Below are 52750 nucleotides of genomic sequence, written 5' to 3' on the forward strand. Positions count from 1 at the left end.
CTCGACCCGGCCTTCGCCGAGAAGTTCCTGAACTTCATCATCGCTGAGGTCATTCGACACCATGAACGGATCGCCGACCAGGCTGTGACCAGCAATGGAACCTCGGAGGCATGATCCCCAATGATCGTCAACTGATCATTTAGGGGATATTTGTGGGACGGCCTCCCAGAGGCTCTCCCATCCCAGGTTCCGCATCGCCCGTTCGAACAACGCCTGCAACCCGTCCAGACGCTCAATGCGCATCGGCGGCGTCGGATGCCGGTACGTGCCCTTGATCCCAGGGTACTTGTGCCCCATCTGCTCGTACCCCAACACCGGGCGCACGTCGATCTGCTCCTGCCACGAGTCATGCGTGTGCCGCAGATCCCGCATCGTCAGACCCGGCGCGACCGGCTCCCACTCCTCACTCACCGGCCGGCCGCGCCCCTTCTGACGCTCCTCGCGCCCATCGGCTGCGGGCCGCAGGACCGAAAACCAGTGACTGCGCCACCACAGCTTGCCGGTCTTCGTGGTGAACACGAACTCGTGCGGCCAGTCCGCCAGATGCTTCTCCAGCAGCTGCGCCAGGAACGGCGGCAAATCCACATCCCGCGCTGACTTCTGGTTCTTCGGCGGCTCCAGCCCGCGGTGACTGCGCCGCTTGCCCTCCTCATCCCGCACGTAGTACTCGGCGAGCGCGCCCTCCTCCTTGTCGACACGGATGATCGGGCAGGTGAACACCCCGCCGTCGTGTTTCTGCTTGCGCTCCAGCAGGGCGTTCCGGCGGTGCAGGCCGACGAGTTCTTCCCACCGCAGCCCCGTCCAGGCCGCGGTGACGATGTGCAGCCCGTACACCGGACCGAGGCGGCGGGCCAGCTCGAGCACGACCTCAGGCTCCATGGCCTGGTCCTCGTCCGCCTTCTGCTTGGCGGTGTCCGCGGGCAGGCCCGTGAGACGCCGCCCGGCTAGTGGGTTCACCGTCAGGTGTCGGGAGTCCACGGCCCCGTTGAGAATGCGGCTCATCAACTGCACGCAGTCCGTCACGGTGCTGCGGGCGATACGGAGCGCCAGCTCCCGGGCCCAGGCCTCCACCTCGAACCAGTTGATGGCGATCATCGGGGTGTCCTTCCACTTGGGAAGGATGTGACCGTCGAGGCGCTCCCACCGGTTCATGGTGGTCCTCCCGCGCGGTCTTTGGGCGGCCATCCACTGCTTGACGAAGACACCGAACTTCTTGCGTGACAGTTCAGGGTCGACCCAGCGGCCTTCCCGGATCGCGGCTTCCTGTTGCTCGCCCCATTCTTCGGCGAGCTTGCGGGTGGGGAAGCCTGGCTCGCTTCCCCAGCTTCCGTCTGGCCGCTTGTACCGGGATCGCCACGTGTACTTGGTGGTCTTCTTCCCGTTGCGGACCTTGTAGACCTTCTCGGCGTGCGCCACAGCGCCCCCTCGCTTGCTCGGCTACTCGGCGTCTGTTCCGTCGTGGTAGCCCTTGGGTACACGCTGCCAGTAAGGAGATCGCTCCGTGTCGAGACGGCCGAGATAGTCCGCCGCGTGCTGACTGAGGATCGACGAATCGATGGTGTATGTGATCGCGTCGGGACCGTCCTCGACTCCTATGGCGAAAGGGTCTGGCAGGTCGGCAACGCACATCCACCGGACGGGGATCACGGGGCCGGGAGGTGACCCGGCCGGGCGGGGCGCCCAGCACTGGGCCTGTTCGGTGAGGAGGTCGGCAAGCATCTTCGTGCCGCGCTCGCTGATGTCTGACTCGTGCAGCCTGAACAGGCAGCCGTCTTCGAGATCAATGATCTCGGGCTCTCTATAGTCACCCTGGACGCGCTCAACATGCATGACCCACATGGGCATTTACCCCGATCCGAGCAGTGCCCCCCCTCGGTGACGGTCTGTCGATCGAAGCATACTTTTGAGTCACAGTCGATCGTCTGGGGCCGGAAATACCCTACGATTCCTGTGGGTTGTCTGTTTCGCCGGGGATTGCCTGAAGTCGACGGCGCGTCTGACGCCACTTCTGCCACGCCGCGTCGATCTCGTCCTCTGTCATGTTCTCCGCGCCCTGAAGGACGACGATGAGCCGGGTGTCGTCGTCTTCGTTGGTCCCGAGGTGAACGACGGCATGATCGAGGGTCTTGCCGGATCGGAGCTCGCGGTCCACGGCCGACGGCAGGTCGGACCTCGCATCGATCTCTGACGCGGAACCGGGTTGCGTGGCCGGTTTTGGTTCCTGCCCGTTCAGGATCAGCGTGGGCGAGTCGGCGGTCCAGCCGACCAACTGGGCATAGCCGCGCATTGTCTGCGTGACCTTGGAGAACGGTTGACCGTTCGACTGCCGGCCCCGTTCGATTGCCTGGATCGGGGTGCGGGTCACGCCGAGGGCCCGCGCTGCGCTGACCTGGGTCAGGCCCACGTCTTCGCGCCCCGCGGCGAACGCACGCCCGAGACGTTCCCAGTCTGAGAGTGTCCACTCTCCCTGTCGGTCCATGGACCCCAATCATGCACTAGTTCCATGCAACCACCTAGCCAGGTTCTGGCCTTTTGACCTGCGCAGGGGCTCACAAACAGAGCGTTTGGGTTGCATGGGGCGCATTGGGCGCTCCAGTCGCCGTGTGCACTCCAGCGACAGCAAGGCTCTACTAAGTAGCCAATAAAGCTCTACTGAGGCTTGTGTGGAGCTCGCTCTACGGCTAGCTTTTGAGGCGTGAGACCGCACTCCAGCGCAATCCGCTTCAGAAGGAGGGCTCTCAATATGAGCCTACGCACGCTCTCCGCCAAGACGGGCATAGATCGCGGTCATCTCTCCCGAGTGGAGCGAGGACTCGCCGGTCTGGGCGACGAGAACATCCGGAAGGTCGCGGCGGCGCTGGATGCCACCCCCGACGACATCACCCACCGGGAGAACCCGTGACCGCCCCCCAGGCCACGCAGAAGATCACCGACAAGGACGCCCCCACGCGCCGCCGGCCACCCACCCGTTTCGAGATCCGCGAGGACGTCCCCGCGCCCGGAACGCCGGAAGGCGCTTACTTCCACTACACGCCTGCCGAGGCCGCCGAGTGGCTGCCCTTCCAGGTGCACAAGCTGCTCAAGCTGGCCAACGCCAAGGCCATTCCGCACGTCGACAACGGCAACCGCATCTGGTTCTCCGGCATGAACATCCGGGCGATCAGCGAGCAGTTCACGGTCCAGCCGTTCGCCAAGTCCGCCGCCTAGTGCGGCCAAGGCCCCAACCGCAGGTGGTCAGACCGGCAGCCGGGGCCCCGCGGCCAAAGCCGCGCGATTCACCCACAGATCCCTGAGAGAAACAGGAGTGAACCGTGAGTTCATCATCCCAGATCCCCGTCGTCGTCACCTTCAGCGGCGTCGACCTTGCTCCCCTCACCACGCGGCCCGAGACGCTCGCCGAGGATGTTGAGCGCTACCTGCAGCGGGTCGCCCCTGGAGAGCTGCGGGCGAGCGTGAACCCGTCCCTCGGCATCGGATGCGTTCGGACCGACGACCGGACGGTGGCCAACTTTCGCGTGGCCATTCTCGGCGGTGCGGCATGACCGACTACCCGGAGATCGCGGCCCGGTTCGCCCGGGACACGGCCGCCCCGCAAGACCCCGACACCGATCCGTTCTGGGTCGAAAACCGCGCCAAGTTCCTCGCCGAGAAGAGCACCAGCGCCGACCCGAACGCGTGCGGCACCTGCCGCAGCAACGCCGAGGCGGACAAGCCGGTGGTGCACGACGAGTGCCAGCAGCGCGCCACGCTCCTGCACGCCCCGGACCACCCGTACTACGAAATCCTCGCCGGTTTCTCCCTGGAGGAGAACGCCGCGCTTCCGGCCCGCTTCCACGTCCCCTTCTTCGACGACTGCGGCGTCCCCAACAGTTGGCTGTGCGCGGTCTGCCAGGACGAGGGCACCGTCACCGGCTGGCCGTGCGCCACCGCCACCAAGTACGGCACCCAGGTCTTCACGCCGCTCGACAAGGCGGAGACGGCGCAGGGGAAGCAGGCCGCCGACCTCGCCCACCTGCAGTGGGCCATCGGGAAGGCGGTCGCCGACCTGCGGGAGTTGCAGGCCGTCGAGCCGGATCACGTGAAGGCCGCCTCCCTGTACGAGATCGAGATGGGGCTGCGCATCGCGGCCGGAACCCAGGACGAGGTGACGGCATGACCGAGTACGCCGAGATCGCCGCTCACGTCGCCCGCGACGTGAAGGACGGGAAGCTGGTGGAGCTCCGAGAGGACGGCCTGTACCGGCACGTCGAGTTCAAGGCCCTCCAGGGCTGGTCCCGGATCATCCTGGTGACCTGGCCGTACAACCTGCTGGTGGCCGGCTCGCACGGCTCGTTCCACTTCGAGCGCTTCGGCCCGGACACCGAGGACATGTTCAACTGGCTGCGCGGCATCCGTGTCGAGCCGGACCGGTGGGCTTCGAAGCTGGTCAACAGCGCCGACAGTGTCCGCGAGTACGACCGGAAGCGCCTGGTCGCCCAGGTCAAGGCCGAGGTCGCGGAGGCCGTCAAGGAGGGCGCCCCGCGCGGCCTGCGGGCAGCGGTCCGTGAACAAATCCTGGAGAGCGATCGACTGTGCTCGCGGGACTGGGCCATGCAGATGGTCTACGACTTCGAGCACGGCGTCACCTACCGCGCGGAGTGCACCTGCGGATCCACCAAGGATCACGACGATCAGGATGACGCCTACCGCTGGGAGTTCGGCGAGCACTGGCGCCAGAGGGTCGGCGACGACCACGAGGTCAAGGTCCGTGAGATCGGCGGCTTCGCCTTCTCCGACGTCGGCGACTGGAACCTCGACAAGCTGAACTACCACTTCGTCTACCAGTGCCACGCCGCCTCGTGGGCCATCGGCCAGTACGACGCCGCCCGGAAGCGGGTGGCGGCATGAACGCCGAGCAGTGGAACGCGCTGTACCCGGTCGGCACGCTCGTCTTCGCCTACCCGGGCTGCCGCCCCGAGCACTCCTCGGACGCCCGCCGCATCGTGACCCGCACCCGCACCGAGGCCAAGCCGGTCGGCCTGGACCGCGACGGCGTCGTCTGGGTCGAGGACCACGGCGCCTACATCTCCCTCACCCACGTCGACGTCGTGTCGGAGGACGAGTGGGAGGCGGCGAAGACGGCCGACGCTGTGGCCGCCCAGGGGGCCCTGCCGATGCCGGTCGGCGACCAGCCCCAGCCGCTCGACGACACCCAGCTCGCGGAGATTCGGGACCGGGCGGCCAAGCGGGCCGCGGCCCTCACCGCATGGCTCAACAAGTTCTCCCCGCTCGCCGAAGGGCAGCGCGAGGTGGAGAACGCAGAGACCGTGCTCGAAGAGGACGTGCCCGCCCTGCTGGCCGAGGTCGAACGCCTCAAGGCGGAACTGGCCGAGTCCCGCAAGGCGGCGCTGAACGAGGCTGCCAGCTGGTTCGACCAGCGCGCCGCCACCGAGATCGATCAGGGCTACCGCGCCCGCGTCATGCGCGGCGCCGCCAACGACATGCGGCGACTCGCCACCGAGGCGGCGGCGTCATGACCCTCCCGATCGCCCACGTCGACGTCGCCTTGCCGGTGGTGACCGCCGACATCCGCCTCCAGTCCCTGCTGGCCGCTCCGCCTGCCGGCCACGGCACGAAGCCGCAGCCCGCCGACTGGTACGAGCAGATCTTCGACCTCCTCGCCTGCACCCACCCCGAAGCCTGTGACTGCCCGCCCAAGGAGACGCCGTGACGCTCGCCGAGATCTACCTGAAGGCCGCCGAGGTCATCCGCGCCAACGGCCACTACAAGGGCGCCTATTGGGGTCGCCCCGAGTCCGGAGTCGGTGTCGAGCTCGCCGCGGCCGAGTGCCCGGTGTGCACGGTGGGCGCCCTGTGCGTCGCGACCATCGGGGACCCGGTGCCGTCCAGCGACGAGGCCGACCCGGTCATCGTGCACTTCGCCAGCCGCATGTTCGGGCCGACCAACGAGGCCGCAGCGGTCGTTTCCATCGCCCGCTGGAACGACGCCGACGACCGGACCCCCGCCGACGTGATCGCCGCCTTCGAGCAGGCCGCGCGGGAGGTGGCCTGAGATGGCGTCCCCGATCCTTCTCGACGACGTGGTGGAGGAAGCCCTCGACCGCGTGTGGAAGGAAGCCCACCGCGAGTTCGGCCCCGACGAGTCGAGGTGGCTGCCCGGCCAGGCCCGTGAGTACGAGCTCCGCCTGGACGCCGCCCGCTTCGACCCTGCGGTGGTGGCCTGATGGTGACGCTGTCCGTGACCCGCTCCCGCATCGCAGGCGTCCTCCGCGGCGCTGAGCAGCTGCTCGCCGTCGAGGGCTGGGACCCGCTCACCAACCCGATCATGTCGGCGATCGACCGGGCCGCCGGCTACGTCCCCGGAAAGGGCGGAACCGACGCCGAGCGGACCACCCTCGACGCCTGGGAAACCCTCACCGAACACCTCGGCGTGGCCTCCGTCTCCCACTGGGAGCGGGAGCCCGACCGCAGCCCGCTTCAGGTGCTCGCCGCGCTCAACGGGGCCGCCAGCAAGACGGTGACCGGGTGATGGGCGGCCGTGAGCTGGAGTCGCGAATCCTCGCCGTCGGCCCCGTCGACAAGCAGGAACTCCGCAAGGCCGCCATCCACATCGCCGACCGAGTCGCGGGCCACTACCCGGAACTCACCGCCGGCGAGCTCGCCAAGGACCCCGGCATCACGGTCGGCCTCCTCGAACTCCTCGACGCCATCGGATACCGCAAGGAGCAGCCGTGAGCACCGAAACCCAGAGCCCCACCCAGCAGGCCGCCGACGTCCTCGACAAGGCCGCCGACCACCTCGCAGCCGTCGGCCTCCACAAGGGCTACCTGTACGACGAGCGGCAGGCCAAGGGCAGCGCAATGAACCGGTGCCGTGTCTGCGCGGTGGGCGCCATCCTCACCGCCGCCTACGGCACACCCCGCTACGCCGTGGACGACGCCGACATCAACGTCACCGACCGGGCGATCTTCATGCTCACCGAGAAGGTCGGCGAGCCGATCCCCTCCTGGAACGACCACCCCGACCGCACCCAGGACGAGGTCATCACCGCCTTGCGCGACACCGCGAACCAGATGCGGGAGGCGGCGTGATGCCCGGGCGGGGAAAGCGGCGGGCGGGCCCCGACAACAAGGTGCTGCGGGCCAAGTTGGCGAACCTGACCGACGACCTCGACTGGTACCGCGTCCGCCTTCGGGCCGTCACCGCCCGCTGCCGGGCCCTGGCGGCTCAGGCGGAGATCGCCGACGGGCAGCGCGTCCTCGCCGAACAGCTCATCCAGCGGCAGGTCGGCCAACTGATGGAACGCGACTCCCGCATCGAGGAGTTGCAGCGCCTGGTCAAGGTCGCCACCGACGACACCGTCGAGACCCCCATCCCCACTGCGGCCCAACTCACTGCCGCCTGACCAACCCCATAGCCCGCCGCCTGGCGCCTTCCCCCAAGCGCGCCGCGGCTTCCGAAGGGTCCCGCTCCCCGACCCTCCCCCTCGTCGAGGAGCGGGACCCGCCACCCAGCACACCCAGAAACGAGACCTCATGTACCTCACCCGCACCTTCGGCCGCTGGCAGGTGGAGCTGCACCAGCGGGCGATCCACCTAACCCGACAGCCCGACCCGAAGTGTCCGGAGTGCCACGGCGACCTGGGCGGATGGCCGCTCGGCAACCGAGACAACTGGTCGGACTGCGCCTGCATCGACCAGCTCCGCACCTGGCGCCTCCCGCTCTGGCCCCGCCGAGCCGACACCCGAGAGGACCTCCCGTTTTGAGCCCCCTCGCCTGCCGTGACTGCGGCAACACCGACGGGCCGTTCACCACCGACGGCCGCTGCGAAGACTGCGCCGACACCGACAACGGAGACACCGAATGACCACCGACCTGGAGAAGCGCATCGCCGACCTCGAAGTCGAGAAGGCAGCGCTCGAGGAGGAGTACGACGAACTGGAGAAGAAGCTCGCCGAAGTCACCGACGAGCGCGACAGCCTCCAGCGGGAGAACACCGAGCTCGCCGAGAAGGTCGACACCGCCAAAGACCAGACCGAAGAGCTGCTGCGGGGGCTGGCCTGATGACCGCCACCGTCGAGGCGCCGGCCGAGGTCGAGCCGGGCGTGTACGACAACGTCGACGCCGAGATCTACCACGCCGACCCCGTACCCGGCGGCAGCCTCTCCTCGACCGGCGCCCGCAAGCTCGCCACGGAATGCCCCGCCGCCTTCAAGCACTGGCTCGACAACCCCGAGCCGAGCAAGAAGGAGTTCGACTTCGGCACCGCCGCCCACAAGGTCGTCCTCGGCGACGGCCCCGAACTCGTCCTCGTCGAGCGGGACATCTGGAACACCAACGAGGTCAAGGAGGAGATCAAGAAGATCCGCGCCGCCGGGAACATCCCGCTCAAGAAGCGTGACCTCGACAAAGTCCACGCCATGGCCAAGGTGCTGCGCGAGCACCCGGAAGCCGCGCAGCTGCTGGAGCCCGGCAGCGGCGTCGCCGAGCGCACGATCATCTGGAACGACCGCGGAGTCTGGCGCCGCATCCGCATCGACTGGGCACGCCACGACGGAACCCTCGTCGACTACAAGTCCTGCCGCTCCGCCAACCCGTCGAAGCTGACCAACCACATCTTCGAGTACGGCTACCACCAGCAGCAGGAGTACTACCGCGACGGCGCCCTGGAGTTCGGGCTGACCGAGCTGGTCTGCCCGTTCAAGTTCATCTTCCAGGAGAAGGAACCGCCCTACCTGGTCTCGGTGATCGAACTCGACTCGAGCGCCTGCGCCATCGGCAAGCACCTCAACGAGGTCGCCCTCAACACCTACGCCCTCTGCCGCGAAGCCGGTGAGTGGCCCGGCTACCTCCAGACCCCGCTCATCTCGCCGCCCGCCTGGCTTGAGCGCCAGTACCGCTAGGAGAACCCGCATGTCCCAGCTTCCGCCGCCTGTCCGCACCGCCCGCCAGGCCCCGCAGACCAACGAGTACGACGACGGTCCGTTCACCTTCCGGCCGGCCACCAAAGACGGCTTCAACGCCACCGTCGCCATCCAGGGCCCGTCCGGCTCAGGAAAGACGTGGACCGGCCTGTCCATCGCCAGCGGGCTCGCCGAGGGACGGCGCTTCGCCGTCATCGACACGGAACGCGGTGCTGCCGCCCTCTACGTCAACGACCTCGACGTCACCTTCGACACCCTGCCGATGCACCGGTACGACCCGCGCGACCTGCAGAAAGCCCTGGCCGCCGCAGCCCAGGCCAGCTACCCCGTCGTCATGGTCGACTCCCTCAGCCACTTCTGGAAGGGCACCGACGGCACCCTCGACCAGGTCGAGAAGGCCAAGTCCAAGTACGGCGGCAACAAGTTCGCCGGCTGGAAGGACGGCACCCCGATCCAGAACGAGATGATCGAAGCGCTCATGGCCTACCCGGGGCACGTCGTCGTCACGATGCGGTCCTACGTGCACTGGGTCCTTGAGAACGGCGCCCCGGTCAACAAGGGGATGCGCGCCGAACAGCGCAAGGGCATCGAGTTCGAGTTCGGCGTGGCCGCCGAGATGGACGACGCGAACCGGCTCCGCTTTATCAAGTCCCGCTGCCCGTCCTTCCGCGGTCTCCTCCTCAATCAGCCGAACGGGGCGCGAGACATCGCCAAGCCCTACCTCGACTGGCTGCGCGACGGCGGCAAAGAGTTCGACGCCACCGTGTGGATCGAAGCCGCCAGCGCCCCCGAGGCGACCCCGGACAGCCTGCTCAATCTCTACCGCGAAGTCGAAGCAGCCAGCGCCCTCGCGACGCCGCTGATGCACCCGGAGACCGGCCAGCCGACCAGCCTCGGCGACTTCATCAAGGAACGCGGCACCGCGCTCAAGAACGCCCAGCAGTAGCCCGCACACGCGAACGGCCGGCCCGCGGGCAATGCGGGCCGGCCCCTCACCCGACAAGGACACGCCATGAAGGTATCCCTCTGCAAGCACGGCTTCCCCTGCCAGCCGCCACACGGCTCGATCTTCCGGCCCGGCGACTGCACCGGCTGCGGCATCACCTACGCGGCCCACGAGGCCGAACTCCTGCGCCAGGAAGAGGCGCTGATCGTCGGCACGTCCCACGACGGCCAGTGCCCCGACTGCGGCCACACCCACCGCCTGTTCCGCTTCCAGCCGCCCGCACAGCCCTGGCACGAGCCCGACGAGGAAATGCCCGTCACGTTCCTGTGCGGCGACTGCTTCAACACCGCCGTCGACGACCACAACGCCATGGTCAACGGCCTCTTCGAGGAGGCAGCCCGATGAGCCCCGCCCGCATTCAGCGCCGCCGCACCGCCGGGTGGAGGCTCGCCGACGCCACTACCAACCCGAACGGCGCGATCATCGTCAGCCGCCCCTCCCGCTTCGGGAACCCGTTCACGATCAAGGACGCCATCGAGGCCGAGATGGGGGAACCCCGCAGCGCCTGCGCCGTCAACTACCGCGAATGGCTCCGCGTCGGCACCGCAGGCGGCTGGTACGAGGAGACCTACCGCATCGGCAAGCAGGTCTTCGACCGCCGCCGCGTCCTCGCCGAACTCCACCTGCTGCGCGGCAAAGACCTCGCCTGCACCTGCCCGCTCCCCGCCGAGGGCCAGCCTGACCACTGCCACGCCGCCGTCCTGCTGAAGCTCGCGAACAAGGAGACGGCCTCATGACCGCGACCGTGCAGCCCGCCCTCGACGGCAGCGTCCCCGAGCAGCGGAAGATGCGCACCGTCCAGCGCGCCGAGGACTACGAAACGTGGCTGGCCATCGTCTGGCCGAAGTTCATAGCCGCCGCAGCGTCGGGCCGCACCTTCACCTGCTACGAGATCGCCGACACCCACCAGCTGCCGGATCCGCCCAGCCCGCAGGCGCACTGGGGCAGGTTGATGACGCTCCTGAAGGACGAGGGCTACGTGCGGACCGCGGGCTGGGCCTGCACCAGCCGGCCCACCGCCCACCACAGCGGAGTCCGCACCTGGAAAGGCACCGCCGCCGCCAGGAGGGCCGCCTGATGTGCGACATCGCCTTCTACTGCGGGATCTTCGGCCTCCTCCTCGGCCTCGTCGCCGTGATCGCCTCCATCGCCGACCGGCGCCACAGGAGGCGGACGTGAACGCCCTCGACATCGCCATCGGCCTGATCGTCCTCGCCGCACTCGTCGGCGCCGGATGGACCGCCCGCGGCCTCTACCGCACGTTGCGCCAGCCCGACTACCGCACCCGCAACGACCAGGTAGCAGCACGGCGCATCACCCGCCTCGAGCCGCGGCCCGAACCCGCGGCGCCCGGCCAGGACCAGCAACTACTCAACCGCTGCAACGCCATCCTCGCCGCCACCAACACCAGGAAGGAGAACCGGCCGTGACCACCGCAGACCACACGCCGAGCCGAGGCTGCTACCAGCGAGGCTGCCGAACCGAAGCCTGCTCCAACGAGAACTACCGGTACATGAGCCGCCTCCGCCTCGAACACCACCGCGGACAACGCCGCCGCACCGACGCCACCCAAACCCGCCACCACATCGAACGGCTCCTCGCCGCAGGCTGGACCCAAGCCCAGATCGCCCGCGCCGCCGGCCTCGCCCACCACCTCATCAGCGACGTCCGCCGCGGAAAACAGATCATCTCCAACAACACGGCCTACGCCGTCCTGTCTGTCCCGATCGGCACACCGCCCGCCGACACCCGCGACGTCAACGCCACCGGCACCATGCGACGCCTCCGCGCACTCGTCGCCATCGGCTGGCCCATCGACCAACTCGCCCCCCAGCTCGGAATCTTCCCCACCGCCCTCGGCAACATCACCCGCGGGGAACTCGCCAACGTCCGCGCCACCACCGCCGACACCGTCGCCCTCCACTACCAACACCTCATCCGCCGACCCGGCCCCAGCAACAGGTCCCGCATCCTCGCCCGCAAGAAGGGCTGGCACGGGCCGGCCGCGTGGGACGACAACATCGACGACCCGAACGCCCAGCCCGAAGAGTGCGCCCCGTTCGAAGCCGCACCCAAATACGAGCGCGACCCGGACCGCAAGCGGGAGATCGAACACCTCTACCTGCTCGGCGAATCCCCGGAGCAGATCGCGAAACGGCTCGGCGGCAACGAGAAGTACATCGGCGACCAGCTCGGCGCCGTACTCCGCGAACGCGCCGCACGCGCCGAAGCCGCACGACAGGCAGCCAAACAGCGGCAGCTGGGGGTCGCCGCATGAGCCGCTTCGCATGGATGGACGACGCGCTCTGCGCCCAAGCCGACCCCGACGCCTGGCACCCCGACGGCAAAGGCGCCAAGTACGGCCAGGCCAAAACCGTCTGCGACCGCTGCCCCGTCCAGCCTCAATGCCGAATCCACGTCCAGCGCTTCGAAGGCGGACACGGCATCAACGAACGCCACGGCCTGTGGGCAGCCCAAGGCCCCACCACCCGACTCGCCGCCGAAAAAGAAGCCGCCTAGCCCGCACACGACAAAGGCCCCGCCGAAAGGCGGGGCCCGGAGGAGAAGGAGGAGAGATGAGGTCAGGTCGAATCGAGAGCGCGGCGCTTGGCGATGTCGAGCGCCTCGCGGAGGACGCGGGCGGCGTCCGATTCTCCCTCTCCGCTCAGAACCTGGGGCAGCCGGCGCAGCACGTCCGCGATGCGGATGTCTTCCTCCATGCGTCGGTACTCGTCAATCGAGACCAGGTATGCGTCGCGCCGTCCGTAGTTGAGAAAGGCGACAGCGGGGCCGCCGTTGGTGACCGACTCGACCAGCGAGGTCAGCTTTCCGCGGGCCAGCGACAGCGACACCTCATGCACGCCATCACCTGCTTCGCCGTCCCGGATGGTGCAGCGCTTGCGGCGCGGCGAGGAGGTGCCGTTGTACTCCGGGTCCTCGGTTCGGATGGCGAGAGTTTCAGCGATTGCGGCCGCAGGGCGATCGTCGAACCACTGGATGTCGCGGCGTGCCACCTCCGGCCACCAGCTCTTCTGCTCGCTGTGCTGCTCGAAGCGAACCTCGGGCTGGTAGCTGATGCCGATGTAGAGCAGCTGTCCACCCGCGTCGTACAGGCGGTACAGGGCGGTGCGCTTGTCATCGAGCCACACGGGCGGTCTCCTCGGTCAGGCCGGGGAGTCGCCCCCGGAGTTGGCTTTCTTCCTGCTCGTGACGGTCGGCTCGCGCAGCGGAGCAAGGTCGTACTTGCGCGCAATACGACGGATCGTCTCGTAGCTGTACTCCGTCGCCTTCGCTACAGCGGCCGGCCTCATGCCGCCGCGCAAGGCGTCCACCACGGCGGCCTCGAAATCCTTCGTGGCGGCCTGCTCGGTCGTTCGCTTCGCTTCGGCTGCCTGCTTCAGGCGGGTCACGACTTCCTCCTCGGTCATGGCGGCATGGTCCCACAGGGGTGTGGCCACATCCAGTTGCACAACGGTAGCCAACATTCATGTGGCCAAGTGTATGTTGGCTGTAGCGAGATGCGCCAGCCGTATCAATCACCTCCATGAGGGCTGTCCCAAACCAGTCATGACCAGCACAGACACCCTCCCGAAGGAAGTTTTCCGTGAGCACTGAGGCCGTCACCTGGGCCATGGACAAGGCGCCCATGCCGCGTACCGAGAAGGGCAAGCCGGACACCACCGCCCGGCACGTCCTTCAGGCGCTCGCTGAGCACGCGAGTCCGACCGGCACTGACGCGCATCCCTCGGTGCTCCGCATCCAGTACCGCACCGGCTACGACCGGGCCACCGTCCAGCGCGCCCTACGCCGGCTGGAGAAGGCTGGACTGATCGTCAAGGACGGCACCAAGGAAGGGCGCACCCGCTACAAGCTCGCGATGGAACTACGCCGCCCGGCCACGGATTGGAGCGACCTCGAGAGGGAGGAAGACGAGTTCCGAGCGGCGGCTGCCGCACGGAAGCGCCGGTCCCGATCCAAGGGTGTCACGCACGCAGAATCCGTGACCGTCACGGACGGAAAAGGCGTGACAGTCACGCACGCAGAGTCCGTGACCGACGAATGTCACGCACTTAAAGTCCGTTCGTCACGCACGGAACGCAGCCCTAACCACCAACAACCGTCAGACAAACAACTACTAGAAGACTCTCTCCCCGCTGCTGGCGCGAACGAGCCCGCCAAACCGGTCGCTTCGGTCCAGACCAAGAGCGGCGACGAGAAGACGGATCACCACCTCCGGGCATTCGGCGCGTTCATGTCGAACTACCCGAAGAAGCGCGACCGCGAAGAAGCCAAGAAGGCATGGATCGCCGCCATCGAACGCGGCGTAGAGCCCAAGCACATGGTCGACGCCGCCCAGGCCTACGCCCGCGAGCGCTTCGGCCAGGACCCCAAGTACACGAAACTCCCGGCCACCTGGCTCAACAAGGGCTGCTACGACGACGAGCCCGACCCGCAGCCCGGCCCCCAGCTGCGCGCCGTCTCCGGCGGCTACGAGCCGTACCGCGACCCCACCGACCAGTCCGTCTACGACAAGGAACTCTGATGCAGTACATCCCGCCCGCCAACCTGCGAGGCCACGACCTCGCCCCGCTGCTCGCCGCCCGCGGCCTGGACGCCGACTGGATCAACCTGCACGACTTCGACCCGCACAGCCCGCAGAACGTCGCCCGGCACACCTACGCCGAGACCGCCGCGCTGGTGCCGTTCCACTACCGGACCGCGACGCCTTCGCTGCCCCAGCTGCGGGCCTGGATCGACGGCCTTGTCGCCGCCGCGAAGGAGACGCAGGAGGAGCGGCACTCGCCGATCGCCTCCATCACGCACGGCCCGTCCCTGCTGCTGCTCGGCGTGTGCGGTGTCGGCAAGACCCACGAGGCGTATGGGGCGATGCGGGAGCTGGCCGTGTCCGGCGTGTACGCGCAATGGCAGGTGACCACCGCAGCCGATCTGTACGCCGCCCTGAGGCCGCGGCACGGCGTCGACTCGGAGGCCGAGTTCCGGCGGTTCCGGGACGCCCGCATGCTCCTCGTCGACGACTTGGGGGCGGAGCGGAAACCGACCGAGTTTACGGAGGAGGTCAACTTCCGGCTGATCAACCACCGTTACGAGCGGCACCTGCCCACCCTGATCACCTCCAACGCCGACGCCGACCAGCTCCGTGCCCGCCTCGGCGACCGCGTCACCAGCCGCCTCCGCGAAATGTGCGAGCGCGTCGCGATCAAGGGCAGCGACCGCCGCCGGAGGGCCGCATGAGTGCCCTGGACTTCTGTCGGGTCTGCAACGGCCACGGCTCCACGTTCACGACCGTCACGACCGACGTCCCCGGACTCACGCCCGTCATGCGCAAGCGCATCACCCAGGGCCGCGAAGCCGTCCTCGCGGCGCCCTGCACCGCCTGCGACGGCGAAGACCGAGCCACCCCGCATCTGGAATCCATCGCCGAGGAGTACGACGCGTGACCACCGACACCGAGATGTGGGCGCCCGACGAGGCCACGGCGGAAGCTGGCCCGCGCCCGCCCGCGCGGCCCTGCGACCTCGAGGCCGAACGCATCCTCGTCGCCACCGCGATCATGCAGCCCGCCGCGATCGACGAACTCGGCGCCGAAGGCTTCGACCCCGCCGACATCACCACCGACTGGCTCCGCTGGTCCTGGTGGGCGGTAGAAGAACTCCGCACAGCCTTCAACGACGGCGAACTCAAATACCTCGCCGTCCACCGGCAGCTGGAGACGTGGCACGCCGAGGGCCGCATGCCAGTTCGCGTACCCGCCATCAGCGACCTCATGGAACTCAGCAACCACGCCCACTACGGTGCCGCCGCCTGGTACGCCACCCGCGTCACCAAAAAAGCCGTAGCCGCCCGCATCGTCGCCCTCGGCTACGACGCCATCCTCAAAGGAAGCAGCCCCGCCTTCGACGAAGACGCCGACGTCGCCGCCATCCAAGCCGACCTCGACGGCGCCGTCCGCCCCACCGACGAAGACCACCTCGCCGCCATCGGCGACCTCCTCCTCGACAGCATCGAACGCGCAACCACCCCGCCCTCCAACGAAGACCGCATCCCCACCGGGTTCATCGACCTCGACAGCCTGCTCTGCGGCGGCTGGGCCCCCGGCCAGCTCGTCGTCATCGGCGCCCGCCCCGCCATGGGCAAGTCGACGCTCGCCGCAGACTTCGCCCGCGGCGCCGCCATCCGCAACAAGATCCCCACCCTGTTCGAGTCGCTGGAAATGTCGCAGGCAGAACTCTCCGACCGCATCCTGTCCGCCGAAGCCCGCATCGCCCACCACCACCTCAAGCAGGGCATCGCCACCAACGACGACATGACGCGGGCCGCCCGCCGAGCCCCCGACATTGCCGCCGCCCCCCTGTGGATCAACGACGGCGCGCTGCTGTCCCTGCCCATCCTGCGCGGCCGAGTTCGCAACCTCGTCCGCACCAAAGGGCTGCGGCTCGTCATCGTCGACTACCTGCAACTCATGCAAGCGCCGAAGGCCGAGAACCGGCAGCAGGCCGTCGCCGAGATCTCCCGCAACCTCAAGCTGATCGCCAAGGACTTCGGGATCACCGTCATCGTCCTGTGCCAGCTCAACCGCGGCCCCGAACAGCGCACCGAGAAGAAGCCGCTGGTGTCCGACCTGCGCGAGTCCGGGGCGATCGAGCAGGACGCCGACATCGTCATCCTGCTGCACCGCGAAGACGCCTACGAGAAGGAAACCCCCCGCGCCGGCGAAGCCGACCTGATCGTCGGCAAGCACCGCGGCGGGCCCACCGCCACGATCACCACCGCCTTCCAAGGCCACTACAGCCGCTTTGTCGACATGGGGCAGACATGAACCAGCCCACGATCGAAGACATCGCCGCCATGCGCGAAGACGGCAGCCTCCGCGAGTACTTCCAGTACCTCACCGGCCGCCCCGCCCCCGCCAAGTCGAAGCCGGCCCCGCTCGCCGTAGCCCCCGACCCCGGCTACCAGGTCGCCCACACCGGCGGATGGCCGATCGGCTCCACCGCCACCGGACCCACCCCGACGCACGGCCGCTGCACCTGCCCGAAGTGCGAGCAGGCCGCCGTCGTCCAGATGCTCCGACCGCACCAGATGCCCGACGCGGGCGCCGCCTGATGGCCCGCTGGCAGCCCCCGCACCCCGCCGCACGTTGACCATCGACCACCCACCCAACCTGACCCGCCAGTAAGGAACCCGACCATGACCACCCGCCACTTCACCCCCGAGCAGCTCGAAGAGATCGGCGTCCCGTTCGAACTCGACTGCGACGGCACCGCTGAAGAACTCGCCTGCGACACCGTCTCCACCAGCCGCTGGAACAAGACCGTCCGTCTCGTCTTCCGCGCCCCCGACGACGGCCTGACCTATGCCGTCCGCTACCAGCGCGGCCTGACCGAGCAGCAGGAGTGCGACCTGTGGTTCGGCGACGACGAGATCAAGGCGGTCGAGGTCGAGCAGCGGCCCGTCGTCGTCCAGCAGTGGAAGCCCGTCACCGCCCCCGCCAGCCGCAGCCTCGACACGGTGCTGCCCGCCTGGGAGGCGATGTACGAGCCGGGCAACGTCTCCGACTACCTGATCGGCTACGCCAACTCCGAGGCCGCCGCGAAGGGTGCCGCGGAGGCGTGGCTGCGGTCGCAGAAGGACGAGGTCGGCCGCCTGGAGTGGCTGCCGCAGAACCCGTGGGACGGCTACGACACGGAGTTCGAGTTGATCGAGCGGCACGACGACGGCGTCGACACCGGGCCGGGGATCACCGTCCGCCGCCGCGCCGCTGCTGTCCCGTCTGCCTGAGGAGCCGTCATGCCCACACCCGCGTATCCGCCCGCCGACGACCGCCTCCGCCACCTGCTCGCCCAACGGATCAACTGCCACGTCGACACCTGGAAACTCGCGTTCTTCATCGCCGGGGCTGTCGTCGACGACCCGGCCATCCGCGCCGAACTGAACCGCATCGCCGCCGCCCACACGGCGGGCCAGCCGTGCGGTGACCGGAACTGCCGCGCCTGCTTCGACGCCGCCACCGCCCGCACCGCGACCTGAGGAGCCACATGACCACCGTCGAGTTCTTCATCCAATGCGAGCAGCCCGACGGCTCGTGGGAACAGGCCAGCAGCATAACCACCGACGTGGACTTCGCAGCCGAGCGGCTGATCCGACGACGCGAGATGCAGCCCGAGTTCACGTTCCGCCTGGCCGAGCGCACCACCACAGTCGTGGTGCGGCCGCTGCCCGACTGCCTCGACTGCCGTCATTGGAAGTGCGACGGCAACGGGCCGTGCGGAGCTCTGCTCAGCGTCAGCGCTGTCAGCGAGCGTCGATGCACCTGCGCGGGTCCTGCCGCCGCCTCGTCCGCCCCGTGACCGGAGACGAGCCCCGGGCGCTGGAATCGCCCGGGGCTCGCACCCCGACCTTTCCACACCCCGCCGGCCCCGACCGAAGGAACAACCCGATGACCCAGCCCGAGCCCATCCGTAAGAGCCTCCTGCCGTGCACGCCGCCGCCTGAGTGGGAGTTCCACACCGTCCTCGGCGCCCGCTCGGACACCAGCGGCGTCGCCCTATTCCCCGGCGACACCGGCCCGGTCGTGATCCGCCGCCGCGTCTCCTACGGCGACTGGGAGCCTGTGCGTCCGGGCTGCTGGGCGGAGGAACCGCCGACCGACGCTGCTGCCGTTCCTGCCGGGGTGGCGCCCGCCCCCGACCAGACCGCGCCTGAGCTGACCGCCGAGGAGGCCCGCGACCTCGTCGACGAACTCGGCCTCCAGCTGTACCGATCCGAGGACGCGTTGGCGTTCGTCGAAGAGTGCTGCGTGATCGCCGACCGGGAGCAGCGCCCCGTGACCACGGCCATGGTGCGGGAGTGGCTGAAGGGCGCACGCTGCGGACGCCAACTGCTCGCCGACGCTGAGGACCGGGCCGCCTTTGAGTCCGCCCTCGCCAGCCAGACCGGGCCCAAAGCCGACTCAAAGCCCGCCACCGACCGGGCGGATGCCGCCGAGCGTCGCGAGCGGTACGCCACCCCACTGTTCGCGATCATGCGACAGAACGGCTGGGACGGCGAGCACACCGAGCAGGTGGACCGCGAGATGGACCTCGTGCTTGACGCCGTGCTGGCCGTCGCGGACGCCGAGCAGGCCGAGCTGCGCCGTGAACGGGACCTCGCCATCGCCCACGACCGGCAGCCCTACCCGACAGCGTGGGCCTACGAGCAGGCATGCAAAGCGCTGCACCGGAAGGAAGCCGCGATCGAACGCGTGCTGGAGTTCGCGGCCAGCCTCGACGAGATCGGCCGCCGACTGGCCGGGCCGGACGCGGTACACCCGGTGGCCGCGCGCATCCGGCACCTGCTCGACACGCAGCCCGTTGGTGGGGCGCAGCAGCCGAAGGAGGCGTGATGCAGCGCGAACTGAACGCGTGCGGCTTCTCCTCCGAGACGATCGCCGCCGAGTACGAGACCGACGCCGCCCTCGCCGAGGCCGGACAGGACATGGCCGACCCGTACTTCCTCGCCGCGTTCGCCGCCGAGGACGCACACCGGGCCCTCGACTGGGCCGCCGCGCAGCAGCCGAAGGAGGACCCGTCGTGATCGCCGAGGCCATCGACACCGTGGTCACGCTCGGCGTCGCGCTCCTCGCGTGGATCGTCCTCCTCGCCGCGGTGGCCACGCTCGCCGGGTGGACCGTCGTCGTCACCGTCGCGTGCGCCTGCCGAGGCCTGTGGCGAGGCGTGGCGGGGGTTGTGGCGCTCGTGCGGCACTCCGAGGTTCCCGCCTCGCCTCCCGAGTCCCACAAGCCCGCAGACGCCCGCACGCGCCCCTCGTGGGCCCACATCGACAAGGAAGCCGCATGAACTGCACCAGGCACCACGCTCAAGGCACCGCAACCGAACCCGTCCACGAAGTCCGCCTCACCCCCGTCAAACGCGCCCCCACCACCTACACGCTGCACCGCCTACGCCGCTGGAGGTGGGACCTGAAGACCTACACCCCCAACCCGATCGACACCCGGCCGCTCATGGTGACCGGCGGCGGTCACGAACTGGGCTACACGTTCACCCGCTGGGGCGCCCTGCGGCACATCGCCCGCGCGATCAGCAAGACCCCGAGCCCCGGCATCGCGCCCTCGTGGGCCCACACCGAACAGGACACCGCATGACCGACCGCCACACCGTCGACAGCATCACCAGTGACGCACTCGACGCCCTCTACGAATCCCTCGAAGCAGCCCAAGACACCGAGCTGTACCGCCAGCTGCGCGGCGCAGACGCGGCGTTCGCATCGGCCAGCATCCGCGCCGCGCGCGCCGAGGCCGCCATCGCCCGCGTCCGCGCTCTCTGTTCGCCGGAGCAGAACACGGATGCACTGGGCTACCTCCGCCGATCGCAGGACGTCCTCGCCGCCCTCGACCAGCCCGCGCCCGGCCTGGCAGCTACCCAAGCGACCGACGGCCCGGCATGGATGCTCGCTGGCACCCGCGACCTGTCCATCCCCGCCCACGACGGCGGGCCGACCGTCCGCGAAGCCGCCGACGCGGACGCGCGCTGGCCGCTCGAAAAACACGGCGAGTGACCACCTGGCCGTTCCTCGCCGCCGCCATCGGCGCCGGACTGGTTGCCAACGCCGGGTTCGCCGCGGCGCGGTGGCGGAAACGACGGCGGTGGAGACGGGACCAGCGGCGGGAATGACGAAGGGCCCTCTCCGATTGCGGCGGAGAGGGCCCTTCGCTGTGTGCGGGGTCAGGCCGCTTCCTCGATGGCTGCCTTCTTCGGATTCTTGATCACGTACCGCACCCACGACTGCGTCAACCCCAACCGCGACGCCAGCACTTCCACCGGGACGCCCCGCCGGTGTGCCGCCCGCAGCACCTCGTTCCGGCGCAGCTTCCAGCCCTTCACTGCCTGCTTGCTCGCGATACCCCGATGCAGCACCCCCGCCACCGTGAGCAGCAACCGGCCCAATGTGTCGTCCAACTTGCGTCGCACTCCAGCCCCCTGTCAGTGCACCGACAATCGACCTTCACAACGGTCGACGGCGCACCAAGGCGGCACAAGGGCGCAAACGCGGCGCACGCGAACGCCCTCGCATCCGATGGCCGGGATACGGGGGGCGCTTGGTGGCGTGGTCAGGCGGTCGGCGCCGGGACCTCGGTCAGCTGGTACGGCTCCGGCAGTTCCGGCATCGGCACCCTCAGCACCCGACCCAGCATCGCGCGCGCCATCATCTGCCACTCTGCGTCGGGCCGGCCTGCCGGGCGAACGAACAGCAAGGAGCCGTCCTTGCGCACGTAGGTGCCGCCGGTGAAACCCGGGCCGGTCTCCAGAGTCGACACGTCGACGCGGAACTCGGCGAGCAGGTCATCGAGCGCGGTATCCATCAGATGGTCAACCGTGGTGGATTTCACGGGCCGCTCTAACGCGGCATGGGTAAGCTGAGGCACGAGAACCTTCCTTCCAGGGTTGGGTTTCTTGATCGGCGAGTTACAGCTCGCCGATAGAACGGGCCGGGTGTTGACGCACCCGGCCGTTCGCGTTTCAGGTGCCGAGTGCAGTAATCGCCTCCCTCAGGTCGGTTGCCGCGTGCGAGTGCTGGAATCGGGGCGCCGACAGCATCGAGCTCACGCGATGCGCGCGCTTGTTGATCCAGCTGATCTGGGCCTCGGCGGGGAGTGCCAGTACAGGGGCCATCGCCTCGGCTGCCGCTTCGACCTCGCCGAGTTGTACCTGGGCGGTCGCCAGGTAGATGTGGCACAGCCGCTCGTCGTCGAGGGACCGCTGCTCCGGCGCCATCTGCTTCCAAGAGGCGATCGCGGCCTCGGCTTCGGTTGCTGCGGTGCGCGCGTCGTCGCCGCCGTCCAGCCAGATCAAGGACGAGGCGGCGTAATACCGCTGCTTGGTCTCCGAGAATTCGAAGAGGCCGGCCAGGGAGTCGGGGCGGTGGATGCGCTCGCGTGCCTGCTCAGCGAGATGCAGGGTGCGATTGGCGCCCCGGCTGTCGCCGAGGTTGGCGAGGCACTGGACCTCACCGCACACGAGCCGCGCCTCCCCGGAGCCTGGAACATCGCCGGCGTACTGGAGCCCGTCACGGACGTAATCCAGGGCGATGCCGTAGTCGCCGTTGAAGCGGGCGATCAGGGACTGCGTGCCACGCACCCACATCAGGAGTTCGGTGTCGCCCGCGTACTGGGCGCAGCGACCTGCGGCGCGCGCGTGCTCTAACGCGGCGTCGGCATCGCCGAGGTCGAGGGCGGCGTAGGCGAGGATTCCGGAGAGGCGCCCGGCGGCGACGTAGAGGTCGGCCCGCTCGTGGGGTCCGTGCCGGTAGTCCTGGAGGCGTTGGAGTGCGTCGCGGCGAAGCGTGTCGGCGCGGAGCAGCATCGGGCCGGGTGCCTGGGCGAGGTAGTCGACTGCCGTCTCTTCGACCCCGGCGTGGAGCTGGTCGATTTCCAGGTCGGCGAGCGCCATGAGGTCACGCGAGGTTGCGAGGGAGGCGGCCAGCGTCTTGCGGGTGGCTGCCTGTTCCTGCCGTTGTGAATGCTCGCGAAGGAACTCGGCGACGAGTGCCCCGTTTGCGTGCAGGGCGGTATCGGCTGCTTCCGCCAGCTCTGCCGTGGGGGCTCGCCGTCCTGTCTCCACATGGTGGATGTGGGTGCGGTGCATGAGGATTCGGCTGGACAGTTCAGCGAGGGTAAGGCCGGCGTCTTGCCGGTGTCGGCGGAGCTCCGTTCCGAAGGTCATGCCGTCATCCTGTCGCCGCTTGCGGGTTGGGCGGAGGGGGTTGCTGTTGTCAGATTCGCCTGTTGCCGATTGACAACAGGCTGAATCTGGAACGGCGCTCAGCATGGTGGTGCGCTGAGGTCATGAGGAATTACTGCTCGGGCTTTTCGCTCTCGCCGCTTTCTGGTGCTGTCTTTTCGGCGGCGCCCCTTCCGCGCGGTTTTTCGCGATTTCGGAAGAATTCCTCCACGGGCCCCCACTCCATCATCCAGACCCGGCCGGCTCGGAGTCTCCGCTCGGGTGGGATGGGCCAGTCGGGGTCGGTGTCGGCGATGTGGCGGACGCCCTGCCGCGTGATCGGTCTGGAGACGAGGCCAAGCTTGTTCAGCCGCTCGGCGATCTCTGTGAAGGTGACCAGGTCGGGCATCCCTCCCTTCTCGTCATCGGCTGTCATGTCGCCATTGTTCCTCTCCGCCCGACGTACTTGTCAACGGTTAAGTGTTCCTCTACTGTCGAAGACGAACGAAGCCCCGACCGGTGGTTGCACACCGAATCGGGGCTGCTCAACAGCCCTCCCCAGTGGTTGCACACCGGGGAGGGCCTGCCTGATCGGGTGGTTGCACACCCGGCCAGAACATCCGGAACCACCTGCGCTATCAGGAGGACCAGACATGGCAGATCGTACTTGGCAGGGCGCTAGTACCGGAACCGGCCTGCTCGACACCCCTACTCTGTCGCCTGCCGACCGCCTCGCTCACGAGACCGCGTCGTACCGCCGCTCCACCCCGCCCGCCCCGAAGCCGGCCCGCCGGATCCTGGAGCGTTTCTCGGCTGGCGCCCCGCGTGGCCAGTGGCCGGCGGAGTCCTACGCCGCGGAGCAGCGGCGCAACGGTGTCCCGGCCCGGGTCGTGATGGACCTCGCCTCCGACAGCTTCCTCGTCATCGTCGAGGGCGCGTCGTGAGCCCCGCCGAGCAGGGCATGCAGGCGAAGGCTCTCGCGGAGCAGGCCCGGCAGCACATGGAGGCCGCGAAGGCTGCGGCCGAGGCTGCCGAAGCCGCCCGGCGCGCCGCCGAACAGCAGCGCTAACCCCCAATCCCCGCGGGTGGCGGTGTCCACCCCCGTCCCGCCGCCCGCGGCTCGCAATCCCCGCACCACTCCCACCGTTCCTATGACCTTGAAAGGGTCTGTGATCCCCATGTCTCCGTTCGTCTTCTCCGCCGATGCCGCCTTCTTCTCCGCCGAGGTGCGTGAGATCCGCGCCGGCCTGTTCGTCGACCAGATCGACGCCTCCTGGGAGGAGGTCCGCGGCGACGAGTCTGCCGAGCTGACGCTGCGAGCCCTCGCCGCGGACCGGTCCGGTGACTGGGCCGCGCTGGACGCGATCGTCGCCCGGGCCAGGGAGATCGACGCCGCGAACCCGTTCGGTGAGCGGCTCGTCGACCAGCTGACGGCGCTCATCGACTACCCGGCCGCCGCCTGATGGCTGTCCGCGACGCGCCCGCGCCGCAGCAGCCCGCGCCCACCGCCTCGGATCCACAGGCCATGGAAGACGAGCCAGCCCAAATCTGGGAGCCCGGCGACTGCGACGACCCGTCCTAGCCCGACCCGACCTGAGAGGACAACCCGATGCCTTCCACCAAAGCCCAGGTGATCGTCTGGGTGATCACTGTGCTGCTGGCCGGCCGACTGGTCTTCGTCGCCGTGCAGCACGACATGCCGATCCTCGACACGGCCGCTATCGCCCTGCTGGCCGCCTACGGACTCAAGGCCGCCATCGAGAATCTCACCACGTCCGTCGCCCGTGCCCGGAACGGAACCAAGCGATGAGCGGCAACCGGCTGACCCGCTGGGTTCGACGCCTGGACGTGTTCGCGGTGATCGAGAAGCTGCTCACCCTGGCCGCACTGGTCTTGGTCGCCGTCACCGTTGGCGGGCAGTTGGGCCAGATCCTTGGCTTGCACGGCACGGTCGGTCTGCTGGCCGGCTGGTCGATCGCCGTCGTGTACGACGCGCTGTGGATTGGTGCGTTGCGCATGTCGGAGGTGGCGATCCGGCAGCGGTCCACGGTCGGTATCGCCGTGATGCTCGGCCTGTCGGTCGTCGCGGTCGGCACGTCGACGGCGACCCTGCTGATCCTCGGTCACGCCCAGGTGTTCGCTTTCGTCCCGGTCGCCGCCGCTCTGTTCATGGGGCTGCGCCTGTTCGCTGGGAACGTCCTGGCCGACGCCGACACCGCGGCGGCCATCGCCGAGCAGTCCGCCGCCGACCGCAACGCCCGAGCCCTGGCCGCAGCCGACGCCCGGCATCTGCGTGCTGAGGCCACCACCGACGTCGTCACCGAGACCGCCGGGCATCTCGCCGAGGCGGAACGCCAGATGGCCCGAGCGGATGTCCTGACCCGAGCGCAAGCTCAGATCAACAAAGCGCGGGCCAAGGCCGAGGAGCGGCTGGCGAGCTCCGAGAAAGAGCACGGCACGGCGGCTCTCGCCTTCGCTGAAAGGGACCTCGTGCTGGCCGTGTCCCGCCCCGTGGTCACGGCTGGTGGACACGTCGCGGCTGAGCTGGATGGTCACACGGTGGTCACACAGGCCAAGCCGGAAATCGAGCCCGTGACCATCCCGCCCGTGACTGCGGACGAAACGGACACGGTCACAGTTCCGGTACAGGCCCCAGTCGAGGACGGAATGACCCTTCAGGACCTCGCCGACATCAAGGGCATCGAGCTCCCAGAACCCGGCGCCACCCTGTCCGACGATCAACTCGAAGTCGTCCTGCGCTGGCTGCGCTACGCCATGGAGCCGCCCCGCTCCTACCGGCAGGCGCAGGCCGAGTTTCGCGCCCACGGCTTCAGGGCCCGCGAGGAGCGCGTCCGCCGCATCTGGGGCGAGATCGAAACGAACGAAGCCAAGGTCCACTGACCGCAGGCCGGCACAGCCAGTGAGGCCCAGCCCCCCACGGTCTGGTCCTCGCTGAGACTGCCGGAAGCAGTCGAAGCAGCAAAAACGCAGGTCAACCCGGTGAGTGAGCCGGTGAGCGGAACCCTCGCAGACCCGGCAAGCAGACCCGGACACCGACACCACACGAACCGACCGAGAGGAGGAGCAGGCACGTGAGCGGATCCACGTACTGGGCCAAGGAGATCAAGCAGGCGGACCGGCGCTCCCCGAAGGAGGGCGCGACCCGCCGGCTGGATCGGCTGCGCAGCGAGCTGCGCGGCCTGGATCCGGTGGTGGCCAACCGCGCGTGGGGCGAGATCGGTGATGCCCTCCAGCGCATCACCGACCGCTACACGCAGTAAACGTTCACCCGCTCATTCACCCACGGGACAGATGAACTCTGCCTGTGCTACGCGCGCACGTGCGCGCACCAGGTAAACGTTCACCCGCCCCAGTCACAGACCGTGAAAGGAAGACGATGGAGATCCTGCTCATCGCGTGCATGCTCGCCTACGCGGCTGGCGCGCAGAGCGAGCAGTCGAAACTGGGGATGTCCCCGGCGCAGCGCGCCATCCTCAAAGAAGAGGCCCGGCACGAGAAGGCCGTCCGGAAGATCGCCGACAAGTACGGGGACGCCCCGGTCAAGAGCGGCCCGGCAGCCACCTCGCCCTGGAAGAACGCTCCGGCAGCCAACGGGCAGCACGCCACCACCATTACTGAAGCCTTCCGCTCCGCATACCGGGGCCACACCCCGGTCCAGCGGGTGGCAACACCAATGGGCAGGCGTGCCGGCGGCTGGGTGGCGCGGGGCGTGGCTTGGGGCGAGGACACCGGCCGCGGAGCTCTGCGGGAATTCCGTAAGCGCCGCCAAGCCGGGGGCGGCAACGATCCGGCCCCCGTGCTCGTGCCGGCGCCGCCCGCACACCCGCCGACCGTTCCCCCCATGCCCGCTCAGCCCCCGCAGCCGCCCGCAGCCGCCGTCGGCGGTGCAGGCCAAGGCGTCTCGCTGGCGAAGCCGGCCGCCGCACCCGGCGGCGGAGCGGCTACTGCTCCAGCCGGCGTCACGCCCCCACAGCAGACGCCGGTGCCCCCAACCGTCCCCACCCCGCAACCCGCCGCCAACCAAGGAGGAACAGGGCGTATGGCAGCAGAAGTGACCTACGAGTCCGTCATGGACGAGAGCGACGAACTGTCCCTCATGTGCGACGACGACGTCCGCGTCTACGACCGCATCCGCACGCGCTGCGAAAGGGAAGCCGGCCGCGCCGACGAACTGATCGCCGCCATGGATCTCATGGGATTCGGGCCGACCGTCACCCGCTGGGTCGTCCGCGCCAAAGAGCAGTACCAGGTCATCCAAGGCCAGGTCGACGACCTGCAGACGAACACGATCGCCCAGGGCGAGCAGGTCGTGAAAGCCAAGACGCTCCTCGAAGCCGGGCAGGGCGTCTACGCCGGCATCGCCCAGGACATGGAAGACGTCGCCGACCGCGACGCCTACATCTCCGACGCCGTCGACGCCGAAGACACCACCGCCCACACCGAGATCTACGAGACGCAGGGAGCCTGACCGTGAGCGCAACAAACAGCGTCGGAGCGATCGTCACCTACGCCAGCGTCCTGGCCAGGGGCGCCGCGTACAGCATCCGTGCCGCCAACACCCGCCGGGCAGTGGAACGGATGCAGTCCCGGTTCCAGGAGCGGGCCGACTCCGCCCGCTACCTCGCCGAAGCCATGACCGTCCTGCACGTCGACGAGCCGACCACCACCGCGTACATGGAGGTCGCGACCCTGTCGGACGCCATGGCCGCCAACGTCGCCGGGATCGTCTCCGCCTCCGACTCGCTGTCCACCGTGGCGCAGGGCCTCGACAGCGAGACGAAAGCCCAGCACGGGCGCATGGCGGACGCCAACCGCACCCACAGCGTGCAGATGGCCGACCGCGAGTTCATCAAGCGCTCCTGAAGGGGGCGCACACCAGGAAGGGCGGGGTCGCACCCCTGACCCCGCCCTTCACCACCGCAGACCCGGAGACGAATCCCGATGGCAACGTCGACCATAGCCACACCCCAGACCACGGAAGAAGCTTCCCAGCCCCAGCCGGGCGGGACGAACTCCTGCATCCAGCAGCTGCACAATCCCGGCGTGTACGCGGGCGCCGGACTCGGTATCGCCTCCGCCTGTCTGTCTGGCGACCCGCTCCTGGTCACGACGATCGGGGCCACGGGCATCGCCGCCGGCTGGACCGCCTTGGGGATGAATCCGGGCCCGTGGCGGTGGCTACCCGGGCACGGCGAGCCGTGGGAGTGGCTGTGCCGCCGCAGCAGCAGCGTCTACCGGCGCAAGGCGCGCCGTATGCGCCGCCGCCTCGGGCAGACCGCCGACACCCCGGCGGAGGGCCTGTTCGTCATCGGCGTGTGTGACGGCTGGCGCAACCGTGAAGACCGGCCCGCACTGGTCCGCGAGGCGACCGCCGAAGCCCACCGTCTGCGGTGCGCCTCCCTGCGCCATGCATGGGCGAACGCCCTTCCCAACTGGGATCGCGGATGGTGGCGCCGCTACACGCCCGCCGAAATGGTCCTGCGCGCCGGCCCTGCTGTAGCGATCCCGGCCAGCGGCTTCGCCGACGTCCCCTGGTGGGCCCACCTCGCCGTCGTCTCCGTAGCTGCAGCCTGGGGTTCCTGGCTGTGGGACCGCCCCGAGCCGGGCGCCCCGGCCGTCGAGAGCGCGCAGGCAGCGGACTGGTATCTGGCCCGCTGGCAGGAGTGGATCGCCCACGAGCGGGGCCCGCTGCCCGCATCCAAGCTCACCAGCCTGCACGTGGACGACGACAAGCTCACCGCGATCATCGTGTCCACCACGACCCGGCCCGCCCTTGGTGTCGACCAGGACGCCGTGTCGATCGCATTCCGTGTACCGCCGCGTGCCGTGAACATCTACCGGCCCGACGACATGCCCGCCGACCGGGCCAAGCTCACCGTCAAGCTGCGCGCCCTGACCAGCACCGAACTCGACATGGACGACCTGGCCGCGGTGTGGGACGAGTTCAATCCCTATCCGGGCAGCAAGCTGTACGACGCGCAGAAGACCGAGCACGGCCGCAGCTTCAAGCTGCTCATGCCGCGCAAGGGAGCCTCGGTCGCTGACGTGCAGCCCCGTGTCGTCGCCCAGGTCCTCGATCTGGACGGCGAAGAGGCCGTCGCCCGGCTGCACCTGCGGATGCTCGACGCCCGCCGCATCGAGGTCAGCGAAATGACCCAGAACCCGCTACAGGAAGGGGTGCCGCTCGACCTGGTCGCCCTCACCATGGACGACGAGGGCTACATCATCGTCGGCAAAGACGTCCACGGCCGGCCCGCCAAGTGGCGGCTCCTCAAGTTCGACGCCAAGCGCCGCGGCTTGTCCGGGCAGTCGTCCGCGTCTGCGGTCCACGCGTTCGGCTCCGGCACCACCGGAGCAGGCAAGACGTCCCTGGAAGAAGACCTCCAAGTCGCGCAGCGGCTCAACGGGTTCATCTCCTGGCTCGCCGACGGTAAGGGCGGAGCGGGCTACGCCCCGTGGATGCCGGAACTGGACTGGCTGCTCAAGTCCCCCTACGGGGCAATGCTCATGGGCCAGGCCGCCAACGCGGTCAGTGAGTACCGGTACGCCGAGCAGATGAAGATGCAGTGGCTCGACGAGGAGGGCTTCACCGAGCAGGGCCGCAGCTTCTTCGTGCCCGGTGAGCCGTTCGCGCCCATGGTCACGACGTGGGACGAGTTCAACGAGATGATCCTCAAGGACCCGCAGGCCGACCACGTGAAGCCGCTGCTGCGGTCCGTGTCCTCCGTGGGCCGTCTGTCCCGTGCCGCCGGTATCGCCGCCCGCATCTGGGTGCAGATCCCCAACCTGGACTCGATCGGCTCCGACGCCAGCGCCAACGCCATCCGCGACATGCTCCAGTCCGGGAATATCGCCCTCTTCCGCACCGCCCGCGCGGACGTCGACATCATGTCGCTCGGCTCCCGCACCCCGGAGATCAGGCTCGCCCCGCTCCCCGAACGCTTCCCGAACGGCTCCGAGACCGGCGGCCTCTGCTACATCGCCGACGGCAAAGCCCAGTACACGCAGTCGAGGGCCATGTTCCACAGCAACCCGGCCCGCGTCGCACGCCAGTTCCCCCTGGAGACCCTGACCTCGGCGGAAGCCGACGCGGCAGCCGCAGCCGGCCCCGCCGGTCTCGCCTACCTGCGCCGCGAGGAGTACCGGCACGCCGACGCCGGCGAGGAGGAGGAGTTCCTCCGCGAACTCGTGGCCAAGGAGCAGGAGAAGAACAAGAAGAACACCAAGGTCATTGCCACCCGGGCCGCACCCGCAGCGCCTGCCGCCGCGGACGTCGAAGACGACGACCTGGACGACCTCGTCCCCCCGACCCGCTCACAGCTGGTCTGGCAGGCCGTAGACAGCGGCGCCCGACGCAACAAGCAGATCTCCGAGGTCACCGACCTGAAGCCCACCAACGTCGCCAACGCGACAGCCCGCCTGGAACGCCTCGGAAAGCTCACCAAGAAGCAGCGCGACTGGCACACCGCCGAACCCCTCGACACCGAATCCATCAGCGCCTAACCCACCTCGCAGAAACGGACTCATCTCATGACCATCGCAATCAGCACTCTGTTCTTCATCGCCTGCATCGGTATGGCCTGGTGGTTCAAGAAGGACTCGTCCTTCCGACCGCGGGAGTTCATCGCCGTGTCCGTGTTCTGGATCCTCCTCGTCGCCACCCCGGTCGGCGCGGACGTCGTCAAGAAGATGCAGGACATGGTCGGCAACGGCGCCCGGACCAGCATCGACACCGTCGACTCCGTCTCGTCCAAGTAGCCCCGCCAGACGGCCCGCAGCTCGCGGGCCGTCTCCGCCCCCGAACCGCGCCACCTGGCCCGGAAGGAGACCCAGCCCATGCCTGCACAGCCTGAGCCCACCGACCGGGCCGAAGTCACCAAGCTCGCCAACGCCGTCGAGGAAGCCCTCCTGGAGGCCATACCGAAGAGCTTCCGCGACGACAGCCCCGTCCCGCTCATCGGTAGCGCCCCGCCGGTCGCCCAGCCTGGCGTGCCGCCCATGTCGCAGCGGGCCACCGACATTGGCCGCCTCATCACGTACAGCTCCCTCGCCACCGTGCCGCCCGGCCTTATCGCGATCGGCCTCATGCTCGCCTCCGAGCATGCCAACCCGACCGTCATCGGCATGATCTGCGCCGCACCCGCCGCGATCGCCGTACCGATCCTTGCGTTCGCACGGCTCCTCCGCGGCGCGAAGGACGTGCTGCCCAGCGAGATCCACCAGCACTACAACGGCACCGTCATCCAGCAGACCACCCACAGCGAGACCCGCGGTGTGTGGGCCCGCACCAACAACCAGCTGCCCAAGTGAAGGAGAAGCCCGTGCCCATCGCCACCGCCCTCTCGCTCGCCGAGGTTCTCGACGGCTGCCCGGAAGAGGAGTTCGTCGTCTGGCTTGACGAGTACAGCGCCTACCTGTTCCTCGGCCACCTCGACGCCGACACCGCGCAGACCCGCATCCGGACCGGCTACACGATCGACCCCGAAACCCTCGAGCACCGGCACATCCGCTTCGACCGGCACGAGCACGACAGCTGCGGAGGCGACATCGACGACTGCGGACGCGACTGCCACGAGCAGCCCTGGTGGGTTCGCGAGGCGCCCGACGGCATTCCCGCGACCATGGTCATGGCCTGGTACAGCGCCGAGGAGAAGACCACCGCGGACGCGATCGCCGCACTCAAAGCAATGTGATCAGCCAGCAGAAGGGCCCGGACCGTCATCGGTCCGGGCCTTCTTGTGCTCGGTGCCACTGTGCCATTGGCCGCTGTTGTCAACCCCATGCGGCACCATTGGCCTAACGCGCCCCCTGCTTCCCGCACCGAGGAGCCTGCCGTGCACGACACCGCCGAGTCTGCCTACGAATGGCCCGCCTGTAGCCCCTGCGGGCGTGCACTGCGGCACGACGAACTCGGGCGGACCGGCTGCCGGCTCTGCCAGAGCCGCACCGACGAATTGCTCCGCAAGCTCCCCGGCGGCGACGGGCTCTACGCCAGGCTCGCCACGCGTCTCGTGCCTGGCCGGGGTGGTGACGGCTCGGTTGTGTCCGTATCCCGCACGCCGCCTCTCCCGCTCCGGCTGGAGCCGCTCTCCCTAATGGCCCGTGGCGGTGTCGTTACCGTCCTTCAGACGTGGCAGGTCGACTGGCACGAACAGCTCGGCTGGCGTCACCCGCGCTGGAATGGCGGCCTGCAGCAGCAGTTGGACCAGGCCGTCCACGCGCTGCGCCTAAACCTCGAATGGGCCGCCGCCAGCCACCCCGCATTCGGCGAGTTCGCGCAGGAAGTCGGCAGCCTGGTCCGGCAATGCGAACGCCAGATCACCGGAGAGCGCGCCGAACGGCCCGTCGCCGTCACCTGCCCCTGCGGAACCGTCCTCCGGATAACCATCTCCACACCCGGGGCCCGATGCCAGGGATGCAGCCAGCAGTACGCGCGCAGCGAGGTACTCGACCTGCCACTCGCCCAACGCGCCGCGGCGTGAAACGCAACGGTGGTTGACAACTGACCTGCACCGAAGCGATCCTGTGCTCACATGGAACTTCTGTCGCAAGGGCCACCCTGAACCGGGTGGCCCTTCGTCATGCACCAGGAGGTGCTCAATGCCTCCAAAACTCATCACCGCAGCTGACGCCGCCTACTACACCGGCCGGCCCGTCGGAACGATCTGGCGATGGGCGTCCGAAGGCCGCATCCACCGGTACGGACACGGCAGAGGCGCCCGGTACGACCTGGATGAACTCCCGGCAAAGACCGTCGACGAGTTCGGCGAAGTCCAGCTCGGTGACCCGCCGCCGCTTCCCGATCGCGTCCACCGCGCCGCATAGCTCGGGGTGCCGGTCCGCGCCCCGACGTTCCGCCGCCCGCAACGTCCCCCCGTCACGGGCGGCGGGACAGCCAACCTCGCGCCACGCGGCGCACAGCCGTAGGGAGGCCGCGTGCCAGACAATCTTTCGAACACGGGCGAGAACCTCACCCTGGACTGGATTCTCGGCGTCGGTACGCCGACCAGGCCCACCACGCCCCTCAAAGTCGCCCTGGTCACCGCGAACGGCGACGACACCACAGCAGGCACGGAGGTCACCGGCGGCTCCTACGCCCGCCAGAACCTCTCCGTCGCAGCGGCCGTCAGTGGCTCCACCTCCAACTCCGCAGACCTGGTCTGGACGGGCCTGCCCGCGGCCACCGTCGTCGGCGTCGAAGTCTGGGACTCCGCGGGCACTCCCGTCCGCCTCTGGTACGGGGCCCTCTCCGCGTCCCGCACGGTGGCGGCCGGGGACGAACTCCAGCTCACCGCAGGGTCTCTGACGCTGTCGCTCGCATAGGGAGGCCAGCGTGCCCAGCCTCTCGACCCTCGTCGACAACTTCAACGCAGGCACGCTCGGCCCCGAGTGGGGCAACTCCTACGGCGGCACCGCAGTCGTCGGCGGCAGGGCCCGCGTCCCCTGCACCACCGGATACGCCGGCTGCCAAACCGGCTACGCCTGGACCCTCGCCGGCGCCAGCTTCTTCGTGCAGGTGTCGACCGTCCCGGCCGCATCGACCGCGACCGCTGAGGCGTACTGCGCCGTCATGGTCCAAGGAACCGTTGAGGGGACGCGAGTCGGGTTCAGCATCAACGCCGTCAGCGGCATGATCCGGTTCGTATCCGAGGTCGGCTACTGGGACGACGACGCCGTCCAACTCACCTACGACCCCGTCGCCCACCTGTTCGTGAGGCTCGGCGAGGACGGCACCAACCTCCTGTGGGACACCAGTCCCGACGGGACCACGTGGACCAACCGCAGGACGCTCGCCACCCCCGCATGGATCGACACCGACATCGACGTATGCGCCCTCGACATGAGCGCCCACCGCGACGCCGGCACCGCCGACTATGCCGAATTCGACCTGTTCAACACCCTGTCCAACGGCGCCGTGTGGACCGCCTCGTCCGCCCTCTCCGCACAGACCGCGCTCGGCGCAACAGCGCTCGTCACTGTCGACGCAGCAGCAGACCTGACCGCCGACAGCACCCTCGCAGCCATCCCGGTCCTGTCCGCGCACGCGGCAGCCGCACTCACCGCGGAAGCGACCCTCACCGCTGACGTGGCATCCAGCGAGATCCCGGAGGTGGCCGCATTGTCCGCCGGAGACTGGGACCTGTACATCGAGCAAGGCGCCACATTCGTCCAGACGTACACCGTCACGGACGACCCCGAATTCACGTGGTCCGGCTGGACGGCACGGTCACAGATCCGCAGTGAGGCATCGGAGAACGGGGAGCTCCTCCTCGACCTCACCAGCTACCTGACCATCACCGGAGGCGAGATCCAGCTCGCCATTCCCGCATCAGTGACGGCGACACTGACCCGCAACGGGCGCTGGGACCTGGAAGTCGTGCAAGGCGCCACCGTCGTGCGGCTCCTCAACGGGCGGGCGATCGTGTCCCCGGAGGTGACCCGGTGAAGATCCAGGTCGCTGGCGAACGCCCCACCGACGCGGTCACTGTCAACGGCGGCCAGCAGTCCCGCATCGTCACCGTCAGCGCTGGCCTCGTGTTCTCCGTCATGGGGCAGACCGGGGCCGTCACCGGCCTCGCGCTCACCGCGGACGTCGTCGCAGCACAGGAAGCCGCCGAAACCGACGCCACCGCCAAGGTCGCTGCGCACACGATCGCCACCGACCCGCACGGCGACCGGGCTTGGGCGTCCGGCCAGTTCCTCCCTCTCGCCGGCGGCACACTTTCAGGCGCGGTCACCACGACCGGGGCCGTCACCGGGGCGAGCTTCAACACCGACGGCACCGTCCGCTCGGCGAACTTCCGCACCCAGTCCGATACCGAGCACGCCCTCACCGTCTATCAGCGGGCCACCGGCACCTCGCCCGGCAGCGTCGCCCTGAACGTCATCTCCGACAAGCCAGGCGACTCCGCGATGTGGCTAAGCGGCAAGGAATCCGCCCGCGGCACCCTGAAGATCGCCCACCTCAACCCCGGTGCCGGCGCCACCGCAGACGCCTCCGCGGCGGCCATCTCCATCGACCTGCAGCGCAACGGGCAAGGCGGCACCGCCGCGCAGGGCATCTTCCTCACCTCGACCGAGGGCCCCACCACCGGCCGACTGCTGGTCCTGCGGAACTCGGACCCGGCCACCACGGACGACTTCGTCGTCAACTCCGCAGGCCTGACCGGCATCCGCATCCCCGTCGGTAACACCCCGGCCGCAGCGCTCGAAGTCCGGCAGCGGGACACGGCCACGGTCGGTCTCCTCGTGCAAGGCGCCGCCTCGACGGCGCAACCGTTGTTCCAGGTGAAGACGTCCGGTGGGACGGCGACGCTGGAAGTCGGCACGTCCGGGGCAATCGTCACGAGGGCTGTTGCCTTCCTCACCGGTGCCCTCCAGCTGGGATCCACCAGCAGCGACTTCGGCGGATCCGGCGGCGTCGTCATCTCGATGAAGGACGCCACCACCGCGCCGACGACGAACCCGACCGGCGGCGTCATCGCCTACAGCCAGGGCGGGGTTTTCAAGGTCCGTAACGCGGCAGGCGTCGTCTTCGACACCACCCGGCGCACCGTAACCGGGGCGAAGGGCGGCAATGCAGCGCTCACCAGCCTCCTCACGCAGCTCGCCACGATCGGGCTCATCACCGACAGCACCACCTAACCCGCACCCCGAAAGGCCCGCGCCCATGGCCGACGAACAGACAAAGGCCGCTTGGAACCCCGAGGATCACGCGGGGCACGGCAGCCCGTGCGAGCGCAGTCCGGACGGATCCTGTGCCGAGCCGAAGCCTGAACCCATCGTCGAGGCGTATCGCACGATCGCCGAGCACGAGCGGCAGCAGGACGAAGCGTGCCGCGCCGAGATCGAGCAGGTCCTCGCCAAGTACGGGCGCAAGCTCGTCGTCACCCAGCCGCAGATCACGATCGTCCCGACGTAGGAGACCGTCATGCCCCGTACCGCCATCGCTGCCACGCAGGCATCCCGCGCCGGAACCGTCCTCCCCGCAGCGACCGCCGGAGACGTCACCAACGGCAACAGCGTCACCAACGACGGCCGCGTCGTTCTTGTCGTCAAGAACACCGGGGCGAGCAGTCGCACCATCACCTTCCAGACCGCGCGCACCGTCGACGGCCTCACCGCACCCGTCCGCTCCGAGTCCATCCCCGCGGGCGAGACGCAGATCTTCGGGCCCTTCTCGCCGAACGACTACGGCGACACCCTCGGCTTCAACGTCGACAACGCCGAACTGACGGTCAACGTCATCCGCGTCTGACCAGCCTCAACCCGCAGAGGAACCCGCATGGCCCGCATTCAGATCCTCGAACTGCCCACCGAGCACCGCGGCGACGACACGATCACCCCATTCGCCCTCGTCATCGACCGAGCCGAATCCTCACTGATGGACCCTGAGGGACCGACGCTGAAGGCCATGCAGTCGAACCTCGCCGAGCGACTCGGCGCCCGCGCCGTGCTCATCTTCGAGGAGACCATCGAGATCCCCGCCAACGAGGTGCCCGTCGATCCCGACGGATACCCGCTGAAGATCCGCGTCGAAGGCGACTTCGAGACGTTCCACGAGCAGGTCCAGGACGAGATCCGCAAGGCGCAGGCCGAGATGGGTGGCGCGGGCCTGCGACGGTCCGTCTAGTCCTGGAACGAGCCGTCCCTGCGGCGCTGATGGCGGCCCATCATGTGCTTGCACTGAGGGCAGCACTTCAAGAACACAGGCTTGATCAACCAGGCCAAGCAGACGAAGTACAGCGTGTGACGCCCCATCCGAGCGATCCACGACATCGTGCACGTCTGACAATCACGGCAACCACTGGCCATGTCATTCTCCTCATCACGCACGCGCGCCCATACGCGCGAGGAACAGATGTGATCAGGTAATGGAGATCAACACGGGTTGAGTGACACACCTGTTACGCACTGGGAGGAACGCTGTGCCAACAGCACCACCCACACGATGCTCACTCCCCGAATGCCATGACCTCGCAACCCAACGAGGCAGATGCGATGACCATCAGCCCCAAGCATGGCGAGGCAGACCATCACCCCAAGAGCGCTACGGCATGAGCAGCGGCACCATGCGCGCACTCAAAGCCAAGGTCACAGCACGCGACAACGGCTGCTGCTACGTCTGCGGAGGCGAAGACGCCGACGAACTGGAACACAAGATCCCAGTGAGCCAAGGCGGAGCAGCGCGCGACCTCAACAACCTCGGACTGATCCACTCCGAGCCCTGCCATCGCGAGAAAACCGCACGCGAAGCAGCAGAAGGATCAAGGCGGGCGAGGGCCAAGAGGAACGAACGGCCTGCTCAGGGCGGGTAGGGGAGTCAAAATCGCGGGTCAAGATCGCTGGGGGACCGACGCGGCCAGTGAAAAAGACCTGGACTCAGAATCTGGGATAGGGGGTCGTGATCATGGCCCGTACTGCGCAGCCTGCGGCTCTCAAACTCCTGAAGGGTCAGGGCGCCGGCAAGGACTCTGGCGGGCGGCAGGTCAACGTAGGGCCAGCGTTCAAGCGGGTTCCGCCTCAGCCTCCGGAGTGGCTGTCCGAGGAGGCGGCTGCCGAGTGGGCGCGGGTGGTGCCGGGTCTTTCGCGGCTGGATCTGTTGAAGCCTGAGGATCGTGCCGGCTTGGCGGCGTACTGCGAGGCGTGGGCTGTGTTCCGTGAGGCGACGGAGACGGTGCAGCGTGAGGGGCTGACGATCGAGGCCCGGCAGGGAACGCTCGCCCATCCGGCGGTCGGGATCGCTCGGGCCGCGGGCCGTGAGATGCGGTCCTGGGCCGGGCATTTCGGGCTGACTCCGTCGACGGAGCAGGCCCTCGCGAGGGGGGCCGACGATGGCGGCGAGGACGACAACCCGTTCGCGTAAGAGGCCGACGGCTGGCGTGGATGCGGCGGAGTTGGAGCGGCTGAAGCTGGCTCCGGAGATCGCCTGGTATCTGAACGATCGCGGGATTCCGCTGCCGGACTGTCCGCCGCTGGTGCAGACGCCGTCTCCGGGTGAGGCGCCGGGGGCGGTGTTCGATGCGGAGCGCGTCGACAAGGTGCTGAACGCGTTTTCGAAGCTGCGGCACACGCAAGGTCAGTGGGCGGGGCAGCCGCTGAAGCCGGATCCGTGGCAGGTCGCCTATGTCCTGGCGCCGGTGTTCGGCTGGGTTCGCTGGGATGAGGACGCCGACTCCTACGTGCGGATCGTGCGCGAGCTGTATGTGGACGTGCCGCGCAAGAACGGCAAGTCGACGCTGGCCGGCGGGCTTGCGATCTACATGACGTGCGCGGATGGCGAGCAGGGCGCGCAGGTCATCACGGCGGCGACGACGAAGGAGCAGGCCGGGTTCGTCTTCGAGCCGGTGAAGAAGCTCGCCGAGGCGGCGCCCGCGCTGAAGAAGCACGTCCTGCCGCTGAAGGACAAGATCCTGCACAAGCGGTCCGGCTCCTACTTCAAGCCGATCGCATCGGTGGCGGGCGCCCAGCACGGCGCGAACATTCACTGCGCGATCGTCGACGAGCTGCACGAGCACAAGACGCCCGAGCTGGTCGAGACGATCGAGACAGGTACCGGTTCGCGCCGACAGCCGCTCGTCGTGATCATCACGACGGCGGACTCCGGGAAGCGCGAGTCGGTGTATGACCGCAAGCGCAAGCGGGTCGAGCAGCTGTCGCGCAGGGTGTTCGCGGCCCCGTCGGTGTACGGGGTGGTGTGGGCGGCGGAGAAGGACGACGACCCGCACGTCGAGGCGACGTGGCGCAAGGCGAACCCGGGCTACGGGGTGTCGCCGACCCGGTCGTACCTGCAGGCCAAGTCGGATGAGGCCAAGCAGTCTCCGGCGGATCTGGCGAAGTTCCTGCGCCTGCACTTGGGGCGCCGGACGAAGCAGGAGACGAAGTATCTGACGCTGGAGTCGTGGAACCGTAACGCTGGCATGGTCGATGAGGCGAAGTTGGCCGGCCGCGAGGCGTATGGCGGGCTCGATCTGGCCGCGACCAGCGACCTGTGCGCGCTGTGCTGGCTCTTTCCAGACGATGAGCGCGGCGGCTTCGATGCTCTGTGGCGGCTGTGGACGCCGGAGGACAACGTCGCGGCCCTGGACCAGCGGACGGCCGGTTCGGCGTCCGTGTGGGTGCGTGAGGGCCTGCTGGTGACCACGCCGGGCAACGTCGCGGACTACGACTACATCCAGTTGCAGATCGAGCGGGACATCGACACCTTCGATGTCCGCTCAGTGGGCTTCGACCCGTGGTCGGCGGTCCCGCTGACGAACGAGCTGGCCAAGTCCGAGGCGCCGATGGTGAAGGTTCGGCAGGGCTTCGTCACGATGTCGCCGCCGTTGAAGGAGCTGCAGCGGCTGCTGCTGAAGGGCACGCCAGAGGCGCCGCAGCTGCGGCACGGCGGGAATCCGGCGGTGGCGTGGATGGTCGACAACCTCGCGGTGGCAATGGACCCGGCCGGGAACGTGAAGCCGGACAAGGCGCGCAGCGCGGAGAAGATTGACGCCGTGTCTGCGCTGGTGACGGCGCTGTCTGAGGCGATGGCCCGCGAGCCCGTACAGAAGAGCGCTTACGAGGACGGCGACCTCGAGGTCGTGTGAGAGGGGTTGCCGTGTTCGGGTGGTTTCCGTGGCGCCGCACTGCGGTCCGCAAGCGTGTGATCGTCAACCTGGGCGACAAGGCGTTCGCGGGCATTTTGTGGGCGAAACGCGGTTCGCTGCTGGTGTTGAAGGACGCGGTGCTGATGCAGCACGGCGCTGCGGACACTCCGCTCGACGGCGAAGTCATCGTCGAACGGTCGAAGGTGGACTTTATTCAGGTGGCGGGGGGCTGACGTGGCGTTCGTCGTCTCCCAGGGGCAGCTTTCGGCGGTGTCGATCGCCCCGCTGGCCGCTCCGGCGGCCTATGTGCAGCTTGCGGACGGGGTCTACCGGGAGTACGCGCACCTGTACAGGGTTCAGCCGCAGATCCGCACTGTTGTCAGCTTCCTGGCCCGGAACATCGCACAGTTGGGGCTCCACGCATTCCGCCGGCTGTCGGACACGGACCGGGAGCGGCTGGTCGACCACCCGCTGCCGCAGATCCTGGCCGCTCCTGGGGCGAAGCTGACGAAGTACCGGCTGATCGAGCGCCTCGTCAGCGATATCGCCATCTATGACACGGCGTACTGGGTGAAGGTCAAGGTGCAGGGCGGCGGTGTCATCGGGGTGATCCCGATTCCCCCGTCGCGGATGACGATCGAGGGCGACAACTGGCTCCAGCCGGAGAAGTTCACCGTCCACGGCTCCAAGGGCGATCTGGAGCTGCGCCCGGACCAGGTTGTGCACTTTCACGGCTATGACCCGGTGGATCTGCGGTATGGATCTTCCCCGATCGATGCGCTGCGGTCGCTGTTGGCGGAGGAGTTCGAGGCGAACCGGGCGCGTGAGCAGATGTGGCGCAACGGTGGCCGACTGTCCGGCGTCCTGAAGCGGCCGGCGGATGCGCCGAAGTGGGATCCGACGGCGCGCAGCCGCTTCAAGGAGGGGTGGCGGTCGTACACCTCGGGCGGGGGCACGCCGATCCTCGAGGACGGCATGGAGTACGAGCAGCTCGCCATCGATCCGGCGAAGGCCCAGTACATCGAGGCCCGCAAGCTCACGAGGGAAGAGGTTGCGGCGGCGTACCACATTCCGCTGCCGATGGTCGGAATCCTCGACCACGCGACATTCTCCAACATCAAGGAGCAGCACCAGCATCTCTACCAGGACACGCTCGGACCCTGGCTGACGATGATCCAGGAGGAGGTCGGACTTCAGCTCATCCCGGATCTGCCCGACAGCGAGAACGTGTACGTCGAGTTCAACCTGCAGGAGAAGCTGCGAGGCAGCTTTGAGGAGCAGGCGGCGCAACTGCAGACTGCGGTCGGTGCGCCGTGGCTGCTGCGCAACGAAGCTCGCGCCCGGATGAACCTTCCGTCGATCGACGGCGGCGACGACCTGATCACCCCGCTGAACGTACTGGTCGGGGAGATGGCCTCACCGACGGACACTGCCCCGGATCCTGCGGAGGCGCAGGCGCTCCCAAAAGCGGGAGGCCGCCTGGTCCTGGTGAAGGCAGGGCGGCCCGAAGGACTGGATGACGCGGACGCCGAACGCGATCGGTTCGTCACCGAGCTGGAAGCGTTGACGCGGCGGCACGCTGACGTGCTCCTGGAAGAGCCCCCAGCGGATGCGGACGGCGTTCCGGGCTGGTGGGCGCGCGAGCGGGACGTGCGCGTGGCGCAACTGCAGGCGCTGATCGGGCGGCACATGGTGCGGATGGCGCAGCTCGGAGCCTGGGATGTGCTGGAGGAGTTCAATCCGCGCGCTCAGGGCTGGTCCGCCGAGGTGATGGATGCCTGGTTGTCCGCCGCGGCCCTGCATCATGCCGAACTCCACGACGGGGCTGGCGAGACGGCCGCGATGGAAGCGGCCGCCGCGCCCCCGCCGGAAGAGGGCGGACTGGGTGCGGCTCTGGCTCTGGCCGGCGCTGTATGGGTTGGCGCTGCGCTGACGCGGAGCGAGACCGCGGCGACGGAAGCCCACAGTTTCGGCGGCCACGATGCTGCGGGCGCCTCAGGGATGGGCTTCAAGCAGTGGGTGACGACGAGCGCGCACCCGCGCTCGCAGCACGCCGCGATGAACGGCGAGAAAGTCCCACTGGACGGGGTCTTCTCGAACGGTTTGCGCTGGCCAGGTGACGGAATGGGCGACGCGGCCGAGACGGCGAACTGCCGGTGTCTGTTGACGTATTCGAATTCGGAGTGACCATGCGGATCAAATCCTGCCCGGTGCGGATCAAGGCCGCGGGCACCCACGAAGGCACCGACGAGGGCGTGTTCGAAGCCATCGTCGCCGCCTACAACCTGGACAGCGTCGGCGACAAGATCACCCCAGGGGCCTTCGCGGAGACCCTCGCGGAGTGGAAGGGGCGCGGGGATCCGATCCCGGTGCTGTGGTCGCACATGTCCCACGACCCCGAGTACCACATCGGCGAGGTTCTGGAGGCCGAGGAGCGTCCGGAGGGACTGTGGGTCAAGGCCCGCCTGGACACCGAACCCGGCACGAAGGCCGCGCAGGTGTACAAGCTGCTGAAGGGCCGGCGCGTCACCCAGTTTTCCTTCGCCTACGACATCGAAGAGGGCTCGTGGGTCGACGAGAAGGACAGCGACGGCTTCTACGAGCTGCGCAAGCTGAAGCTGTACGAGGTCGGTCCGACACTGATCGGCGCCAACCAGGCCACCGAGCTCATCGACGTGAAGAGCAGGCAGGCCGCTGAGACGTTCCCGGACCTGGCCAAGGTTCAGGAGGCCCTGGAGGGCCTGAAGTCCGGCAGGACCCTGTCGGCGAAGAACGAGGGGCGGGTGCGTGACATCGCGCGCCTTGCAACCGAGCTGCTGGACTCGCTTCCTTCCAGCGCTGATGAATCGCAGGACGCCGAGAAGGCCACGCCTGTCCCGCCCGCTGACGCCTCGCCTCAGGACGCGCCTGAGACCAAGGCCGAGCAGCCCGCCGGGCCGAGCCCCGCCTCGCTCCGTCTGCACACCGATCTCGAAGCCCTTGCGTTCGAGGTCTACACGCTTACGGACTGAGGAGAACCGTGAATAAGACTGAAGAGCTGAAGGAACAGCTCAAGCACCACCTGCAGGCCGCCCAGGCGATCGCTTCGAAAGCGGACGACGAGGGCCGCGACTTCTCCGACGACGAGCGCGGTCAGGTCACCGAGCACATGGCCAAGGCGCGCGAAGCCAAGGAGGGTCTGGAGAAGGCGAAGGCGACCGCGATTATGCGGCAGGCCCTCACCGACCTGGGCGACGGCGTCGAGCTGGTCGAGAAGTCCGGCGAGAAGCGCACTCCGTCCGGCCTCGTCGTCCCCGACGCCAAGGCCAGCCTGGGCGAGACGTTCGTGAAGAGTGGCGAGTTCCAGGCCCTGATCCAGTCCGCCCCGAACGGCGTGTTCGGCAAGGACCACCGGGTGCAGTCCCGGCCGGTCGGCTACAAGGCGCTCGTCACGGGCGGATCCGACACCTCGGGCGGCGCGTTCGTCAACAACCAGCTGATGGGCCTGCAGGTCGGTCAGATGGTGTTCCAGCGCCCGCTTCGCCTGCGGGACGTGGTCACGAACCTGACGACCACCTCGGACACGATCGAGTACGTGCGGCAGACGTCGCAGACCAACAACGCCGCCCCGGTCCCGGAGTCGACGACCACGGCCGATCCGGGCGCGATGACCACCGCCAACGGTGTGAAGCCCGAGTCGGCGCTGGCGTGGGCGAAGGTCACCACTCCGGTGCGGACGATCGCGCACTGGATCCCGCTGACCAAGCGGGCCCTGTCGGACGCCTCACAGGTCCGATCCATCATCGACGCGTTCCTCCGCTACGGCCTGGAGGAAGAGCTCGAAGACCAGATGGTGGCCGGTGACGGCACCGGCGAGAACCTGGAAGGTCTGGGCAACGTCTCGGGCGTGCAGGCGCAGGCCTACGACTCGGACCTGCTGACCACGACCCGCAAGGCCCGCACCAAGGTGCGCCTCGTGGGCAGGTCCACGCCGAACGCGTACCTGTTCAATCCGGCGGACCTGGAGGCCATCGACCTCCTGCAGGACAACGAGGCCCGCTACTACTTCGGCGGCCCGTCCGGGCTGGGCACGGCGGGCACCCTGTGGGGCCTGCCGGTCATCGAGACCGAGGCTGTCCCGGCGGGCACCGGCTACGTCGGCGACTTCCGCAAGGCCGTGCTGTGGGACCGCGAGCAGGCGTCCATCACCATCAGCGACTCGCACGCGAACTTCTTCATCCGCAACATGGTCGCGATCCTCGCCGAGATGCGCGCCGCGTTCGGCGTGATCCAGCCCAACGCGTTCGTCGAGATCGACCTGACCGCCTGATCGGAGGGCATGCCATGGCCTACCTGAACGCAGGCGCCGGAGCGGCCCGCGAGGGCAAGCAGACGGCCGCCGTCACGAACGCCGCCGCGGCCACCGCCTCGGCGGCAGCCGGCGCGACACCGACCAAGGCCGAGTTCGACGCCCTGCTCGCTGACACCAACGCGCTGCGCACCAAGCTGAACGCGCTGCTTGCGGCGATGCGCACGTCCGGCCAGCTCGCGCCCTGATGCTGGTCACCTCACGGACCGTCCGAGGCCGCTGCCCCATGTGCGGCGCCGCTCACGCCGCCTGCGGCACGGCCTCGGACTCCATCCCCGTCGACGAACGAATGGAGGTGGCCGCCGTGGGCGGACCGCTGAAGAAGTACGAGGTCACCACGCCGTCCGGCGTGAAGACCACGATGAAGCTCAACGACGACGACGCCCGCCGCCTGGGCGTCCTCGACGCCCCGGAGCAGGACAGCACCGAGGAGCCGACGGAGCCGGAACAGGCGCCCGCCAAGAAGAGGGCCGTCAGCAACAAGGCCCGGACCGCCGCGGCAGACAAGGGCGGTGCGGGCGGTGGCGACGACTGACTACCTCGCCGACCCTGAGGATCTCGCGATCTGGCTGGGCGTACCGGCCAGTGATCTCAAGCTCCTTCAGGCCCTGGCGGCGGCATCCAGCCGCTTCCGCGGGGCAGTCCGGCACTACGTCTCGTTCGTGGCAGACGACACGCTCGTGCTGGACGGCAACGGCAAGGAGTCGCTGCTGCTGCCGGCGGCGCCGGTCACGGCGGTCGCCTCGCTGACGCTGGACGGGACGGCCCTGGCCTACCGCACCGACTACGACTGGTCGGCGGACGGCTTCCTGCGGCGGGTGGGCGGCTGCTGGCCGGACCGGCTGCGCTGCATCGAGGTCGTCTTCAGCCACGGCTACGAGCCGATCCCCGACGACGTCTCCGAGGTCGTCCTGGACCAGGCGCGTGCCCAGTACGCGGTGCGGCCTGGGCTGACCTCGATGACCGTGGGCGGCCAGTCCGTCGCCTTCGGCGCGCAGGCATCGATCGGGGTCACCTCGCAGTGGACGACCGCGGTGGAGAAGTACCAGCTGAACCGGGGCGACGCCCCATGAGCCTGATGTTCTATCAGTCGTTCGTGCGGATACGTGCCCCTCTGGTCGAGGACCGCTATCACAACAAGAAGCGCGACTGGGACAACGCTGAACACACGCCGGTGACCGGCGTGAACATTCAGCCCGCCGGCGTTCCGGTGCGGTCCGAGGAGGACACGGACGACCGGCAGACCACCGTCACCGGGTGGAACCTCCAGACGTCTGAGGGCGTGGACCTGGACCTGCTGGAGACGGACCGGATCGAGTTCGACGGAATGACGCTGGAGGTCGACGGCAAGGTCGGCCGCTGGCCGGACCCGTTCGGGCCCGGCGTGCACCACATCGAAGCCCGGCTGAAGGAGGTCGACTGATGGCCCGTACCCGTGTCGTCTTCGACCGGCGCATCTACCGGCAGATCGCCTCCAGTCCGGAACTGGCGGGCTATCTGCTGTCGATTGCCAACCGGGGCAAGTCGATCGCCGAAGCCCTGGCTCCGACCTACAGCGGCCCGACTTGGGGGGATGAGACCCGCTCTCAGGACTACAAGCGGTCCCTGGAGGCGAAGCTCGTCCGCAGCAACTTCGGCTGGCGCAGCGAGATCGCGGCGAACGTTGCCTACGCCGTGCAGGTCGAGTTCGGTACCGGCCGGCCCTACACGTCGCAGGAGCGCCCCCAGGAGGGCCATTCACCGAAGTGGCGGGTCCTGGGCCGCACACTGGACGCGATGAGGAGCTGACGATGCCCCGGATCAAGCTGGCCAACTGGTACGGCGACCACAAGCCGGGCGATGAGATCGACGTCGACGAGGTGACGCTGAAGGCGCTGCACCGTGACGGGATCGTCGCCGAGGTGGTCGGCTATGACAACGGCGGCGTGCTCGAGCCCGGATCGACCGAGGCGGTCAACGCCAGCGGCGAGACGGAAGCCGTCGAGGCTGCGCCGCAGCAGGAGCAGCCGGCACAGCCCGAACCGGCCGTCGAGACGGGCCGTAAGCGGCGATGATGCTGCCTGTCGCCCCGATGCCGGACGTCGAGCAGGTCGCCATCGGGCTCCTGGCCGAGGTGCTCGACGATGCGGTCACGGTCGGCAGCGAGTGGCCGGAGGATCTGGCGGAACATCTGCCCGTCGTGGCCGTCAGTCTCGGCCCTGGCGGCGGTTCCGCCATTAAGGCCGTGACGGCGAACCGGGGACTCGACATCGACATCCTGGCGCCCACGAAGGGCCAGGCGTTCGACCTGGCGTCACTCGTGTCCGCGCACCTGCTGGCCGCCCAGGGCACGACCAGGCCCGGAGCCCGCATCTACGGCGTCGAGGAGACCAGCCTCGTCTGGCTCCCGGACCAGGTCACGGGCATTCCCCGCTATGTGCTCGTGATGAGCATGGTGGTCCGCCCCGCGTAGCAGTACCCAACCCGCACCCCCTTTTTCCCATTCACCCGTCGGCGCTGGCCGTGCGGGTCCTCGCTATGCCTGGAGGCATCCCGTGGCGAACGACGCCGACAACGTAAGGGTCGGACTGAACGGTTCGATCTACATCGCCCCGAAGGGCACGACCGCACCGTCCGATCTGGACACCGCCTGGGCGGCGGGCTGGGTGGACCTCGGCTACCTGTCCGACGACGGCGTGGAAATGTCGTACTCGACGGAGACCGAGGACATCAACGCCTGGCAGTCCCTCAGCCCGGTGCGGAAGGTCCTGACCGGTGTCGACATGACGCTCGGGTTCACCGCGATCGAGCTGAAGACCAGCACGATCACCCTGTACTTCCCGTCGTCGACGATGACTGAGGTCACGGCCGGTGTGAACAAGCTCAGCATCCCGGCGGCGCCGACGCCTGACGAGCGTGCCATCGGCCTGGAGTGGATGGACGGCGACATCAAGAACCGGCTCGTCATCGCCCGCGGCGAGGTCACCAACCGCGACAGCATCACGCTGGCCCGCTCGGGCGCCGTGTCCCTGCCGATGACGGTCTCCGCCTACGCGGACAGCGCCCCCGAGATCGCGGTGTGGCTGTCCAACGACCCGGCCTGGGCCGCGGCGTAACCCCTGCTCCCGGCAGGCGTGCCATGCGGGTCGCGCCTGCCGGGCCCCAACCCGCTACACCCGCAAGGAGAAAGCATGACCGCCAAGACCACGGGCACCGAGATCGTCGACCTCAACTCGCTTGCGCAGCAGCGCCGTGACGCCCTGCCGCAGCCGACCACCTACAACCTGTTCGACGTCGAGTTCACGCTGCCCCCGATCAAGTCCCTGCCGTTCGAGCTGCAGGAACGCGTCGGCGACCTCGACAACACCGTCGAGGTACTCAAGGACCTCCTCGGCCGGGACAAGGTCAAGGAGATGTACGCGGCCGGGTTCACCTTCGGTGACCTGGAGCTCATCGCGCAGGAGTGGCAGAAGCGCTCCGGTGTCGAAGCGGGGGAATCGCAGGCCTCCGCCGCTTCCTAGAGGAGTACGGGGAGGCCGTCGAGTGGGACATCCCGCACTACTGGCCGGGCCGTTCCCTGCTGGAGCTGTACCGCGGCGAGATGTCGTGGCGTGAGCTGCGCGTCTTCCTGAAGTTCCTGCCGACGGACTCGGTCACGGCCAGGGCGGTGCGCGGGTCGTCGGCGGAGGAGGACGCCTGGACGCTGGACCGGCAGCTGCTGGCCAGCGCGGTGGACGCGATCCGTGAGAACACGTTCGCCACGGTCAAGCTCGGCGGGGACCCGAAGAAGACCGGTCGGCTGAAGCCGCCGGACCCGATTCCGCGCCCGGGTGTCGAGAGCGCAAAGAAGTCCAACGTCATCCGCTTCGGTGGCCGTCACGGCTCCGGAGCGAAGCAGTTGGCGGCCGTGTTCGGACGGCCTGCCGCGAACCAGTAACGGGGGTGCGCGGTGGCTGCTGGTGGTGTCCTCGTCGGACGCGGATACGTCTCGATCCGGCCGGAGTTCGAAGGGGACTGGTCCCGCTCCGTCACCTCGCGCGCATCGTCTGCGGGCAAGTCCGGGGCGAGCGCCTTCTCGAAGGCGTTCGGCGCCGGCCTGAAGGGTGTTGGCGCTCTGGCTGGCGTCGCCATCGGCGCGAACCTGGCCTCGGCTGCGGCCGGTGCTGCCGTTCTCGCGCCCGCTCTGGCCACGGCTGGCGCTGCCGCCGGCGCGCTGAAGATCGGTCTGTCGGGTGTGGGGGAGGCGTTCAAGGCTGCCTTCGCCGGTTCGTCAGCCGACGCGGGCGCGGCTGCCTCGGCGACGAAGGCGGTCGAGAGCGCGCAGCGGGGGCTGGCAAACGCGCAGCGTTCCCTCGCAGACGCGCGCGTGGACGCGGCCAAGCGGGTCGCGGACGCGCAGCGGCAGGTCCAGGACGCCGAACGCGACCTGGCCGACGCGCAGCGCGACGCCCGCCAGGTACAGGGCGAGCTCAACGATGCCCGCCGCGAGGCGGCGCGCGCCCTGCAGGACATGAACCAGCAGCTCGCCGAATCGCATCTCGACGAGCGTGAAGCCGTCCTGCGCCTGAAGGAGGCGCAGGAAGAGCTCACAGCTGCCCAGCGCAAGCCGGGCGTCACCCCCGACGAGCTGGAGCGGCTCCGCATCAGCTACGAGCGGGCCAAGCTCAACCTGACCGAACAGCGCACCGAGACCAAGCGGCTCGCCGACGACACGAAGAAGGCCAACAAGGCCGGTGTCGAGGGCTCCGAGCAGGTGCTGTCGGTCAAGGAGCGCATCTCCGAGGCGAACCAGAACGTCGCCGACAAGGAGCGTGCTCTCGCCGACGCGCAGCGCGGCGTGGACGAGGCGCGCGCGGACGGCGCCCGGCAGGTCGCCGACGCGCAGCGGGCCGTCGCAGACGCTGCCGCCGCCGTGGCGGACGCACAGGCCGCAGCCGCCGCGCAGACGTCGAAGTTCGACGAGGCCATGTCCAAGCTCGCACCCAACGCGCAGAGCTTCGTGCGGGCCGTCCAGGGCCTCGCCCCCGCGTGGGATGCCATGCGCCTGTCGGTACAGAACGAACTGTTCAAGGGCCTGGACTCCACCGTCACCACGCTGGGCCGCACCACCATTCCGATCCTGCAGCGCCAGCTGACCGCCACGGCGGGCGTGTGGAACGCCATGGCAAAGAACGCCGCCGGCGCCATCACCGAGATGGCGAAGACGGGTCTGCTCGACAAGATCCTCGCCGGGGCGACGGAAAACCTGCGGGTTTTCGAGAAGGCCCCGGGTCAGCTGCTCACCGCCTGGGGTCAGCTGGCGGTCGCCGCGCAGCCCGCGTTCAACGCACTGCTCACCCAGTTCGCCGGCGCCATCACCTCGTTCACCGACGGGATAGCCGCGAGCTTCGAGTCGGGCGGCCTGCAGCAGGCCATCGACACCGCATTCGGGATCCTCTCCCAGTTCGGGACGCTGCTCGGCAACGTCTTCGGCACCGTTCAGGAGATTTTCCGGGCCGCCTCCGATGCGGGCGCGCAGATCGTCGGTGCGCTCGGCGCCGTGTTCGGAGAGCTCGAACGCATCCTTGCGGCGCCTGAGATGCAGGCGCAGATGCGGTCGCTGTTCGCGTCGGTGGCGCAGATCGTCGGCGCGATCGTCCCCGTCATCGGGGCCGTGGTGCAGGCGGTCGTGCCGCTGATGGCGGCGATCGCCCAGCCGATCGCCGTACTGGCTACGGCTCTGGGGCCGGTGCTGCAGCAGCTTGCGACGACGCTCGGCGCGGTACTGCTGCCGATCGTGGACGCGCTAGCCCCGGCGCTCGTGATGGTGGGGACGACGATCCTGCAGATCGTCCAGTCGGTGATGCCGCTCCTGCAGCCCATCGCCGCCTTGATCAGTGCGGTCATCACCGCTCTCGCGCCCGCACTCGCGCCCGTGCTCGCGATCACCACTCAGCTGATCAACCTGCTGGTCGGTCCGCTGACGCAGGTGATCCAGGCGCTGACTCCGACCCTCGTCGCAGTCGCCGACATCATCGCGCAGGTCTTCCGCGCCCTGGAGCCGATGCTCGCCCCTCTCGTCGGCCTGCTGACGACGGTGGCACAGCTCGTCGCCGACGTGTTCGCCGCCGCGCTGACAAATCTCATGGCCGTACTGCAGCCGCTCGTCGCGGTCGGCATGGAGCTGATCGAGGTCGTGTTCGCCGCTCTGGAACCGCTGCTGCCAGTGATCTCGGAGGCGTTCCAGGCGATCGGTGACGCCCTCCTCACGATGCTGCCGTCCCTCGCGGGCTTCGCCGGTGTGGCAGCTGCCCTGGTGGAGGGGCTGGCGCCGCTCATCCCGATCGGCGTGCAGCTCGTTACCACCGTCCTCGGCGCACTGATGCCGGTGCTGCCCGCTGTCGCCGACGCATTCGTGGGGATTGCGACCGCGCTGCTGGCGATCGCGACGCCGCTGGCCGGGGTTGTCGCCTCCCTGGCGCAGCAGCTCGCCCCGGTCCTCGCTGACATCGCCCCCATCCTGGGGGAGTTCGTCGGCCTGCTCGCAAGCACGCTGGCTCAGGTGCTGCCGCCGCTCACCGAGGCGCTCCTCATCCTGGTGGACGCCTTCTCCCCGCTGTTCCCGGTTCTCGGGGAGCTGCTCGGGATGGTCCTGGATATGGCGGCGGGCGTGCTGATGCAGCTGCTGCCGACGCTCCTGGAGCTGGTGCAGGCCGTCGTGCAACTCGCGGTGGCGCTGCTGCCGATCCTGCCGCCGCTGGCCCAGATCGTCGGCCTGGTCCTGGAGTTGGCTGTCAGCGTGCTCTCGTGGCTGCTGCCCCCGCTGCTGGACCTGGTCGGATTCCTGGTCGGTGTCTTCGTATCCGCGCTGTCCACCGTCATCGGATGGGTGTCCGGGCTGGTCGGCGCCATCGCCAGCCTTGTGACGTGGGTGACCACGCACTTGGGTCCGGCTTTCCGGTGGCTCAACGAGAAGGTTGTGCAGCACTGGAAGGCGATCCGTGAGGGAATCCTGTGGGCGTGGGAGCGGGTCATCCGCCCGACGTTCCAGTTCCTGAGCGGCGGCATCCGCAACCTGGGCGGCGTCTTCCGCTGGCTGCGCGACAACGCCGTCAAGCCAGTCTGGGATGGCATCAGGGCCACCATCTCCGGCGTGTGGAAGTACGGCATCAAGCCGGTGTTCGACACCCTCAGGGCCGCGGTCAGCACGGTGGCAGCCTCGTTCGACACGGCCCGCAAGGCGATCAAGATTGCCTGGGACAGGCTGAAGGCGATCACTCGGGCGCCCGTGCAGTTCATCGTCGACGTGGTCTACAACCAGGGCATCCGAGGCGTCTGGAACCAGATTGCCGGCGCGTTCGGCGCGAAGAAGCTCGACAAGTTCGCGTTCGCCCGCGGCGGTATCCTGCCCGGCTACACGCCGGGCAGGGACCCGCACAAGTTCTACAGCCCCTCAGGTATGGCGCTGGAAATGTCCGGCGGCGAAGCGATCATGAGGCCCGAGTTCACGCGCGGCGCCGGATCCCAGTTCGTGAACTACTTCAACCACCTGGCGAAGTCGTCTGGCGCAGACGGCGTCCGCAAGGCCCTGGCGCCCGTACTGGGCGGCAACCCCGACACGCCTATCGACCGCTCGCTGCGCTATGCGAACGGCGGCGTGCACCAGGCGTTCGCGGACGGCGGCATCTTCGGATGGATCAAATCTGCTGCGTCAGCGACGGTCGGTGCTGGTTCAGCCGTGTGGAACACGGTGAAGAAGGGCGCGTCGTGGCTGACGGACACGCTCGAAGCCTCCGCGCGGGCGGGTATGCGGCACGCCGTCGACCCGCTACTGAAGCAGTTCCCCGGCATGGACACCCAACTGGGGCAGATGCTGCGGCGGATGCCGGACAAGATCCTCGACGCCCTGTTCGGCTACAGCAAGGAAGCCGACAAGCGGGGCGGCGGAGGCATCGGCGGCCCCCGCATCCAGGCGGCCCTGAAGTGGGCCAAAACCCAGAACGGCAAGCCCTATCAATGGGCAGGCAACGGAAACCCGTCCTGGGACTGCTCCGGCTTCATGTCCGCGATCGAGTCCGTCATCCGAGGCCAGAAGCCGCACCGGCGTTGGTCGACGCACGCCTTCCACGGCAAGACCGCCCCACCCGGCTGGGTCCTGAACGGCAACAGTCCGTTCCGGGTCGGGATCACCGCGGACGGCGTCGGCCACACCGCGGGCACCCTCGGCAAAACCAGAGTCGAGTCGCGTGGCGGGGACGGCGTCATCGTCGGCCCCCGGGCGCGCGGATACAACAGCCCGCTGTTCAACAGCTGGTACGGCTGCCAGCCCGGCAAGTACGACGCCGGCGGATTCCTCCAGCCCGGTTTCAACCTTGCCTACAACGGGACCGGGAAGCCCGAACCGGTTCTGACCGGGGCCCAGTTCAACGCCCTGACAGCCCGCGGCACGGACGACCCGATCACGGTGGAAATCCACGCCAGGGACGAGGCGCTCGCCGACTTCATCGACGTGCGCGTCCACCGCAACAACCAGGAACTCATCTCCGTCATCAACTCGGGCTAAGGAGGTTCCCTTGGCAATTCCCGGAAACCTCCTCAGCCAGACCACGGAGTCCATCGACCCGAACACGAGTGGATGGACCCCGAAGCTCAACTGCGTGATCATCAAAGGCACCGGGGGGAGGAACGGGGACGGCTGCCTCGCCGTCCGGTCCGTGGCCGCGGGGGAGATGCAGGCACGCACCGTCTCCTCCTACCCCGTCGTGGCGGGAACCGTCTACGAGACGTTCGCCGACACGGCCGGGGTGGTGGGGGAGCGGATCGGGATCCGCTGGCTCGCCCACGGCGGCCTCGAAGTCGGCATCACCTGGTCGACAACGACGACGGGATCCTCCTCGTCGTGGCACCGGGTGAGCGTGGCCGGGGTCGCCCCGCCGATCGCCATCCAGGCGCAAGTCCTGCTGTCGTCGACCGAGGTCGGCGTGAACGTCGCCCACTACTGGGAGAACGTCTACCTCGGACTGCCGATCACCACCCAGGGCAACCTGCTGCCCTTCAACACGGAGTCCACCGAGGTCGACGCGTCCGGGTGGGCGCCCGTCGTCAACGCGAGCATCTCCCGCCAGGTGCCGGTCATGTCCTGGGCCGTCGACAACTACCTCGCTGGCGGAC

General features: G+C 68.7%; 84 protein-coding genes and 1 pseudogene (1 of these 85 cut by a window edge). 76 read left to right on the top strand and 9 right to left on the bottom strand.

Annotation, left to right across the window (positions count from 1 at the left end):
• Positions 1–114, top strand: a pseudogene (locus KUM49_RS48010) (chorismate mutase); the annotation flags it as partial.
• A 21-nt stretch (positions 115–135) separates the two neighbouring features.
• Here the strand turns inward: KUM49_RS48010 and KUM49_RS04675 are convergent.
• The 3 genes from KUM49_RS04675 to KUM49_RS04685 form a co-directional block, all read right to left on the bottom strand.
• Positions 136–1416: a hypothetical protein gene (locus tag KUM49_RS04675; RefSeq protein ID WP_217235394.1), complete on the bottom strand. Its 1281-nt coding sequence runs from the start codon at positions 1414–1416 to the stop codon at positions 136–138.
• Positions 1417–1437: 21 nt separating this feature from the next.
• Complete coding sequence (locus tag KUM49_RS04680; protein ID WP_217235395.1) at positions 1438–1839, bottom strand: hypothetical protein; 402 nt, start codon at positions 1837–1839, stop codon at positions 1438–1440.
• Positions 1840–1939: 100 nt separating this feature from the next.
• A complete protein-coding gene (locus tag KUM49_RS04685) occupies positions 1940–2479 on the bottom strand; it encodes a helix-turn-helix transcriptional regulator (RefSeq protein WP_217235396.1) in 540 nt (179 codons plus the stop codon).
• A gap of 216 nt (positions 2480–2695) precedes the next feature.
• Here KUM49_RS04685 and KUM49_RS04690 point away from each other — a divergent pair, with 216 nt between their 5' ends.
• The 23 genes from KUM49_RS04690 (at position 2696) to KUM49_RS04800 (ending at position 12449) form a co-directional block, all read left to right on the top strand.
• The gene (locus tag KUM49_RS04690) at positions 2696–2902 is read left to right on the top strand and encodes a helix-turn-helix transcriptional regulator (RefSeq protein ID WP_308406544.1); all 207 of its coding nucleotides are present in this window, start codon (positions 2696–2698) and stop codon (positions 2900–2902) included.
• Positions 2899–3207, top strand: coding sequence for a helix-turn-helix domain-containing protein (locus tag KUM49_RS04695; RefSeq protein WP_217235398.1), 309 nt, complete (start codon positions 2899–2901; stop codon positions 3205–3207). The genes KUM49_RS04690 and KUM49_RS04695 overlap by 4 nt, the downstream gene beginning before the upstream one ends.
• 104 nt (positions 3208–3311) lie before the next feature.
• Positions 3312–3542 (top strand): hypothetical protein, encoded by a 231-nt coding sequence (locus KUM49_RS04700; RefSeq protein ID WP_217235399.1) that lies wholly within the window; start codon positions 3312–3314, stop codon positions 3540–3542.
• Entirely contained in the window at positions 3539–4156 is a 618-nt protein-coding gene (locus tag KUM49_RS04705; protein WP_217235400.1) for a hypothetical protein, read from the top strand. The genes KUM49_RS04700 and KUM49_RS04705 overlap by 4 nt, the downstream gene beginning before the upstream one ends.
• Positions 4153–4887, top strand: a complete 735-nt coding sequence (locus tag KUM49_RS04710; RefSeq protein WP_217235401.1) for a hypothetical protein — start codon at positions 4153–4155, stop codon at positions 4885–4887. Before KUM49_RS04705 ends, KUM49_RS04710 begins: the two co-directional genes overlap by 4 nt.
• Complete coding sequence (locus tag KUM49_RS04715) at positions 4884–5516, top strand: hypothetical protein (protein ID WP_217235402.1); 633 nt, start codon at positions 4884–4886, stop codon at positions 5514–5516. The genes KUM49_RS04710 and KUM49_RS04715 overlap by 4 nt, the downstream gene beginning before the upstream one ends.
• On the top strand, positions 5513–5710 hold the full coding sequence (locus KUM49_RS04720; protein ID WP_217235403.1) for a hypothetical protein: 198 nt from the start codon (positions 5513–5515) through the stop codon (positions 5708–5710). The genes KUM49_RS04715 and KUM49_RS04720 overlap by 4 nt, the downstream gene beginning before the upstream one ends.
• Positions 5707–6051 carry a hypothetical protein gene (locus KUM49_RS04725; RefSeq protein ID WP_217235404.1) on the top strand — a complete coding sequence of 115 codons (345 nt, stop codon included), beginning with the start codon at positions 5707–5709 and terminating at the stop codon, positions 6049–6051. Before KUM49_RS04720 ends, KUM49_RS04725 begins: the two co-directional genes overlap by 4 nt.
• Before the next feature lies 1 nt (position 6052).
• On the top strand, positions 6053–6223 hold the full coding sequence (locus KUM49_RS04730; RefSeq protein ID WP_217235405.1) for a hypothetical protein: 171 nt from the start codon (positions 6053–6055) through the stop codon (positions 6221–6223).
• Positions 6223–6528: a hypothetical protein gene (locus tag KUM49_RS04735; protein ID WP_217235406.1), complete on the top strand. Its 306-nt coding sequence runs from the start codon at positions 6223–6225 to the stop codon at positions 6526–6528. The genes KUM49_RS04730 and KUM49_RS04735 overlap by 1 nt, the downstream gene beginning before the upstream one ends.
• The gene (locus KUM49_RS04740) at positions 6528–6734 is read left to right on the top strand and encodes a hypothetical protein (protein WP_217235407.1); all 207 of its coding nucleotides are present in this window, start codon (positions 6528–6530) and stop codon (positions 6732–6734) included. Before KUM49_RS04735 ends, KUM49_RS04740 begins: the two co-directional genes overlap by 1 nt.
• Positions 6731–7090 carry a hypothetical protein gene (locus KUM49_RS04745; RefSeq protein ID WP_217235408.1) on the top strand — a complete coding sequence of 120 codons (360 nt, stop codon included), beginning with the start codon at positions 6731–6733 and terminating at the stop codon, positions 7088–7090. The genes KUM49_RS04740 and KUM49_RS04745 overlap by 4 nt, the downstream gene beginning before the upstream one ends.
• Positions 7090–7404 (top strand): hypothetical protein, encoded by a 315-nt coding sequence (locus tag KUM49_RS04750; protein WP_217235409.1) that lies wholly within the window; start codon positions 7090–7092, stop codon positions 7402–7404. The genes KUM49_RS04745 and KUM49_RS04750 overlap by 1 nt, the downstream gene beginning before the upstream one ends.
• Before the next feature lie 130 nt (positions 7405–7534).
• Positions 7535–7765, top strand: coding sequence for a hypothetical protein (locus KUM49_RS04755; RefSeq protein ID WP_217235410.1), 231 nt, complete (start codon positions 7535–7537; stop codon positions 7763–7765).
• 97 nt (positions 7766–7862) lie between these two features.
• On the top strand, positions 7863–8063 hold the full coding sequence (locus tag KUM49_RS04760; RefSeq protein WP_217235411.1) for a hypothetical protein: 201 nt from the start codon (positions 7863–7865) through the stop codon (positions 8061–8063).
• Positions 8063–8902, top strand: a complete 840-nt coding sequence (locus KUM49_RS04765) for a PD-(D/E)XK nuclease-like domain-containing protein (RefSeq protein ID WP_217235412.1) — start codon at positions 8063–8065, stop codon at positions 8900–8902. The genes KUM49_RS04760 and KUM49_RS04765 overlap by 1 nt, the downstream gene beginning before the upstream one ends.
• A gap of 10 nt (positions 8903–8912) precedes the next feature.
• On the top strand, positions 8913–9869 hold the full coding sequence (locus KUM49_RS04770; RefSeq protein WP_217235413.1) for an AAA family ATPase: 957 nt from the start codon (positions 8913–8915) through the stop codon (positions 9867–9869).
• Between the two features lie 66 nt (positions 9870–9935).
• Positions 9936–10274, top strand: a complete 339-nt coding sequence (locus KUM49_RS04775; RefSeq protein ID WP_217235414.1) for a hypothetical protein — start codon at positions 9936–9938, stop codon at positions 10272–10274.
• Positions 10271–10666, top strand: coding sequence for a DUF4326 domain-containing protein (locus KUM49_RS04780; protein ID WP_217235415.1), 396 nt, complete (start codon positions 10271–10273; stop codon positions 10664–10666). The genes KUM49_RS04775 and KUM49_RS04780 overlap by 4 nt, the downstream gene beginning before the upstream one ends.
• Positions 10663–11007 (top strand): hypothetical protein, encoded by a 345-nt coding sequence (locus KUM49_RS04785; RefSeq protein WP_217235416.1) that lies wholly within the window; start codon positions 10663–10665, stop codon positions 11005–11007. Before KUM49_RS04780 ends, KUM49_RS04785 begins: the two co-directional genes overlap by 4 nt.
• A gap of 97 nt (positions 11008–11104) precedes the next feature.
• Positions 11105–11359, top strand: a complete 255-nt coding sequence (locus tag KUM49_RS04790; RefSeq protein WP_217235417.1) for a hypothetical protein — start codon at positions 11105–11107, stop codon at positions 11357–11359.
• Positions 11356–12207 (top strand): hypothetical protein, encoded by an 852-nt coding sequence (locus tag KUM49_RS04795; protein ID WP_217235418.1) that lies wholly within the window; start codon positions 11356–11358, stop codon positions 12205–12207. The genes KUM49_RS04790 and KUM49_RS04795 overlap by 4 nt, the downstream gene beginning before the upstream one ends.
• Positions 12204–12449, top strand: a complete 246-nt coding sequence (locus tag KUM49_RS04800) for a WhiB family transcriptional regulator (protein WP_217235419.1) — start codon at positions 12204–12206, stop codon at positions 12447–12449. Before KUM49_RS04795 ends, KUM49_RS04800 begins: the two co-directional genes overlap by 4 nt.
• 62 nt (positions 12450–12511) lie before the next feature.
• On the opposite strand, the gene KUM49_RS50145 is transcribed toward KUM49_RS04800, so the two are convergent.
• Both KUM49_RS50145 and KUM49_RS04810 read right to left on the bottom strand, forming a co-directional pair.
• A complete protein-coding gene (locus tag KUM49_RS50145; protein WP_217235420.1) occupies positions 12512–13078 on the bottom strand; it encodes a type II toxin-antitoxin system prevent-host-death family antitoxin in 567 nt (188 codons plus the stop codon).
• A gap of 15 nt (positions 13079–13093) precedes the next feature.
• Positions 13094–13357: a hypothetical protein gene (locus KUM49_RS04810; RefSeq protein ID WP_217235421.1), complete on the bottom strand. Its 264-nt coding sequence runs from the start codon at positions 13355–13357 to the stop codon at positions 13094–13096.
• Positions 13358–13533: 176 nt separating this feature from the next.
• Here KUM49_RS04810 and KUM49_RS04815 point away from each other — a divergent pair, with 176 nt between their 5' ends.
• From KUM49_RS04815 to KUM49_RS04875, 13 genes are all read left to right on the top strand, one after another.
• A complete protein-coding gene (locus KUM49_RS04815; protein ID WP_217235422.1) occupies positions 13534–14472 on the top strand; it encodes a helix-turn-helix domain-containing protein in 939 nt (312 codons plus the stop codon).
• Entirely contained in the window at positions 14472–15182 is a 711-nt protein-coding gene (locus KUM49_RS04820) for an ATP-binding protein (RefSeq protein ID WP_217235423.1), read from the top strand. Before KUM49_RS04815 ends, KUM49_RS04820 begins: the two co-directional genes overlap by 1 nt.
• Entirely contained in the window at positions 15179–15388 is a 210-nt protein-coding gene (locus KUM49_RS04825) for a hypothetical protein (protein ID WP_217235424.1), read from the top strand. Before KUM49_RS04820 ends, KUM49_RS04825 begins: the two co-directional genes overlap by 4 nt.
• Entirely contained in the window at positions 15385–16767 is a 1383-nt protein-coding gene (locus KUM49_RS04830; RefSeq protein ID WP_308406545.1) for a replicative DNA helicase, read from the top strand. The genes KUM49_RS04825 and KUM49_RS04830 overlap by 4 nt, the downstream gene beginning before the upstream one ends.
• Positions 16764–17054: a hypothetical protein gene (locus tag KUM49_RS04835; protein WP_217235425.1), complete on the top strand. Its 291-nt coding sequence runs from the start codon at positions 16764–16766 to the stop codon at positions 17052–17054. Before KUM49_RS04830 ends, KUM49_RS04835 begins: the two co-directional genes overlap by 4 nt.
• 84 nt (positions 17055–17138) lie before the next feature.
• Complete coding sequence (locus KUM49_RS04840) at positions 17139–17729, top strand: hypothetical protein (protein ID WP_217235426.1); 591 nt, start codon at positions 17139–17141, stop codon at positions 17727–17729.
• Positions 17730–17738: 9 nt separating this feature from the next.
• The gene (locus tag KUM49_RS04845) at positions 17739–17978 is read left to right on the top strand and encodes a hypothetical protein (protein WP_217235427.1); all 240 of its coding nucleotides are present in this window, start codon (positions 17739–17741) and stop codon (positions 17976–17978) included.
• An 8-nt stretch (positions 17979–17986) separates the two neighbouring features.
• Positions 17987–18298, top strand: a complete 312-nt coding sequence (locus KUM49_RS04850) for a hypothetical protein (protein ID WP_217235428.1) — start codon at positions 17987–17989, stop codon at positions 18296–18298.
• An 89-nt stretch (positions 18299–18387) separates the two neighbouring features.
• The gene (locus tag KUM49_RS04855) at positions 18388–19332 is read left to right on the top strand and encodes a hypothetical protein (protein WP_217235429.1); all 945 of its coding nucleotides are present in this window, start codon (positions 18388–18390) and stop codon (positions 19330–19332) included.
• Entirely contained in the window at positions 19332–19523 is a 192-nt protein-coding gene (locus tag KUM49_RS04860) for a hypothetical protein (protein WP_217235430.1), read from the top strand. Before KUM49_RS04855 ends, KUM49_RS04860 begins: the two co-directional genes overlap by 1 nt.
• Complete coding sequence (locus KUM49_RS04865; RefSeq protein WP_217235431.1) at positions 19520–19786, top strand: hypothetical protein; 267 nt, start codon at positions 19520–19522, stop codon at positions 19784–19786. The genes KUM49_RS04860 and KUM49_RS04865 overlap by 4 nt, the downstream gene beginning before the upstream one ends.
• Positions 19783–20091 (top strand): hypothetical protein, encoded by a 309-nt coding sequence (locus tag KUM49_RS04870; protein WP_217235432.1) that lies wholly within the window; start codon positions 19783–19785, stop codon positions 20089–20091. The genes KUM49_RS04865 and KUM49_RS04870 overlap by 4 nt, the downstream gene beginning before the upstream one ends.
• The gene (locus KUM49_RS04875) at positions 20088–20504 is read left to right on the top strand and encodes a hypothetical protein (RefSeq protein ID WP_217235433.1); all 417 of its coding nucleotides are present in this window, start codon (positions 20088–20090) and stop codon (positions 20502–20504) included. The genes KUM49_RS04870 and KUM49_RS04875 overlap by 4 nt, the downstream gene beginning before the upstream one ends.
• A gap of 167 nt (positions 20505–20671) precedes the next feature.
• On the opposite strand, the gene KUM49_RS04880 is transcribed toward KUM49_RS04875, so the two are convergent.
• From KUM49_RS04880 to KUM49_RS04895, 4 genes are all read right to left on the bottom strand, one after another.
• Positions 20672–20905, bottom strand: coding sequence for a hypothetical protein (locus KUM49_RS04880; RefSeq protein ID WP_254400743.1), 234 nt, complete (start codon positions 20903–20905; stop codon positions 20672–20674).
• A 152-nt stretch (positions 20906–21057) separates the two neighbouring features.
• Complete coding sequence (locus tag KUM49_RS04885; RefSeq protein WP_217235435.1) at positions 21058–21372, bottom strand: hypothetical protein; 315 nt, start codon at positions 21370–21372, stop codon at positions 21058–21060.
• Positions 21373–21466: 94 nt separating this feature from the next.
• On the bottom strand, positions 21467–22669 hold the full coding sequence (locus KUM49_RS04890) for a helix-turn-helix domain-containing protein (protein WP_217235436.1): 1203 nt from the start codon (positions 22667–22669) through the stop codon (positions 21467–21469).
• A 130-nt stretch (positions 22670–22799) separates the two neighbouring features.
• Entirely contained in the window at positions 22800–23102 is a 303-nt protein-coding gene (locus KUM49_RS04895) for a hypothetical protein (protein ID WP_217235437.1), read from the bottom strand.
• A gap of 217 nt (positions 23103–23319) precedes the next feature.
• Between KUM49_RS04895 and KUM49_RS04900 the strand changes: the two genes are divergently transcribed.
• The 39 genes from KUM49_RS04900 to KUM49_RS05085 all read left to right on the top strand — a co-directional run.
• Positions 23320–23610 (top strand): hypothetical protein, encoded by a 291-nt coding sequence (locus KUM49_RS04900; RefSeq protein ID WP_217235493.1) that lies wholly within the window; start codon positions 23320–23322, stop codon positions 23608–23610.
• Positions 23607–23735, top strand: a complete 129-nt coding sequence (locus KUM49_RS49720) for a hypothetical protein (RefSeq protein ID WP_302185397.1) — start codon at positions 23607–23609, stop codon at positions 23733–23735. Before KUM49_RS04900 ends, KUM49_RS49720 begins: the two co-directional genes overlap by 4 nt.
• 109 nt (positions 23736–23844) lie before the next feature.
• Positions 23845–24129, top strand: coding sequence for a hypothetical protein (locus KUM49_RS04905; RefSeq protein WP_217235438.1), 285 nt, complete (start codon positions 23845–23847; stop codon positions 24127–24129).
• 146 nt (positions 24130–24275) lie between these two features.
• Positions 24276–24476: a hypothetical protein gene (locus KUM49_RS04910; protein ID WP_217235439.1), complete on the top strand. Its 201-nt coding sequence runs from the start codon at positions 24276–24278 to the stop codon at positions 24474–24476.
• Complete coding sequence (locus KUM49_RS04915; RefSeq protein WP_217235440.1) at positions 24473–25567, top strand: hypothetical protein; 1095 nt, start codon at positions 24473–24475, stop codon at positions 25565–25567. Before KUM49_RS04910 ends, KUM49_RS04915 begins: the two co-directional genes overlap by 4 nt.
• Before the next feature lie 191 nt (positions 25568–25758).
• On the top strand, positions 25759–25947 hold the full coding sequence (locus tag KUM49_RS04920; RefSeq protein WP_217235441.1) for a hypothetical protein: 189 nt from the start codon (positions 25759–25761) through the stop codon (positions 25945–25947).
• A gap of 116 nt (positions 25948–26063) precedes the next feature.
• A complete protein-coding gene (locus KUM49_RS04925; RefSeq protein WP_217235442.1) occupies positions 26064–27155 on the top strand; it encodes a hypothetical protein in 1092 nt (363 codons plus the stop codon).
• A gap of 2 nt (positions 27156–27157) precedes the next feature.
• Positions 27158–27550, top strand: coding sequence for a hypothetical protein (locus KUM49_RS04930; RefSeq protein ID WP_217235443.1), 393 nt, complete (start codon positions 27158–27160; stop codon positions 27548–27550).
• A gap of 78 nt (positions 27551–27628) precedes the next feature.
• A complete protein-coding gene (locus KUM49_RS04935; protein ID WP_217235444.1) occupies positions 27629–30190 on the top strand; it encodes a hypothetical protein in 2562 nt (853 codons plus the stop codon).
• Positions 30191–30217: 27 nt separating this feature from the next.
• Positions 30218–30445, top strand: a complete 228-nt coding sequence (locus KUM49_RS04940; protein ID WP_217235445.1) for a hypothetical protein — start codon at positions 30218–30220, stop codon at positions 30443–30445.
• Between the two features lie 78 nt (positions 30446–30523).
• Positions 30524–30997, top strand: a complete 474-nt coding sequence (locus KUM49_RS04945; RefSeq protein WP_217235446.1) for a hypothetical protein — start codon at positions 30524–30526, stop codon at positions 30995–30997.
• 11 nt (positions 30998–31008) lie between these two features.
• Positions 31009–31380 (top strand): hypothetical protein, encoded by a 372-nt coding sequence (locus KUM49_RS04950; protein ID WP_217235447.1) that lies wholly within the window; start codon positions 31009–31011, stop codon positions 31378–31380.
• 141 nt (positions 31381–31521) lie between these two features.
• Positions 31522–32169, top strand: coding sequence for a hypothetical protein (locus KUM49_RS04955; RefSeq protein WP_217235448.1), 648 nt, complete (start codon positions 31522–31524; stop codon positions 32167–32169).
• Between the two features lie 118 nt (positions 32170–32287).
• A complete protein-coding gene (locus tag KUM49_RS04960) occupies positions 32288–32512 on the top strand; it encodes a helix-turn-helix domain-containing protein (RefSeq protein WP_217235449.1) in 225 nt (74 codons plus the stop codon).
• A gap of 111 nt (positions 32513–32623) precedes the next feature.
• On the top strand, positions 32624–33010 hold the full coding sequence (locus KUM49_RS04965) for a hypothetical protein (RefSeq protein ID WP_217235450.1): 387 nt from the start codon (positions 32624–32626) through the stop codon (positions 33008–33010).
• A 10-nt stretch (positions 33011–33020) separates the two neighbouring features.
• On the top strand, positions 33021–34133 hold the full coding sequence (locus tag KUM49_RS04970) for a hypothetical protein (protein WP_217235451.1): 1113 nt from the start codon (positions 33021–33023) through the stop codon (positions 34131–34133).
• Entirely contained in the window at positions 34130–35332 is a 1203-nt protein-coding gene (locus KUM49_RS04975) for a hypothetical protein (protein ID WP_217235452.1), read from the top strand. Before KUM49_RS04970 ends, KUM49_RS04975 begins: the two co-directional genes overlap by 4 nt.
• Positions 35333–35357: 25 nt before the next feature.
• Positions 35358–35609, top strand: a complete 252-nt coding sequence (locus KUM49_RS04980; RefSeq protein WP_217235453.1) for a hypothetical protein — start codon at positions 35358–35360, stop codon at positions 35607–35609.
• A gap of 9 nt (positions 35610–35618) precedes the next feature.
• The gene (locus KUM49_RS04985) at positions 35619–35945 is read left to right on the top strand and encodes a hypothetical protein (protein WP_217235454.1); all 327 of its coding nucleotides are present in this window, start codon (positions 35619–35621) and stop codon (positions 35943–35945) included.
• Positions 35946–35972: 27 nt separating this feature from the next.
• On the top strand, positions 35973–36320 hold the full coding sequence (locus tag KUM49_RS04990; protein ID WP_217235455.1) for a hypothetical protein: 348 nt from the start codon (positions 35973–35975) through the stop codon (positions 36318–36320).
• 424 nt (positions 36321–36744) lie between these two features.
• Complete coding sequence (locus KUM49_RS04995; RefSeq protein ID WP_254400745.1) at positions 36745–37005, top strand: HNH endonuclease; 261 nt, start codon at positions 36745–36747, stop codon at positions 37003–37005.
• A gap of 92 nt (positions 37006–37097) precedes the next feature.
• Positions 37098–37553 (top strand): phage terminase small subunit P27 family, encoded by a 456-nt coding sequence (locus tag KUM49_RS05000; protein ID WP_217235457.1) that lies wholly within the window; start codon positions 37098–37100, stop codon positions 37551–37553.
• Positions 37554–37569: 16 nt separating this feature from the next.
• Positions 37570–39273, top strand: coding sequence for a terminase TerL endonuclease subunit (locus KUM49_RS05005; protein WP_308406546.1), 1704 nt, complete (start codon positions 37570–37572; stop codon positions 39271–39273).
• 56 nt (positions 39274–39329) lie between these two features.
• On the top strand, positions 39330–39506 hold the full coding sequence (locus KUM49_RS05010) for a hypothetical protein (RefSeq protein ID WP_254400761.1): 177 nt from the start codon (positions 39330–39332) through the stop codon (positions 39504–39506).
• A gap of 1 nt (position 39507) precedes the next feature.
• Positions 39508–41460: a phage portal protein gene (locus KUM49_RS05015; RefSeq protein ID WP_217235460.1), complete on the top strand. Its 1953-nt coding sequence runs from the start codon at positions 39508–39510 to the stop codon at positions 41458–41460.
• Positions 41461–41462: 2 nt separating this feature from the next.
• Entirely contained in the window at positions 41463–42284 is an 822-nt protein-coding gene (locus KUM49_RS05020) for an HK97 family phage prohead protease (RefSeq protein ID WP_217235461.1), read from the top strand.
• Positions 42285–42292: 8 nt separating this feature from the next.
• Positions 42293–43582 (top strand): phage major capsid protein, encoded by a 1290-nt coding sequence (locus KUM49_RS05025; RefSeq protein ID WP_217235462.1) that lies wholly within the window; start codon positions 42293–42295, stop codon positions 43580–43582.
• A 14-nt stretch (positions 43583–43596) separates the two neighbouring features.
• The gene (locus KUM49_RS05030; RefSeq protein ID WP_217235463.1) at positions 43597–43809 is read left to right on the top strand and encodes a hypothetical protein; all 213 of its coding nucleotides are present in this window, start codon (positions 43597–43599) and stop codon (positions 43807–43809) included.
• Between the two features lie 38 nt (positions 43810–43847).
• Complete coding sequence (locus KUM49_RS05035; protein ID WP_217235464.1) at positions 43848–44156, top strand: hypothetical protein; 309 nt, start codon at positions 43848–43850, stop codon at positions 44154–44156.
• On the top strand, positions 44143–44694 hold the full coding sequence (locus KUM49_RS05040) for a mobile element protein (protein WP_217235465.1): 552 nt from the start codon (positions 44143–44145) through the stop codon (positions 44692–44694). The genes KUM49_RS05035 and KUM49_RS05040 overlap by 14 nt, the downstream gene beginning before the upstream one ends.
• Positions 44691–45044 carry a hypothetical protein gene (locus KUM49_RS05045; protein WP_217235466.1) on the top strand — a complete coding sequence of 118 codons (354 nt, stop codon included), beginning with the start codon at positions 44691–44693 and terminating at the stop codon, positions 45042–45044. Before KUM49_RS05040 ends, KUM49_RS05045 begins: the two co-directional genes overlap by 4 nt.
• Entirely contained in the window at positions 45044–45409 is a 366-nt protein-coding gene (locus KUM49_RS05050) for a hypothetical protein (protein WP_217235467.1), read from the top strand. Before KUM49_RS05045 ends, KUM49_RS05050 begins: the two co-directional genes overlap by 1 nt.
• A gap of 2 nt (positions 45410–45411) precedes the next feature.
• Positions 45412–45675: a hypothetical protein gene (locus KUM49_RS05055; protein ID WP_217235468.1), complete on the top strand. Its 264-nt coding sequence runs from the start codon at positions 45412–45414 to the stop codon at positions 45673–45675.
• On the top strand, positions 45675–46073 hold the full coding sequence (locus tag KUM49_RS05060) for a hypothetical protein (protein ID WP_217235469.1): 399 nt from the start codon (positions 45675–45677) through the stop codon (positions 46071–46073). Before KUM49_RS05055 ends, KUM49_RS05060 begins: the two co-directional genes overlap by 1 nt.
• An 82-nt stretch (positions 46074–46155) precedes the next feature.
• A complete protein-coding gene (locus tag KUM49_RS05065) occupies positions 46156–46716 on the top strand; it encodes a phage tail protein (protein WP_217235470.1) in 561 nt (186 codons plus the stop codon).
• A 75-nt stretch (positions 46717–46791) separates the two neighbouring features.
• Positions 46792–47121: a hypothetical protein gene (locus KUM49_RS05070; protein WP_217235471.1), complete on the top strand. Its 330-nt coding sequence runs from the start codon at positions 46792–46794 to the stop codon at positions 47119–47121.
• Positions 47064–47537 carry a hypothetical protein gene (locus KUM49_RS05075; protein ID WP_217235472.1) on the top strand — a complete coding sequence of 158 codons (474 nt, stop codon included), beginning with the start codon at positions 47064–47066 and terminating at the stop codon, positions 47535–47537. The genes KUM49_RS05070 and KUM49_RS05075 overlap by 58 nt, the downstream gene beginning before the upstream one ends.
• A 12-nt stretch (positions 47538–47549) precedes the next feature.
• The gene (locus KUM49_RS05080; protein WP_217235473.1) at positions 47550–52142 is read left to right on the top strand and encodes a hypothetical protein; all 4593 of its coding nucleotides are present in this window, start codon (positions 47550–47552) and stop codon (positions 52140–52142) included.
• Between the two features lie 10 nt (positions 52143–52152).
• Positions 52153–52750, top strand: the 5' portion of a protein-coding gene (locus KUM49_RS05085; protein WP_217235474.1) for a hypothetical protein. Its footprint extends 1637 nt past the window's final position; the window shows 598 of its 2235 coding nt (coding positions 1–598); it begins with the start codon at positions 52153–52155; its stop codon lies off the right edge, out of view.

The sequence above is a fragment of the Streptomyces sp. AC555_RSS877 genome (assembly GCF_019049245.1).
In the GTDB taxonomy this organism is placed as follows: domain Bacteria; phylum Actinomycetota; class Actinomycetes; order Streptomycetales; family Streptomycetaceae; genus Streptomyces.

Coding starts and splice junctions, on each gene's coding strand:
- KUM49_RS04810 (WP_217235421.1), bottom strand. CDS start 13,357: ATGACCGAGGAGGAAGTCGTGACCCGCCTGAAGCAGGCAGCCGAAGCG.
- KUM49_RS05055 (WP_217235468.1), top strand. CDS start 45,412: ATGCCCCGGATCAAGCTGGCCAACTGGTACGGCGACCACAAGCCGGGC.
- KUM49_RS05060 (WP_217235469.1), top strand. CDS start 45,675: ATGCTGCCTGTCGCCCCGATGCCGGACGTCGAGCAGGTCGCCATCGGG.
- KUM49_RS04710 (WP_217235401.1), top strand. CDS start 4,153: ATGACCGAGTACGCCGAGATCGCCGCTCACGTCGCCCGCGACGTGAAG.
- KUM49_RS04960 (WP_217235449.1), top strand. CDS start 32,288: ATGCCTCCAAAACTCATCACCGCAGCTGACGCCGCCTACTACACCGGC.
- KUM49_RS04850 (WP_217235428.1), top strand. CDS start 17,987: ATGACCACCGTCGAGTTCTTCATCCAATGCGAGCAGCCCGACGGCTCG.
- KUM49_RS04905 (WP_217235438.1), top strand. CDS start 23,845: ATGTCTCCGTTCGTCTTCTCCGCCGATGCCGCCTTCTTCTCCGCCGAG.
- KUM49_RS04820 (WP_217235423.1), top strand. CDS start 14,472: ATGCAGTACATCCCGCCCGCCAACCTGCGAGGCCACGACCTCGCCCCG.
- KUM49_RS05050 (WP_217235467.1), top strand. CDS start 45,044: ATGGCCCGTACCCGTGTCGTCTTCGACCGGCGCATCTACCGGCAGATC.
- KUM49_RS04775 (WP_217235414.1), top strand. CDS start 9,936: ATGAAGGTATCCCTCTGCAAGCACGGCTTCCCCTGCCAGCCGCCACAC.
- KUM49_RS05000 (WP_217235457.1), top strand. CDS start 37,098: ATGGCCCGTACTGCGCAGCCTGCGGCTCTCAAACTCCTGAAGGGTCAG.
- KUM49_RS04890 (WP_217235436.1), bottom strand. CDS start 22,669: ATGACCTTCGGAACGGAGCTCCGCCGACACCGGCAAGACGCCGGCCTT.
- KUM49_RS04765 (WP_217235412.1), top strand. CDS start 8,063: ATGACCGCCACCGTCGAGGCGCCGGCCGAGGTCGAGCCGGGCGTGTAC.
- KUM49_RS04825 (WP_217235424.1), top strand. CDS start 15,179: ATGAGTGCCCTGGACTTCTGTCGGGTCTGCAACGGCCACGGCTCCACG.
- KUM49_RS04925 (WP_217235442.1), top strand. CDS start 26,064: ATGGAGATCCTGCTCATCGCGTGCATGCTCGCCTACGCGGCTGGCGCG.
- KUM49_RS04845 (WP_217235427.1), top strand. CDS start 17,739: ATGCCCACACCCGCGTATCCGCCCGCCGACGACCGCCTCCGCCACCTG.
- KUM49_RS04730 (WP_217235405.1), top strand. CDS start 6,053: ATGGCGTCCCCGATCCTTCTCGACGACGTGGTGGAGGAAGCCCTCGAC.
- KUM49_RS04735 (WP_217235406.1), top strand. CDS start 6,223: ATGGTGACGCTGTCCGTGACCCGCTCCCGCATCGCAGGCGTCCTCCGC.
- KUM49_RS05020 (WP_217235461.1), top strand. CDS start 41,463: ATGCGGATCAAATCCTGCCCGGTGCGGATCAAGGCCGCGGGCACCCAC.
- KUM49_RS04720 (WP_217235403.1), top strand. CDS start 5,513: ATGACCCTCCCGATCGCCCACGTCGACGTCGCCTTGCCGGTGGTGACC.
- KUM49_RS04980 (WP_217235453.1), top strand. CDS start 35,358: ATGGCCGACGAACAGACAAAGGCCGCTTGGAACCCCGAGGATCACGCG.
- KUM49_RS05035 (WP_217235464.1), top strand. CDS start 43,848: ATGTGCGGCGCCGCTCACGCCGCCTGCGGCACGGCCTCGGACTCCATC.
- KUM49_RS04760 (WP_217235411.1), top strand. CDS start 7,863: ATGACCACCGACCTGGAGAAGCGCATCGCCGACCTCGAAGTCGAGAAG.
- KUM49_RS04860 (WP_217235430.1), top strand. CDS start 19,332: ATGCAGCGCGAACTGAACGCGTGCGGCTTCTCCTCCGAGACGATCGCC.
- KUM49_RS04985 (WP_217235454.1), top strand. CDS start 35,619: ATGCCCCGTACCGCCATCGCTGCCACGCAGGCATCCCGCGCCGGAACC.
- KUM49_RS04875 (WP_217235433.1), top strand. CDS start 20,088: ATGACCGACCGCCACACCGTCGACAGCATCACCAGTGACGCACTCGAC.
- KUM49_RS04990 (WP_217235455.1), top strand. CDS start 35,973: ATGGCCCGCATTCAGATCCTCGAACTGCCCACCGAGCACCGCGGCGAC.
- KUM49_RS04900 (WP_217235493.1), top strand. CDS start 23,320: ATGGCAGATCGTACTTGGCAGGGCGCTAGTACCGGAACCGGCCTGCTC.
- KUM49_RS04895 (WP_217235437.1), bottom strand. CDS start 23,102: ATGACAGCCGATGACGAGAAGGGAGGGATGCCCGACCTGGTCACCTTC.
- KUM49_RS04780 (WP_217235415.1), top strand. CDS start 10,271: ATGAGCCCCGCCCGCATTCAGCGCCGCCGCACCGCCGGGTGGAGGCTC.
- KUM49_RS04940 (WP_217235445.1), top strand. CDS start 30,218: ATGACCATCGCAATCAGCACTCTGTTCTTCATCGCCTGCATCGGTATG.
- KUM49_RS04785 (WP_217235416.1), top strand. CDS start 10,663: ATGACCGCGACCGTGCAGCCCGCCCTCGACGGCAGCGTCCCCGAGCAG.
- KUM49_RS05070 (WP_217235471.1), top strand. CDS start 46,792: ATGACCGCCAAGACCACGGGCACCGAGATCGTCGACCTCAACTCGCTT.
- KUM49_RS04770 (WP_217235413.1), top strand. CDS start 8,913: ATGTCCCAGCTTCCGCCGCCTGTCCGCACCGCCCGCCAGGCCCCGCAG.
- KUM49_RS04755 (WP_217235410.1), top strand. CDS start 7,535: ATGTACCTCACCCGCACCTTCGGCCGCTGGCAGGTGGAGCTGCACCAG.
- KUM49_RS04855 (WP_217235429.1), top strand. CDS start 18,388: ATGACCCAGCCCGAGCCCATCCGTAAGAGCCTCCTGCCGTGCACGCCG.
- KUM49_RS04750 (WP_217235409.1), top strand. CDS start 7,090: ATGCCCGGGCGGGGAAAGCGGCGGGCGGGCCCCGACAACAAGGTGCTG.
- KUM49_RS04715 (WP_217235402.1), top strand. CDS start 4,884: ATGAACGCCGAGCAGTGGAACGCGCTGTACCCGGTCGGCACGCTCGTC.
- KUM49_RS04935 (WP_217235444.1), top strand. CDS start 27,629: ATGGCAACGTCGACCATAGCCACACCCCAGACCACGGAAGAAGCTTCC.
- KUM49_RS04945 (WP_217235446.1), top strand. CDS start 30,524: ATGCCTGCACAGCCTGAGCCCACCGACCGGGCCGAAGTCACCAAGCTC.
- KUM49_RS05045 (WP_217235466.1), top strand. CDS start 44,691: ATGAGCCTGATGTTCTATCAGTCGTTCGTGCGGATACGTGCCCCTCTG.
- KUM49_RS04910 (WP_217235439.1), top strand. CDS start 24,276: ATGCCTTCCACCAAAGCCCAGGTGATCGTCTGGGTGATCACTGTGCTG.
- KUM49_RS04840 (WP_217235426.1), top strand. CDS start 17,139: ATGACCACCCGCCACTTCACCCCCGAGCAGCTCGAAGAGATCGGCGTC.
- KUM49_RS04800 (WP_217235419.1), top strand. CDS start 12,204: ATGAGCCGCTTCGCATGGATGGACGACGCGCTCTGCGCCCAAGCCGAC.
- KUM49_RS04740 (WP_217235407.1), top strand. CDS start 6,528: ATGGGCGGCCGTGAGCTGGAGTCGCGAATCCTCGCCGTCGGCCCCGTC.
- KUM49_RS04835 (WP_217235425.1), top strand. CDS start 16,764: ATGAACCAGCCCACGATCGAAGACATCGCCGCCATGCGCGAAGACGGC.
- KUM49_RS04705 (WP_217235400.1), top strand. CDS start 3,539: ATGACCGACTACCCGGAGATCGCGGCCCGGTTCGCCCGGGACACGGCC.
- KUM49_RS04870 (WP_217235432.1), top strand. CDS start 19,783: ATGAACTGCACCAGGCACCACGCTCAAGGCACCGCAACCGAACCCGTC.
- KUM49_RS05030 (WP_217235463.1), top strand. CDS start 43,597: ATGGCCTACCTGAACGCAGGCGCCGGAGCGGCCCGCGAGGGCAAGCAG.
- KUM49_RS04995 (WP_254400745.1), top strand. CDS start 36,745: ATGAGCAGCGGCACCATGCGCGCACTCAAAGCCAAGGTCACAGCACGC.
- KUM49_RS04685 (WP_217235396.1), bottom strand. CDS start 2,479: ATGGACCGACAGGGAGAGTGGACACTCTCAGACTGGGAACGTCTCGGG.
- KUM49_RS04915 (WP_217235440.1), top strand. CDS start 24,473: ATGAGCGGCAACCGGCTGACCCGCTGGGTTCGACGCCTGGACGTGTTC.
- KUM49_RS04680 (WP_217235395.1), bottom strand. CDS start 1,839: ATGTGGGTCATGCATGTTGAGCGCGTCCAGGGTGACTATAGAGAGCCC.